At 39.4% G+C, this 57,671-nt stretch carries 54 protein-coding genes, 1 tRNA gene and 2 pseudogenes (1 of these 57 running past the window's edge); 23 read left to right on the forward strand and 34 right to left on the reverse strand.

Translation table 11 applies throughout. The annotated features are described in order from the left end of the window. Both NSMS1_RS28250 and NSMS1_RS28255 read right to left on the reverse strand, forming a co-directional pair. Window positions 1-122 carry the start of a lamin tail domain-containing protein gene (locus tag NSMS1_RS28250; protein WP_224087941.1) on the reverse strand. The gene continues 889 nt to the left of window position 1, outside the view, so 122 of the gene's 1,011 nt are visible here — the first part of the coding sequence; its start codon is at window positions 120-122; the stop codon falls past the left edge of the window. A 418-nt stretch (window positions 123-540) separates the two neighbouring features. Further along, on the reverse strand, window positions 541-1,020 hold the full coding sequence (locus NSMS1_RS28255) for a hypothetical protein (protein ID WP_224087942.1): 480 nt from the start codon (window positions 1,018-1,020) through the stop codon (window positions 541-543). Window positions 1,021-1,292: 272 nt separating this feature from the next. Between NSMS1_RS28255 and NSMS1_RS28260 the strand changes: the two genes are divergently transcribed. From NSMS1_RS28260 to NSMS1_RS28270, 3 genes are all read left to right on the forward strand, one after another. Next, window positions 1,293-1,913 (forward strand): Uma2 family endonuclease, encoded by a 621-nt coding sequence (locus tag NSMS1_RS28260; RefSeq protein WP_224087943.1) that lies wholly within the window; start codon window positions 1,293-1,295, stop codon window positions 1,911-1,913. 116 nt (window positions 1,914-2,029) lie between these two features. Further along, window positions 2,030-2,317 carry a DUF427 domain-containing protein gene (locus tag NSMS1_RS28265; protein ID WP_224087944.1) on the forward strand — a complete coding sequence of 96 codons (288 nt, stop codon included), beginning with the start codon at window positions 2,030-2,032 and terminating at the stop codon, window positions 2,315-2,317. 770 nt (window positions 2,318-3,087) lie between these two features. Continuing rightward, on the forward strand, window positions 3,088-5,265 hold the full coding sequence (locus NSMS1_RS28270; RefSeq protein ID WP_224087945.1) for a GumC family protein: 2,178 nt from the start codon (window positions 3,088-3,090) through the stop codon (window positions 5,263-5,265). Window positions 5,266-5,632: 367 nt separating this feature from the next. Here NSMS1_RS28270 and NSMS1_RS28275 read toward each other — a convergent pair whose 3' ends face one another. The 20 genes from NSMS1_RS28275 to NSMS1_RS28370 form a co-directional block, all read right to left on the reverse strand. Continuing rightward, entirely contained in the window at window positions 5,633-6,658 is a 1,026-nt protein-coding gene (locus NSMS1_RS28275) for a 2-hydroxyacid dehydrogenase (protein WP_224087946.1), read from the reverse strand. Window positions 6,659-6,849: 191 nt separating this feature from the next. Beyond that, the gene (locus NSMS1_RS28280) at window positions 6,850-7,212 is read right to left on the reverse strand and encodes a DOPA 4,5-dioxygenase family protein (RefSeq protein WP_224087947.1); all 363 of its coding nucleotides are present in this window, start codon (window positions 7,210-7,212) and stop codon (window positions 6,850-6,852) included. A 129-nt stretch (window positions 7,213-7,341) separates the two neighbouring features. Continuing rightward, a complete protein-coding gene (locus NSMS1_RS28285; RefSeq protein ID WP_224087948.1) occupies window positions 7,342-8,943 on the reverse strand; it encodes a glycosyltransferase family 39 protein in 1,602 nt (533 codons plus the stop codon). Between the two features lie 481 nt (window positions 8,944-9,424). Beyond that, the gene (locus NSMS1_RS28290; protein WP_224087949.1) at window positions 9,425-10,228 is read right to left on the reverse strand and encodes a GNAT family N-acetyltransferase; all 804 of its coding nucleotides are present in this window, start codon (window positions 10,226-10,228) and stop codon (window positions 9,425-9,427) included. Between the two features lie 336 nt (window positions 10,229-10,564). Then, window positions 10,565-11,086 (reverse strand): hypothetical protein, encoded by a 522-nt coding sequence (locus NSMS1_RS28295; protein ID WP_224087950.1) that lies wholly within the window; start codon window positions 11,084-11,086, stop codon window positions 10,565-10,567. 22 nt (window positions 11,087-11,108) lie between these two features. Further along, window positions 11,109-12,389 carry an acetyltransferase gene (locus NSMS1_RS28300; protein ID WP_224087951.1) on the reverse strand — a complete coding sequence of 427 codons (1,281 nt, stop codon included), beginning with the start codon at window positions 12,387-12,389 and terminating at the stop codon, window positions 11,109-11,111. A gap of 191 nt (window positions 12,390-12,580) precedes the next feature. After that, window positions 12,581-12,808, reverse strand: a complete 228-nt coding sequence (locus NSMS1_RS28305; RefSeq protein ID WP_224087952.1) for a hypothetical protein — start codon at window positions 12,806-12,808, stop codon at window positions 12,581-12,583. Window positions 12,809-13,447: 639 nt separating this feature from the next. Beyond that, complete coding sequence (locus NSMS1_RS28310; protein ID WP_224087953.1) at window positions 13,448-14,368, reverse strand: NAD(+) kinase; 921 nt, start codon at window positions 14,366-14,368, stop codon at window positions 13,448-13,450. A gap of 6 nt (window positions 14,369-14,374) precedes the next feature. Further along, window positions 14,375-14,680 (reverse strand): NADH-quinone oxidoreductase subunit NuoK, encoded by a 306-nt coding sequence (gene nuoK / locus NSMS1_RS28315; RefSeq protein ID WP_006199065.1) that lies wholly within the window; start codon window positions 14,678-14,680, stop codon window positions 14,375-14,377. 38 nt (window positions 14,681-14,718) lie between these two features. Further along, the gene (locus NSMS1_RS28320) at window positions 14,719-15,327 is read right to left on the reverse strand and encodes an NADH-quinone oxidoreductase subunit J (RefSeq protein ID WP_224087954.1); all 609 of its coding nucleotides are present in this window, start codon (window positions 15,325-15,327) and stop codon (window positions 14,719-14,721) included. A gap of 169 nt (window positions 15,328-15,496) precedes the next feature. Continuing rightward, window positions 15,497-16,081: an NAD(P)H-quinone oxidoreductase subunit I gene (ndhI, locus tag NSMS1_RS28325; RefSeq protein ID WP_224087955.1), complete on the reverse strand. Its 585-nt coding sequence runs from the start codon at window positions 16,079-16,081 to the stop codon at window positions 15,497-15,499. Window positions 16,082-16,168: 87 nt separating this feature from the next. Beyond that, complete coding sequence (gene nuoH, locus NSMS1_RS28330; RefSeq protein WP_224087956.1) at window positions 16,169-17,287, reverse strand: NADH-quinone oxidoreductase subunit NuoH; 1,119 nt, start codon at window positions 17,285-17,287, stop codon at window positions 16,169-16,171. Window positions 17,288-17,789: 502 nt separating this feature from the next. Beyond that, complete coding sequence (locus tag NSMS1_RS28335; RefSeq protein ID WP_224087957.1) at window positions 17,790-18,926, reverse strand: citrate synthase; 1,137 nt, start codon at window positions 18,924-18,926, stop codon at window positions 17,790-17,792. A 113-nt stretch (window positions 18,927-19,039) separates the two neighbouring features. Further along, a complete protein-coding gene (gene sixA / locus NSMS1_RS28340; protein ID WP_224087958.1) occupies window positions 19,040-19,534 on the reverse strand; it encodes a phosphohistidine phosphatase SixA in 495 nt (164 codons plus the stop codon). Window positions 19,535-19,576: 42 nt separating this feature from the next. After that, window positions 19,577-20,266, reverse strand: a complete 690-nt coding sequence (locus tag NSMS1_RS28345) for a Shedu immune nuclease family protein (protein WP_224087959.1) — start codon at window positions 20,264-20,266, stop codon at window positions 19,577-19,579. Continuing rightward, a complete protein-coding gene (locus tag NSMS1_RS28350) occupies window positions 20,263-21,300 on the reverse strand; it encodes a hypothetical protein (RefSeq protein WP_224087960.1) in 1,038 nt (345 codons plus the stop codon). Before NSMS1_RS28350 ends, NSMS1_RS28345 begins: the two co-directional genes overlap by 4 nt. Beyond that, entirely contained in the window at window positions 21,293-21,742 is a 450-nt protein-coding gene (locus tag NSMS1_RS28355) for a RusA family crossover junction endodeoxyribonuclease (RefSeq protein ID WP_224087961.1), read from the reverse strand. Before NSMS1_RS28355 ends, NSMS1_RS28350 begins: the two co-directional genes overlap by 8 nt. 169 nt (window positions 21,743-21,911) lie before the next feature. After that, window positions 21,912-23,195 (reverse strand): DHH family phosphoesterase, encoded by a 1,284-nt coding sequence (locus tag NSMS1_RS28360; RefSeq protein WP_224087962.1) that lies wholly within the window; start codon window positions 23,193-23,195, stop codon window positions 21,912-21,914. 1,030 nt (window positions 23,196-24,225) lie between these two features. Then, window positions 24,226-24,723, reverse strand: coding sequence for an HNH endonuclease (locus tag NSMS1_RS28365; protein ID WP_067770367.1), 498 nt, complete (start codon window positions 24,721-24,723; stop codon window positions 24,226-24,228). A gap of 174 nt (window positions 24,724-24,897) precedes the next feature. Then, the gene (locus NSMS1_RS28370; protein WP_224085836.1) at window positions 24,898-26,088 is read right to left on the reverse strand and encodes a transposase; all 1,191 of its coding nucleotides are present in this window, start codon (window positions 26,086-26,088) and stop codon (window positions 24,898-24,900) included. 410 nt (window positions 26,089-26,498) lie between these two features. On the opposite strand from NSMS1_RS28370, the gene alr reads away from it, so the two are divergent. Then, entirely contained in the window at window positions 26,499-27,686 is a 1,188-nt protein-coding gene (gene alr, locus NSMS1_RS28375; RefSeq protein ID WP_224087963.1) for an alanine racemase, read from the forward strand. 88 nt (window positions 27,687-27,774) lie between these two features. Further along, window positions 27,775-27,856, forward strand: a tRNA-Leu gene (locus NSMS1_RS28380). An 11-nt stretch (window positions 27,857-27,867) separates the two neighbouring features. Here NSMS1_RS28380 and NSMS1_RS28385 read toward each other — a convergent pair. From NSMS1_RS28385 to NSMS1_RS28400, 4 genes are all read right to left on the reverse strand, one after another. After that, complete coding sequence (locus NSMS1_RS28385) at window positions 27,868-30,816, reverse strand: PAS domain-containing protein (protein ID WP_224087964.1); 2,949 nt, start codon at window positions 30,814-30,816, stop codon at window positions 27,868-27,870. Window positions 30,817-30,830: 14 nt separating this feature from the next. Then, window positions 30,831-32,159, reverse strand: a complete 1,329-nt coding sequence (locus NSMS1_RS28390) for an ATP-binding protein (RefSeq protein ID WP_224087965.1) — start codon at window positions 32,157-32,159, stop codon at window positions 30,831-30,833. Window positions 32,160-32,247: 88 nt separating this feature from the next. Next, window positions 32,248-33,534 (reverse strand): tellurite resistance TerB C-terminal domain-containing protein, encoded by a 1,287-nt coding sequence (locus tag NSMS1_RS28395; RefSeq protein WP_224095377.1) that lies wholly within the window; start codon window positions 33,532-33,534, stop codon window positions 32,248-32,250. Between the two features lie 153 nt (window positions 33,535-33,687). Continuing rightward, a complete protein-coding gene (locus tag NSMS1_RS28400; RefSeq protein ID WP_224087966.1) occupies window positions 33,688-35,019 on the reverse strand; it encodes an ATP-binding protein in 1,332 nt (443 codons plus the stop codon). A gap of 90 nt (window positions 35,020-35,109) precedes the next feature. On the opposite strand from NSMS1_RS28400, the gene NSMS1_RS28405 reads away from it, so the two are divergent. The 4 genes from NSMS1_RS28405 (at window position 35,110) to NSMS1_RS28420 (ending at window position 39,334) form a co-directional block, all read left to right on the forward strand. Then, window positions 35,110-35,427, forward strand: a complete 318-nt coding sequence (locus NSMS1_RS28405) for a TMEM14 family protein (RefSeq protein WP_224087967.1) — start codon at window positions 35,110-35,112, stop codon at window positions 35,425-35,427. 883 nt (window positions 35,428-36,310) lie between these two features. Next, window positions 36,311-37,546, forward strand: coding sequence for a phosphotransferase family protein (locus NSMS1_RS28410; protein ID WP_224087968.1), 1,236 nt, complete (start codon window positions 36,311-36,313; stop codon window positions 37,544-37,546). Window positions 37,547-37,647: 101 nt separating this feature from the next. After that, window positions 37,648-38,736, forward strand: a complete 1,089-nt coding sequence (locus NSMS1_RS28415) for a T3SS effector HopA1 family protein (protein WP_224087969.1) — start codon at window positions 37,648-37,650, stop codon at window positions 38,734-38,736. A gap of 151 nt (window positions 38,737-38,887) precedes the next feature. After that, entirely contained in the window at window positions 38,888-39,334 is a 447-nt protein-coding gene (locus NSMS1_RS28420; protein ID WP_224087970.1) for an acyl-CoA thioesterase, read from the forward strand. Between the two features lie 302 nt (window positions 39,335-39,636). Here the strand turns inward: NSMS1_RS28420 and NSMS1_RS28425 are convergent, their stop codons facing one another. Continuing rightward, entirely contained in the window at window positions 39,637-40,494 is an 858-nt protein-coding gene (locus NSMS1_RS28425; RefSeq protein WP_224087971.1) for an HIT family protein, read from the reverse strand. Window positions 40,495-40,595: 101 nt separating this feature from the next. Between NSMS1_RS28425 and NSMS1_RS28430 the strand changes: the two genes are divergently transcribed. Next, a complete protein-coding gene (locus NSMS1_RS28430) occupies window positions 40,596-41,387 on the forward strand; it encodes a YdcF family protein (protein ID WP_224087972.1) in 792 nt (263 codons plus the stop codon). 110 nt (window positions 41,388-41,497) lie between these two features. Continuing rightward, the gene (locus NSMS1_RS28435; RefSeq protein WP_224095378.1) at window positions 41,498-41,728 is read left to right on the forward strand and encodes a hypothetical protein; all 231 of its coding nucleotides are present in this window, start codon (window positions 41,498-41,500) and stop codon (window positions 41,726-41,728) included. 5 nt (window positions 41,729-41,733) lie between these two features. Here NSMS1_RS28435 and NSMS1_RS28440 read toward each other — a convergent pair whose 3' ends face one another. Continuing rightward, window positions 41,734-41,997, reverse strand: coding sequence for a ferredoxin-thioredoxin reductase variable chain (locus NSMS1_RS28440; protein ID WP_224087973.1), 264 nt, complete (start codon window positions 41,995-41,997; stop codon window positions 41,734-41,736). A gap of 747 nt (window positions 41,998-42,744) precedes the next feature. Between NSMS1_RS28440 and NSMS1_RS28445 the strand changes: the two genes are divergently transcribed. Both NSMS1_RS28445 and NSMS1_RS28450 read left to right on the forward strand, forming a co-directional pair. Continuing rightward, window positions 42,745-43,419, forward strand: coding sequence for a response regulator transcription factor (locus NSMS1_RS28445; RefSeq protein WP_224087974.1), 675 nt, complete (start codon window positions 42,745-42,747; stop codon window positions 43,417-43,419). Window positions 43,420-43,514: 95 nt separating this feature from the next. Continuing rightward, entirely contained in the window at window positions 43,515-44,753 is a 1,239-nt protein-coding gene (locus NSMS1_RS28450; protein ID WP_224087975.1) for an ATP-binding protein, read from the forward strand. Between the two features lie 88 nt (window positions 44,754-44,841). Here NSMS1_RS28450 and NSMS1_RS28455 read toward each other — a convergent pair whose 3' ends face one another. Then, a complete protein-coding gene (locus NSMS1_RS28455; protein ID WP_224087976.1) occupies window positions 44,842-45,333 on the reverse strand; it encodes a PepSY domain-containing protein in 492 nt (163 codons plus the stop codon). Between the two features lie 310 nt (window positions 45,334-45,643). Between NSMS1_RS28455 and NSMS1_RS28460 the strand changes: the two genes are divergently transcribed. From NSMS1_RS28460 to NSMS1_RS28475, 4 genes and pseudogenes are all read left to right on the forward strand, one after another. Beyond that, a complete protein-coding gene (locus tag NSMS1_RS28460) occupies window positions 45,644-46,219 on the forward strand; it encodes a hypothetical protein (protein ID WP_224087977.1) in 576 nt (191 codons plus the stop codon). 9 nt (window positions 46,220-46,228) lie between these two features. Beyond that, on the forward strand, window positions 46,229-46,411 hold the full coding sequence (locus NSMS1_RS28465; RefSeq protein ID WP_224087978.1) for a hypothetical protein: 183 nt from the start codon (window positions 46,229-46,231) through the stop codon (window positions 46,409-46,411). 206 nt (window positions 46,412-46,617) lie between these two features. Then, window positions 46,618-47,361: a hypothetical protein gene (locus tag NSMS1_RS28470; RefSeq protein ID WP_224087979.1), complete on the forward strand. Its 744-nt coding sequence runs from the start codon at window positions 46,618-46,620 to the stop codon at window positions 47,359-47,361. A 109-nt stretch (window positions 47,362-47,470) separates the two neighbouring features. Continuing rightward, window positions 47,471-48,150, forward strand: a pseudogene (locus NSMS1_RS28475) (phosphatase PAP2 family protein). Window positions 48,151-48,312: 162 nt separating this feature from the next. On the opposite strand, the gene NSMS1_RS28480 reads toward NSMS1_RS28475, so the two are convergent. After that, window positions 48,313-50,262, reverse strand: a complete 1,950-nt coding sequence (locus NSMS1_RS28480; RefSeq protein WP_224087980.1) for a PP2C family protein-serine/threonine phosphatase — start codon at window positions 50,260-50,262, stop codon at window positions 48,313-48,315. Between the two features lie 242 nt (window positions 50,263-50,504). Between NSMS1_RS28480 and NSMS1_RS28485 the strand changes: the two genes are divergently transcribed. Together NSMS1_RS28485 and NSMS1_RS28490 are read left to right on the forward strand one after the other, a co-directional pair. Then, on the forward strand, window positions 50,505-50,942 hold the full coding sequence (locus tag NSMS1_RS28485) for an NfeD family protein (protein WP_224087981.1): 438 nt from the start codon (window positions 50,505-50,507) through the stop codon (window positions 50,940-50,942). A gap of 74 nt (window positions 50,943-51,016) precedes the next feature. Beyond that, on the forward strand, window positions 51,017-52,018 hold the full coding sequence (locus tag NSMS1_RS28490; protein ID WP_224087982.1) for an SPFH domain-containing protein: 1,002 nt from the start codon (window positions 51,017-51,019) through the stop codon (window positions 52,016-52,018). Here NSMS1_RS28490 and NSMS1_RS28495 read toward each other — a convergent pair whose 3' ends face one another. Further along, on the reverse strand, window positions 52,019-52,423 hold the full coding sequence (locus NSMS1_RS28495; protein WP_224087990.1) for a Fur family transcriptional regulator: 405 nt from the start codon (window positions 52,421-52,423) through the stop codon (window positions 52,019-52,021). A 144-nt stretch (window positions 52,424-52,567) separates the two neighbouring features. On the opposite strand from NSMS1_RS28495, the gene purS reads away from it, so the two are divergent. The 4 genes from purS to NSMS1_RS28515 all read left to right on the forward strand — a co-directional run bounded on the left by purS (window position 52,568) and on the right by NSMS1_RS28515 (window position 56,361). Then, window positions 52,568-52,846, forward strand: coding sequence for a phosphoribosylformylglycinamidine synthase subunit PurS (gene purS / locus NSMS1_RS28500; RefSeq protein ID WP_224088009.1), 279 nt, complete (start codon window positions 52,568-52,570; stop codon window positions 52,844-52,846). Window positions 52,847-52,957: 111 nt separating this feature from the next. Continuing rightward, entirely contained in the window at window positions 52,958-53,632 is a 675-nt protein-coding gene (gene purQ, locus NSMS1_RS28505; protein ID WP_224088011.1) for a phosphoribosylformylglycinamidine synthase subunit PurQ, read from the forward strand. 152 nt (window positions 53,633-53,784) lie between these two features. Continuing rightward, complete coding sequence (locus NSMS1_RS28510) at window positions 53,785-55,674, forward strand: hypothetical protein (protein ID WP_224088013.1); 1,890 nt, start codon at window positions 53,785-53,787, stop codon at window positions 55,672-55,674. Window positions 55,675-55,788: 114 nt separating this feature from the next. Continuing rightward, window positions 55,789-56,361 carry a Uma2 family endonuclease gene (locus NSMS1_RS28515; protein WP_224088015.1) on the forward strand — a complete coding sequence of 191 codons (573 nt, stop codon included), beginning with the start codon at window positions 55,789-55,791 and terminating at the stop codon, window positions 56,359-56,361. Between the two features lie 84 nt (window positions 56,362-56,445). Here NSMS1_RS28515 and NSMS1_RS28520 read toward each other — a convergent pair whose 3' ends face one another. The 3 genes and pseudogenes from NSMS1_RS28520 to NSMS1_RS35505 form a co-directional block, all read right to left on the reverse strand. Further along, the gene (locus NSMS1_RS28520) at window positions 56,446-57,084 is read right to left on the reverse strand and encodes a histidine phosphatase family protein (RefSeq protein WP_224088017.1); all 639 of its coding nucleotides are present in this window, start codon (window positions 57,082-57,084) and stop codon (window positions 56,446-56,448) included. Between the two features lie 177 nt (window positions 57,085-57,261). Next, a pseudogene (locus NSMS1_RS28525) lies at window positions 57,262-57,414 on the reverse strand (chorismate-binding protein); the annotation flags it as partial. Further along, window positions 57,386-57,571, reverse strand: coding sequence for a DUF3368 domain-containing protein (locus NSMS1_RS35505; protein ID WP_411908698.1), 186 nt, complete (start codon window positions 57,569-57,571; stop codon window positions 57,386-57,388). The pseudogene NSMS1_RS28525 and the gene NSMS1_RS35505, both read right to left, overlap by 29 nt. Window positions 57,572-57,671 lie beyond the last annotated feature (100 nt).

Genomic DNA, 57,671 nt, shown 5'->3' on the forward strand with positions numbered 1-57,671 from the left:
ATATCGACTGGTGTCTTCTCGTGATTGGTAATCTCGATGTATTCGTCAGATTGAGTTCTCTTGACCTCACCTTTGTAAACAATATTGGTAATCTCTACCTGTGGAGTTTGCTGATTTGACATAGTTTTTACTCAAAATTTATGGTAACGGTTAACTGAAAATTAATGCGCTAACTCTAGTTCCGAAAATGTCGGCTTGGAAAAAGAGTCATTGCTTGTGTTTTTCTAATTTTTACCGCTTCTAATATTTCAAAATTTTGGTGAGAAGACAAGGGAATTTAAGACATTTAAGACAGTTAAGCAAACATTTAACTAATCTTCATATAGCAATCCTGTTTAATTTGTAAAAATTAGTGGGATTCAGCTCACCGACTTCTTTAAGAAGTCGGTGAGCTTGTTGAAAGTAATGATGTTACTACCGTTGAAGATCACAAATCATGTAGATGTTATTAATTTAATTTTTTCCAAAGTGAAAGTAATAGGGGGTTATTCGCCTCTTTTTTTAGTTAACCTTATCAACAAAGCCATACCAAACTGAAAGTTATCTACGTTTTGGTAGAGGCAAAGTGCCTTTAAAGTCTCCTCCTTCCCATAAAGAATATCCAAGCCAAGCATCATTTTCAGCATCCCATAGTAAATCTCCAGCAAATAAGATAGTATTAATAAATTTTTCTGTTGAAATGTACCAGTGCTGTGCCATTAAGTCTATTGTTTCCGCTATTGTGGAGCTACAAAGTATGAATTTTTGCTCGAACTCACTGTAACTACAAGAGCAAGGATTTGTGAACTTATCAAAATAAGGCTCATACTTTTCAACTGGATGAGGCTTTTTGAAGTTTGTGAAGCGGACTTTATCAAAAAAGTCTAACTTCAATCCAGCATCATACCCATGAGAATCAACACTATTTATGTAGTAATATAATGAAGTACCTTTTCCGTTAAAACTGCAACTAGAATAAAAAGCTCTAGGTAGTATGATATCTAAATCTTCATACTCTGCAAATACATCTGCTATTGTCATACACATCTCAACTAGTTGTATAACTACTGTAACCTTAACCAAGTTTCATACAGCTTAATAATCCACTTAAACGCCAGTAATAAGCTTGAGCAACATCACTAGTGTCGTTTACCAGTTCGTTAAAAAAAATTGTTACAGAACGTTAGTAGTTTGGTGTAAGGCTTCCAATCGCAATCACGCACTTTGTAAAAAACCAATTATGACAAACCTCTACTTTTCATAGTTCTTAGATCAAAGATAATATTTTCAAGACAGTAATTAGTTATCATCATATGACTCAAGCCATAACCAAGCCAGTAACCTTTGCGGAATTTGTCGATTGGCTACCTGAAAATACCGGGGTACGCTACGAACTACATAATGGAAGTATTGTGGAAATGGCACAACCAGTAGGAGAACACGAAGAAGTCAAAGGTTTTATAGCAAGAAAAGTAACGGTTGAATTTGACAGATTAAATCTTCCTTACGTTATTCCGACTCAGGCTATAGTTAGAGCTTTGGAAAAAGATTCTGGTTATTTACCTGATGTGTTGGTGCTAAATCGGGCAAATTTAGTAAATGAACCACTATGGAAAAAACAATCTGTCGTCAGTTTAGCTGCATCAATACCCTTGGTGATTGAGGTTGTCTCGACTAACTGGCGGGATGATTACTATTTAAAATATGCAGACTATGAGGAGATGGGTATACCAGAATATTGGATTGTAGACTATGCGGCTCTGGGTGGACGCAATTTTATCGGTAATCCCAAACAACCGACGATATCTGTCTGTAACTTAGTCGATGGCGAATATCAGGTGAGTAGGTTTCGAGAAGGCGATCGCATTATCTCCCAAACTTTCCCTGAACTCAACCTCACTCCAGCCCAAATTTTTCAGGCTGGTCTAGTATAGTAGCGATCGCAGTCAATATATATAAATTACTGGAATTTTTAAATATACCCTTTCTCCATACTCGAAGGTATAAAGTGTCAAAATGTTAAATGTAAACATTCATCACAAACGCACTTATGCCTAAAGCCATTTGGAATGGAGCCGTATTAGCCGAAAGCGATAACACCGTAGTTGTAGAAGGCAACCATTATTTTCCATCTGATGCCATTAACAAGGAATACTTTCAGCCTAGTGAAACTCACACCATTTGTCCTTGGAAGGGGGTTGCTAGTTACTACAGTATCGAAGTTGATGGACAACTTAACAAGGATGCTGCTTGGTATTATCCTAGTGCAAAAGAGAAAGCTAAAAACATCGAAGGTTATATTGCTTTTTGGAAAGGCGTAAAAGTTGAAACAAACTAAATTTAACTAGCCTAACAATTAAGTATTTTAGAGACGCGCTCAACCGCGTCTTTTTATATATGGGGGTAAATCCTTCCACTTACTATATTTTTTTACTATCGTCAGGAAATAATAAAATAATTTCAACTAAGCTTTAATTTGATTACTTAAAATCAATTAGGAATTATTCTATATTTGTTATTTTAATGCAGGAAATTACTTGTGACACTGCAAAAACCTATACCTGCATAATATTTTAATTATTTATTGATGTATATTCCGTTTCTATAAGCTTGAATTTAGTATTATGTTTATTTGGACAAACAGTTAAATAAGCAGTTGTGATTATTTTAGCGATCGCCAACCCTGCAAAATATCTAAAAGTCTAGTTTTGTGGCAGATTTAGCTTTATATACTAATATCTTTTTGTGATTCAAATAACTTATTTTTCTAATTTGTCGAATAAAGTTTGTTAAATCAATAACTTGCTACTGAGCTACGGTTAATAAAACACGTAATTATTTTTTACATCAGAATAAAAATAAATAATAAACCATCTTATATCAATAAGGATATGGTAAAAAGCTCTTGCAATAGTTGACAATAATAATCTTCGCCTCTTAAGCTCTATATGCTTATTATCAATTACAATCACAGGCAATAGCTAATCTTTTATAAAAGTTACTTTTCGCATAATAAATATAGATTTATAGGAGGATTTTTTCTATAAACAGTCAAATCACAATATTTATCTTTCTTAAAATTAACATCGACATCAGAGGAATTGTATAGTGGCTAACATTAGTTTACAACAAGGACAATTTGTTACCAATTCTTTACCAAATACAGTTAAATTTAGAAATATTTCTAAGATTTTGCTGCGGCGACGTTTTATAGTTTTGGGTGTTTCTTGTGTAGTAATGTCAGCTACTAGCTTTGTAGCGATGACTCATAAACCTACTTACAAGAGCCATATGCAGATATTGATTACACCTAATATATCTGAAGGAGTAGGTGTAACAAATGGTGTCAATTCCCAATTAGCTATTGAGCAATATTCTGTACAGAAGAACTTAATGGAGAGTTCTAAACTAATAGATAAAGCAGTAAAATTATTACAGTTTGATTATCCTAATATTACTACAGAAGATATTAAAGGTAAAACAGAAGATAGTAAATACCCTTTACAAATAAAACCACTAGAAATTAAACAAGGCGCTAATTCAGTTTCTAGCCCAGTATGGGAAATTTCTTTTGAGGCTAATGACCCAATTAAAACCCGAAAGGTACTTTTAGCGTTACAGAAAGTTTATCAAGATTACAATGTAGAGCGAAGACAAGAACAGTTAAATCAAGGGTTGGCATTTATTAATACACGATTGCCAGTTATAAAACAACAGGTAAGGCAAGCAGAAAAAAAATTAGAACAATTTCGCAAGAAACACAATGTACTAGATCCAGAATTACAAAGTCAACTCTTGATAAAATCCCTAGCTGAAACTCAAAAGCAGCTACAAACCACTCGTGAACAATTGCAAGATATCCGCACTCGCTATCAAAATCTAGGGGAAAAGATAGCGGTTGCTAGTGAGGAAGCAATGACTTCGATGCGTATAGCTCAATCAAGTCGCTATAAAACGCTGACGAGTGAGTTACAAAAGACTGAGCAGGCTTTAGCCAAAGAGCAACTACGCTACACAAATGATTCTCCTGTAATTCAAAATCTTCAGCAGCAACGCCAGAGTCAATTAAAGTTAGTACAGCAAGAGTTAAAGCGGTTAACGGCAGAAATTAAAGCCGAAAGTATCCAAATCCAAAGCCATTTAGTTGGCGTTGAGCCAAGTTTAGTAGAAGAATTTATCCAGGTACAGACAATTGGTTCTGAGTTAACTGCTAATGAAAAAAGGTTAGTAGAATCGGAACAACAAATTCGCTCTCAATTGAGCAGATATCCGAGTTTGATTGCAGAATATCAGCGTTTATTACCAGAGGTGGAAACGCAGCGAAAAACACTTGAGCAAATGCTGCAAGCACAACAGTCTATGGGGATGAAAATTGCTCATGGAGGTTTTGATTGGCATTTCTTAGAGGAACCTACTCTTGGCATTTCTGTTAGTAATGATAGGTTCTGGCTGATAGTTGTAGGTATGATTTCTGGGCCGATTTTAGGTGTTATTTTGGCGCTAATGTGGGGAATGCGTCATCGAATTATCCATTCTGCACAAGATTTGCAGAGAGTAAGTAACTTAAGGCTATTAGGTGCAGTACCGAAATTAGCACCCCGGATAATGGAAAAACGCCTTCCCAGTTTATCTTGGCTTGGGGGACGTAGCCTAACTCCGGCTGTAGAAGAGGATAACATTTGGTTACCTTGCCATGAAACTCTGGATATTGTTTACCAAAACACACAAATATTGAAATCTCCTTTTCCTTTTAAGTCAGTGATGATGACTTCAGCCATCCCAGGAGAAGGACGGACAACTTTAGCGCTGGGGTTAGCGGCTAGTGCGGCGCACATGCACAAACGGGTACTACTTATTGATGCTAACTTGCGATCGCCTAAACTCCACAAAGTTCTACAATTATCTAATGACTGGGGATTATCTCTACTCCTCCTTGATGAAACCAACACCGAAGTTCACGAGTATATCCAGCCAATTCACCCTTCTATAGACATCTTAACTGCGGGGCCGACACCAGAAGACGCAGTAGAATTGCTCAGTTCTCAACGGTTGAAAGACTTAATTGAGTTATTTGAGGACAGCTACGACTTAGTATTAATAGATGCTCCTCCCATTTTAGGTACAGTTGATAGTAGAATTATTGCCTCCTACTGCAATGGCATTATTATGGTAGGACGTATTGGTTGGGTGACACAAACGGAAATAACTCAAGCTGTAGAGATTTTAAAAAGCTTAAATTTAGTTGGCATTATTGCAAATGAAGTAGGGAGTTATCACAAAGTATAAAATGTGTTGTGTTTAGATGAGAATGTTTAAGTTCAAAATGAGAACGTTCGGGTTTTGAACGAGAACTTTCAAGCTTGGAACGAGAACATTCAGGTTTTAAACGAGAACGTTCAAGCTTGAAACGAAAACGTTCAGATTTTAAACGAGAACGTTCAGGTTTTAAACGAGAACGTTCAAGCTTGAAACGAGAACATTCAGGTTTGGAACGAGAACGTTCAAGCTTGGAACGAAAACTTTCAAGCTTAAAACTAAAAATTTTTAGTTTTAAGGCTCACATTTGAGCCTTGGAAGCTGAAATATCCGCCTCTGTAGTAGAATTTCGAATCTCAAAACTCAAAAAACTACATCTTTTTCTATTCCTTATATCTCAACTCACTAGCACTTTACTTTCCACTTCCGGTTGATGACGAATTTCGTTAGGACAATAACGACCTTGTTCAAAGTCGCTAATATTATTTAGGGTTGTCTGTGCAATGTTATGTAAAGCATCCTCTGTAAAAAATGCTTGGTGTCCGGTGATGAGTACATTAGGAAATGTTGTCAGTCTTTGGAAGATATCATCCTGAATAATTTCCCCTGATAAATCTTCAAAAAACAGTTCAGATTCTTGCTCGTAAACATCCACGCCTAAAGAGCCGATTTTACCAGTCTTGAGTCCTTCAATCACAGCTTGAGTATTAATTAACGCTCCTCGGCTGGTATTGATTAACATCACCCCTGGCTTTACCTGTTCTATTGCTTCCGCGTTAATTAAATGATGGGTCTCTGGTGTGAGAGGGCAATGGAGAGAGATAATATCAGAATTGGCAAATAATTCCCGTAAATCTACATACTTACCACCTAATGCTGCCATTTCCGGGTTGTGATACACATCATAGGCGAGGAGGCGACAGCCAAAGCCTTTCATAATTTGTCCCAAAATTAGGCCGATTTTGCCAGTCCCAATAATTCCGACTGCGCGTCCATTCAGGTTAAAACCCAACAGTCCATCTAAGGAGAAATTCCCCTCACGGACGCGGTTATAAGCACGGTGAATTTTTCTATTAAGGCTTAAAATCAAACCTACTGCGTGTTCGGCCACCCCATAAGGTGAATAAGCGGGAACACGGACTACAGTAATTCCCAAATTATGAGCTACTTTTAAGTCTACATTATTGAACCCTGCACAACGTAGGACAATCAAGCGAGTTCCCCGTGAGGCGAGAATTTCCAGGGTATTTGCATCGACTTGATCATGTACAAATACACAAACCGCCGGATATCCGGCGGCTAAAATAGCGGTATCTTGATTGAGACGGGGTTCAAAAAACACTAACTCATGTTGCTTGGGAAAACTTGCAGCTTCTAAAAACTGTTGGTCGTAGGCTTTTGTACTGAAGACTGCTACTTTCATGCCAAACCCCAGGCTGTATGCCAGATATTTTCACATATATATTAGCTTGGTGTTCCGATGAACAAGGTTAATAATCGGTTAGCTTAAAGTGTCTGTTATGCTTGCCAGTTATAGTTTTTGAGGCTTTGATAGCTGATATCACCACTAAAGCAAAAATTAAGGCTTTTGAGTATTAGTCAACAGTCAACAACTTAATTATTAGCTGATGTGGCTTTCCGCAGCACATCAATATTGAGTTCTAACTTTTCTCCTAACCATAAGGCAAAACGTGTATGATCACTGACATCATCACCTGTCAAGGGATGGACGAGAATATCTAACCCTTCACGGTTCAGCATCAACCAAGGAACAACTTGAGCAAATTCAGTTGATGAAAATGCAACTTGGTACATTGATTTGGGATGGGGGCCGATGGGTTTTTCATGCACTCGCCCAAGCTGTACATTAAACTTATCACCTAATTGTTCACGGATACCCATAGCTGTTGCCAAGCTGTCACTATCAAAGTAAATGTGAGCATGAAACCCGGTAATATTGAGAGATTCTTCTGCCATAACTGCAAACTCCCACTGTTGTAGAAGCAAACGACAAAGCTAATAAACCCAGTATTATTTACCTAACTGGGTGTAGTTGCTGTAATCCAGCTTATACCAATTTTGCATTTCGGATTAAAAACCTTGCCTTCACTTTTCCAAACGAGGTTTTACTAATTTCCAAACTAAATAATAGTCATCCCCATATACAAGATTTGGTTTTAACTTGTACTTTGTCGCTATTTGTAGTCGCCAAGCGTTTGTGGGATTGAGGAGGAAAATATCTGTAAAATCATTAGGGATTGTAGGTACAGTTTGATCTGGTAATAGCTGAAACCTTACTTTTGCTTCTGTAAGATAACTTAAAGAAAATACATTACCATAATTCATTTCCGAGAAATTAGTAATTAATAATGGGCGAGACTTTTGATTAATAAATCTAGCAATCTCAGGATTACCATAACTGACACCTTTATTCCACCAAGTGTCTGCTTGATAGTACACTCTAGAAGAAATTAAACTACAAACAATTAATAACCCAATTATTATCTGCCAAATTCTGCGCTGGGATACATTACCGTTATACATTTGTGTAGCGAGTAAATAAACGACAATGATTTGCATCCCTAAATACGAGGGTAATAAATAAGGTTCAGAACCAGGACGAATACCACCGGAATCTACACCTTGCACGATTAAGGGTAAAGCTGGTAATACAGTTAAAATGAGCAGAAATAACCAAATTTGATATTTGGTTGTACGGCATAAAAAATAAATTGCACATACAATTAAAATTATAAATATAGGTGATATCCAATAATTAATTTGATCATCCAAAGGTAAATCTAAATCAAAGAAGCTTTTGCTAAACTGTATTAAAAAGAAAGGAATTAAAGGTATTATATTTAAGTCTTGATTGTTGATGCCATCTGATGAGAGTAAAAACTGAAAGAACCTAGCAAAAACAATCAAAAACCAAGGCAGAAATGCGATAAAAGCGAAAATTGTGGCTATTAAATAAGACCTAACAGTTTCCGTTAATCTTAATTTTGCTATCAATATTACATAAATACCATGAGCGATCGCTACAAAAATACTCCATAGACAAGTGTATAAACTCAACGCCAAAGTAACTCCGTAAATACCCCAGCTTGTAAAGTTGTCTGATTTTTGTGTTGATTGCAACCTTATCGCTCTGAGTAATGCTGTATTGGCTAATATAATTGTGACTAACCAGAGGATATATTCTCTCGCCTCTTGAGCGTATACTAAGTGTATCGGTGAGTTTGCCATGAGTGCGATCGCTAAAATAGGTAGCGATAAAGTTACATTAAATAACTCTTGACAAAACCAATAAAGGCAAGGAAAAACTAACAAACTAATCAGCGCCGATAAATATCTAATTGCTACTACAGAATTACCAAATATTTCTACCCAAAACCTAGCTAGTATAAAATACAATGGTGACTTTTCTGGACTTTCCAGCGCTAAAGACATTACAGCATCACTAAAGCTCTTATCTGTATTAGTACCCTGGAATTGTAAAAAGTTTTCCCTAGAAATTATTCTTCCGTTAAATATTTCCTGCTTGACTTCAGCTACCGTATAGCCAGAAATTCTTAATGAAGTATAAGTTTCATCCGCAGAGTAAACTTTTCTATCAATATAAACGAATCGAAAAAGTATACACATTACTAAAAGCAGAATTGTTAAAAACCGTAACCAACTCGGCACAAGGGAGAAATGCCGCATAACTATTTTTCTCGAAGCAGAATTATTTGAATATTTAAATTTGGTAGATACTAAGTATATTAAGAGGGAATATCTCTACTTTGAGATTGTCAATACTATACTTTTGATAATAATGGTTTCATCATTATTAAAAATAATAACAACTAATACAGTTTAATTAGATACTATAATTGAGTCATAAAAGTAAATTTTTATAAGTAAAATCTGAAAATGTATCTATAATTAGCTTTTTTAGTCAATTTTTAGCGATAACTCAATACGGTTCAGATAAGAATGGTTTACCCCCGATAAATGGGATGTAGAGATAAATTAAATTTTTCATCATTTTGCTATGCAATTTAGTCTGAAATGAACTGTATTGGACGATAATCTACTAGTCACAACAATGTATAAGTTGAATCCTTATTCTAGCAATGTTAGTTAAAATTGAGGTTGATACTATTGTTGCTTAGGTGTAGTTAGCAACCTAAACATTAATTAACTACTTAGTAAAACAATGAGGATAATGCCATCTAGTAAATTCTTTCACATTAGCTATAGTCAGAAAATCAATCGTTTTAAATTGTCTATCAATAGCAGGTAAACTACATATCTTAGCACCAATGCTTAAGTATGCTTGTAAAATATTCGGAATATCTACATGGCATAAATCAGGGCTTTTTTGGGGTATATCTAAATAATAACTAGATTGTGGACATACCAATATTCTTTTATGAGTTAAATTATTTTTTTTAAAATAGTGATAAGCACAAGCAGCTTCCCAAGGCGATTGAGTTAATAGTGAAGCGCAACCAAAGAAGTATTTACTACAATTTAAAATTAAATAGTTAGTTAATCCTTCCCATAACATTAAAAGTGCTTGCAGACTGCGATATTCTTTCGCTATACAAGCACGCCCAATTTCTACCGATTTTTGTAATATATAAGTAGGAATAGCTTGGAGGTCAAATATATCAGCCGAATCAAAACCTAAGCCTTGAGAAGCCATTTGATAAGTTTGCATTCTATAAGTACCTACAGTTTTACCTGTAAGTTTAGAAATTAGCATCAAATGATGGCAAACTGTATCAAATTCATCTTGATCCATTTGCGTTAAGTTAGAAGTAGGAAGTCCTAAATTGAGTTCTACATTGAAAACCTCAAATCTGAGGTGAAAAATAGAGGCTAATTCTTCTTCCGTCTCAGCAAGCTTGAGAATATATTTATCAGTTTCTAGAATGGGAAAATCTTTGACGGTAGTAGGAGGACGAAGTGGGTAATTAATGTGGCGATATGAAAATTCCATCTGTCTTCCAACTTAAAATTATAAAGATATCCTAACTTTGAAGATTTACTGGCTATACAAATAGACAATCTTGTGTATTGACGTATCAAAGCGAAATTTATGCAAATTTCGACAACAAATTACTCCAGCAGAGATTCAAAGGATAATTAGCTTTTATTATGCGCTTAACTCACAATTAAAATCTGGCACTACGATACAGAATTTCTGGAATATCAAGTTTATATAACTCGTCTTGCTGGTCACGCTTATTTTCTCATGATGAAAACTGCCCTAGAGGATGCCTAGAGCAGTATGAGAAAAAGAAGGATAGATTTTATTGATGAGACTTTGAAGATTTTAGCTCTGGCTTGATTCAGCCACAGTAGTTGCACCGACTGCCATTACTGGAGACCATTCACTGACGCGGTTGTCATCTAAAACGGCTCGCACTCGATAACCAAGCTGAATCTTGTGCATCAATAAGATTAATTCACGGTTGAGTAATCCTTGTGATTTTTGGTTTTCATTAGATGCAGCTTGGATACGAAAACAGCGATCGCTTTGACGTTTCAACTTGGGAGATTTCCCTTCCACAAGCACTGTTTGTAGCTCGTATTCTTTAGCTTCGGGATATGGTTCCCAGCACATTTGCCAGTAGGTTGACCAGCGAATTAACTCTGATGGTAATTCCTCGACCTCATCCGACAATGTAGAGACAAGTCCGGTGATTGGAGGTTGTACAACTTGAGGCTGATTTGAGGTGATTTCAGCAGCTAAAGTTGAACCGCCATCAACACCTAATATCAGTCCAAATATCAAAGTGAACAACACAATCAATCGTAGGCATTGTAATTGCACCGACAAGATTTTCCGATTCATAAATTATGCAAAAGTCAGTTGCTTACCACTCCACAGGTGCAATCAGGCTGCCGTTGTCGGCATAAATTACCCTAGAACGGACATGAGTTCTAGGAGGTAATGTAGAATTAAAGACTGCGCTTCTTTGCCCAAGTGCTGATCTTTCGCCAATCCTGGCACGGAATATAACAGAGTTCGGCCCTAAACCTACGGCATCACCTACGCTGGTTTCAGGGCCATTAGCAACACCATTGACAACCTGCCTACCGCCATGAACTAGAGAGCGAGGCCCATAACCAATTCCATTACCAAGAGTCAAACTAGTGGTTTCTAAAGCGTGAAATACAACATCGTTTGCCATCCCAGCAATTGACCCAACATTAAAAGGTTGACCCTCATCAGCACGCAGCGAAATTCTATTACCTAGTTTGTGTTGGAGGTTTGCTAAAGTATCTTGAAAAGTGAGATTGCCGATGATGCGGTTACGATAGTTTGGATCACGAGTTGCACTTCCACCTATCTGCGGCAGACCGCCAGGGTTAAAAGAGGTAACTGGGGCGTAATTTATCCCTGTTACGTTTGTCAAATCTGCCCTAGCTAATTCTGTATAACCTTTGGCAAATGCTTCATTAACTTCGATAATACCTTCCATCAATGCAACGTCTGCTTGTGTTAGGTTGGCGACTTTCCCTAAGAGGCCGCTATTAGCTTCTAGGTTAGTTGTGACGTTTTTACCAGGTAGAACAACTTTACCGGCGGGTAAAGTAACACCAGGGCCAACTCGTGCGAGAAAGTTAACTACTGTGTTTCTTTCTACAGTTGCACCATCTATTTCACAGTTGAAGGCGAGAAATGTCTCTGGAGTAGTGTTGCTGAACTGAGTATTGGTAACTGGGTCAGTGAAAGGACCAGTTGAACCCTGAGTTCCGACTTTAGCTGCGCCTTTAATAACGGCCATGTGTGCCATAATCACACGTTCGCCAATCTGCACTCCCGCTCCCGAAGCGATGATTTTCACCTGGTCTTGAGCATTAGAATCTGCTGCGATGCTAATAGACCCATTAGTAGCGTTTAACTCAGCAAATGGGGCAACATAGACTTTTTCGCCCAAGGTTATATTTGTAGGATTGGTAATTGTTGCCGTTGGGTCAACGAAACTAGCTGACTCGGAAGGCGCTGTACTTGGGCATACAGGTAGGTTTCCGAAAGTAGGATTACACGTTCCTCCTGTGGCTAGTGCGGGTTGTATATCTATCTGTATGCTAATCGCAAACGCAAGGATAATCGCAGTTAAGGCACTAAAAACTGTGCGAGGTTTGAACATAGAAAAAATGCTCCTCACGGGTTCTGGAATATTTGGTTACAGTAAAATCTGCGTTGATGAATGCGAGATGTGTTAAGGCGATGTCTGGCGACAAGACGCAGAACATCTATACAGGCTGATAAATTACCAAAAACTATACTGCAACAGCCTATATTTAGACTCTTTTTCTGTTGAGATATTGAGACAAAGAATTAACCGGCCCAAAAACCTGCTAAGTTATAGACTATTTGCAGAATAGTTGATAACAACACGCCTAAAAGTGGAACTGAAATTGTCGTTGTCGCCCCAGCAACAGCATCATTGTAGACAGTTTCCCAAGCATCAGGCCCGGTAGTAGATTGTCCATAAACTTTTGTAGTTACGGCCAGTGTGAAGCCTAGCACAGTTAAACCAGCTAGTATTGTGCGACGTTTCAACATTATTCTTTGATACCTAAATAGTTTGCCAAGTTTATTTGGTAGGATAAATCGAAAAGCTAAAACAAAAGTTTTAACTTTTCGCTTTACCTAACCTAATAACTCTCAAATTCTAGTTTATGAAGACTTAATTGCTATCAGCAGCAATTAACTGTTTATTGTACGATAATTTGCTTCATGAAACTAGATAATTATAAATTAGTAAAAATTATACTTTTGATATAAAAATTAGTTAATCTATTATTTATAACTTTATTTCTACCCCATAAAAAAGGAATATAAAATCATCTCTCTTTTGATAGATATTTAATTTATCCCTTAAGGTATAGCATTTATGTACTTTTTTATGTTGTCTTGTGTCTATTATATATTTTCTATATTTATAGCTCTTTTTTTATTTTGCTCTGGTCTAATAAATAATTCTTTGGGTTATAGTATACGTGGTAGTTTATTCTTTGATTAGGCATTAGCATCTGCTTTTCTACTAGCAATTTAAAATCTTTTTTTAATAGCTGTTTCAAACATTTTTGAAACAGATGGATTGGGTGTAGAGCCGTAACATATCAACTAAAAGGGAAGTAAATAAAATTCGTAACCCGCGAGTGAAAGTTTAATCACAAATTACGAATTACGAATTACTAATTAATTTTGTTGAGTATTATTGTAGCGAACCCTAGTACCAGCCCAAAGCAACTTTTCGCGCAGGGTTTGATAGTAGGAGTTGTTTTCCCGTAGCACAATAAACTTAGCTCGACAATCAGCCATGCGGATATCAACACGATGTGCAGGCCAAATCGAAGTAGCTAATACTCCATCCATCCACAATTTAGTACTTAAATCATAGTCTCCCAAAGGCCAAATACTTACAACCGAACCTGCGGGGAGAACAATAGGACGACTAGAAAGACTCATGGGACAGATGGGGGTGATGGTAAGGGCTTCCATACCATCGTGCATGATGGGGCCGCTAGCGGAAACGGTGTAACCAGTGGAACCTGTGGGTGTGGAAACAATCAAACCATCGCCTACGTATTGATCTACTACCTCACCATCAATTTCCATTTCTAGGATAGAAGTAATCATGCGATCGGCTGAAGCAGGTTTGACGCAAAATTCATTCAACCCCAAATATATATCTGTGACTGGTTCCAAGTTCGTCCGGTGTCCCTCATACACTGCCGCTTGCAACATCATCCGCCGTTGAATAGCGTAGCGGTCTTCAAATAATCTGTCCCAAACTTTTTCTGTATCTTGAAATTCCTCAACTGATTCAGTCAAAAAGCCCAGATGACCCCCTACATTCACTCCGAGAATGGGGATACCGGCTGGGGCTAAATGTCGGGCGCTGGTTAAGACTGTACCATCGCCACCTAAGACAATTGCCAGGTCGATTGGTTGGCTAGCTGAAGCCAAAAACACCGGATACGGGTTATCTTTTGGCCCGCTAGGCCCCATCAAAACCTGACAATTGCGATTTTCGAGTTGCTTGGCGCAGAGTTCTGCCCATCGTTTGCTTTGAGAGTCTCGCGCCTTATAAGCAATGATTACCTGCTTGAGTTGCACACGCAATTACCACTTCAGGAGATTAAACTGCTCCATATCGACGGTATCACGGTTGCGATAAATGGCAAGCACGATCGCCAACCCAACCGCCGCTTCAGCAGCCGCCACAGTGATCACAAATACTGTGAAAACCTGACCTTTAATTAATGTTGAGTCAAGGAAGTTGGAAAATGCCATTAAATTCAGATTAACAGCGTTCAACAGCAATTCAATTGACATCAACACACGCACAGCGTTCCGGCTGGTAATTAAACCATAAATGCCTATGCAAAATAAAGCTGCTGCAAGTAATAAAAAGTACTGGAGTTGCATGAATCCTCGCGTTTCTTCTGAAAAATCTAGCTTTTTAATTATTCTTTAGTGTCGCTACCAGTGCCTACCAATTCTCTAGGACGTTCTGGCAATGTCAACACAGTTTGGGTTAAGTCTCCTGGTGTAACTTCTGGCAAATACTCACGACGTGCCAAAATAATTGCTCCCACCATAGCCATTAACAACAACACGGAAGCTAGTTCAAAAGGTAATAAGAAATCGCTAAAGAAATGCTCACCAATCAAAATGATGGAATCTTCTCCAGATTTAGGAGTAGTTGAGTAAGACCAAGGCGTAGCCAATATCATCGTACTCAACAGCGCGAACAATCCCACGCTAACGATCGCTGTCAAGATTTTCCGTACACCCGTACTAGTATTGGGTATAAAATCTTGGCGCTTGTTCACCAACATGATGGCAAACAGAATGAGTACGTTTACCGCACCTACATAAATCAATATTTGGGCGGCTGCAACAAAATCACCATTTAGCAACAGGTATAATCCGGCAATGCTGATAAATACACCACCCAGCAAAAAGGCAGAATAGACGATGCTGGTTGCTAACACCACACCAAGGGCAGCCCCAATCAACATCGTAGCTAGTATGCCAAAGGAAACAACCTGTACTCCTTCCGCTAGATTCACTGTTTTTTTCCTCTGTTAATAGTCAATGGTCATTAGTCATTAGTCATTAGTCCATAGTCCATAGTCCAAGGCAATAAATCATAACTGAGTTTGTCAGTTGCACTAATCCTATAGTTGATAACTATGGACTGTTGACTATGGACTGTTGACTTTTGACTTTGGACTAAATTCATTTTTCAGTTTGTTCTACCAAGTCTTCTGGACGTGCGCCAGGGCGGGGGGCATTGGCGGGTAGATCGTGGGGGTCAAGCACACCTTTGGGTAGGTAAACTAGTTCCCGTAGTGGTTTCACCATTGGGTCATCGGTTACTTTGTAGGGCAGACGACCTAAAGCCACACTATCATAGTTGAGTTCATGGCGATCGTATGTTGACAGTTCATATTCTTCTGTCATGGATAAACAGTTAGTCGGGCAGTACTCGACACAGTTACCACAGAAGATACAAACACCGAAATCGATGCTGTAGTGGTTGAGTTTTTTCTTTTTGGTGGCTTTGTCAAATTCCCAGTCCACTACAGGTAAGTTGATGGGGCAAACCCGTACACAAACTTCACAAGCAATACACTTGTCAAATTCGTAGTGGATGCGACCACGGAACCGTTCCCCAGGAATTAATTTTTCGTAAGGGTACTGTACAGTGACAGGACGACGGCGCATATGGTCAAAAGTTACAGCTAGCCCCTGACCAATATAACGACCAGCTTGTACTGCTTCTTTGGCGTAATCGCCAACTTGCTTCAGGAACTTTAGCATTGTGTGTCTCTCTCTTCTCAATTTTGGATTTTGGATTTTAGATTTTAAACTCAATCCAAAATTTAAAATCTAAAATCTAAAATTGGCTTAACCGCCAAAGGCGACGGGAAAGGCAAGTTTCAGGGCTGCGGTTAACAGTAGGTTGACTAAACCAACTGGTAGCAAAAACTTCCATCCTAAATCTAGCAATTGGTCAATCCGTACCCGTGGTACTGTCCAACGTAAGAGGATGGCAGTAAATATTAAAAAGTAAGCTTTGAGTAAGGTCATGGTGATACCCAAAGCAGCGTCGATTACCTGTAATGCCGGATTTGCTTCGCTGACACCTACCCAACCCGCTAATAAATTGAGGGGAATGGGGAAATCCCAACCGCCCAGGTATAAGACTGCTACCAACAGAGCCGAAAGCACGAGGTTCACGTAGGAACTGAGGTAGAATAGGGCGAATTTCATCCCAGAGTATTCGGTTTGATAGCCTGCTACTAGTTCTTCTTCCGCTTCGGGTAAGTCGAAGGGCAAACGTTCGCACTCTGCTAGGGCGGCTATCCAAAAGATGAGAAAACCCAGAGGTTGTCGCCAAATGTTCCAGCCCAGAATACCGTAGCCTGATTGTTGGTTAACGATATCCACGGTATTGAGGCTATTCGACATCATAGCGATCGCCAATACACTCAACGCCAAAGGAATTTCGTAACTAATTGACTGCGCTGCTGCCCGTAAACCACCTAACAAAGAATACTTATTATTAGATGAGTAGCCAGCCATCAACAAGCCAATAGGTTGGATGCTAGATAAAGCAATCCACAAAAATATTCCTGTACTAACATTAGTGATGACAATATTCTGTCCAAAGGGAACAATTAGATAGGACAGAAATACTGGCAGGACAACAATAATAGGGCCGAGTGTAAATAGCCAACGGTCAGCCTGCGCCGGGATGATATCTTCTTTAAATACCAGCTTCAGACCATCCGCTACTGGAGCCAACAAGCCCAAAGGCCCAATGTATTCAGGGCCTATCCGTTGTTGTGCGGCTGCTGAAATCTTCCGTTCTAGCCAAACACAAACCAGTACGCCTACAGTTGCCCCAATGAGCATAAGGATCATCGGCAGAGGCATCCAAATCGCTTTAGCCGTTCCTGGCGGGATTCCTAAATCCGTTAGAGATTTAATAAACGTTCCTTGAAGGTCTATTCCTGAGTTCATGTTTTCGCTCTTTAAGTCATCAAGTTATGGTGGAGCTACAATCATTAGTTAAACTAATACCTGCAACTTCACCCATTAATATCTCTGCTGAGATGACACCTGATTGAAGATTTGTTGCCATATCCCATGCCTAGTATATCCTTGGATGGTTTGAGGCTTTTGCATCTCTATGAGAACTTCTACTTATGGGTAGGATTGAGATGAACTATGGGGATTGGGAATTGGGAATTGGGAGTTGGGAGTTGGGAGTTGGGAGTTGGGAAAGTAAGATGAACCTTCTTCTTGTATCTCTGTATTACCAATTACCAATTACCCATTACCCTAACCAAAGCATCACAAAAACGCCGCTTCCATTTTGGCGACGGTTATTTGCTTGCTATTGATTTACTGATTCCCTATTGTGGGTGGAAGTTAATTGTGATGAGTGTCAGCAAGTTAAGAACAATTTATAGTTCTCTCCCTACTCCCTACTCCCTACTCCCTACTCCCCACTCCCTAAGCCTTAACGCTGCTCAATGGGGGTGTAATCGACGCTGTGTTTACCGTTATAAACCTGGGTAGGACGGAAGATACGGTTTTCTTCGAGTTGTTCTTTCCAGTGGGCTAACCAACCAGCAACACGAGCGATCGCAAATATTGGTGTAAATAAGTCGGTAGGTATTCCCATCTTCCTGTACACCAAACCAGAGTAAAAGTCAACGTTAGGATAAATCCCTTTATGGCCTAACTTCTCTTCCACCACCCGTTCCATTTCTTGGGCGATGTCGTAGTACTTGTCCGCGCCAAACTTAGCAAATAACTGCTCTGCCAGTTCTTGCAGAATTGTTGCCCGTGGGTCTTTGACTTTGTAGACGCGATGTCCAAAGCCCATGAGCTTTTCTTTGCGTAGCAACCTTTCCTCTACATAAGGGCGGACATTTTCCACAGAGCCAATTTCTTCCAACATCTGAATTACTTCTTCATTGGCTCCACCATGTAATGGCCCTCCCAAAGTTCCCACAGCACTGGCAACCACTGCGTAGGGGTCGGTCAAGGTGGAAGCTGTTACCCTCGCGCTGAAGGTAGAAGCATTCATTGTATGCTCAACGTGGAGAATCAAGCAGACATCGAAGATTTTTGCCGCCAACGCATCCGGTTCTTTCTCGTTGAGCATGTAGAGAAAATTGGCGGAATAATCTAAGTCATCGCGGGGCTTTACGGGGTCATTACCTTTCCGCATTAACTGAAATGCTGCTACCATCGTCGGAATAGTGGCTATAAGGCGCACTACAGCATCCCGAATGTAGGCAGGGTTATGTAAGTCCCGGAGCGAATAAAACAAGCCTAAAGCCGCAGCAGAGGCTTGGAGAGCGTCCATTGGATGACCGCTTTCGGGGAAGCATTTCATCATATCCCGAATCCGGTATTTAATCCGCCGATGCAGGCGGACTTCTTGCTCAAACGCTTGCAATTCTTCTTTTGTTGGCAATTCGCCCCAGATTAAGAGATAAGCAGTCTCCAGAAATGTACTTTTCTGAGCTAATTCCTCAATCCGAATGCCACGATACTCTAGTATTCCCTTTTGCCCATCTACATAACTGATACTCGATTGGGCTGCGGGAATGCCTTCTAAACCAGGCTTGTATTCGCACACCGTCATGGCAACACCATTTGCTTAGTGAAATATCTGATCAAGCTAACTTACCAGAAATAGTTACCGCCATAACAGTAGACTAACTCACAACAATTCTTGAAAAAAAAGTTGCAAAACTGTCATAGCAAGTACCTGGGCGGTGTCAACCAGAACAACTGACTACGACCTACAGGTGAGCCTATTTCTGGCAGTTTTACTCCGATCATACCTGCTTTTTTCAAGACTATGCTGTCTTTGGCTTCCCCCCAGAGGAGAATTTCTGCCCAGTTGCTTAAACAAGGCTCATGTCCCACTAGGGCAATTTGGGCATTTTGGGAGAAATTTTTCGGTTTTAACCAATAATCTAGCCAATTATAAAGATGGCCATTTGGTGCAAGATGATTAGATTCTTCTAGATGAGAACTAAGTCCAGTCGCTAACAGGATTTCTGCTGTTTGCCGAGCGCGAATTAAGGGACTGGTAACTATTAAATCAAATTCAAACTCCAGTTTCACCAGACGATGAGCGACTTTCTCAGTCTTTTGCCTTCCTTCCTTGGTGAGCGATCGCTCTTCATCTTTTATACCAGCTTGCTGTTCTTCAGCGATGCCGTGACGAATGAGATATAGTTCCATAGTTTGCAGTGTAAGCGATCGCCATACCTATCTTGCCATAAGTTATGAAGGTGAGCGATCGCTTTCATCTGTGGAAATATCTTGTTTACCTTGTGACTGTGTTGGCTTAATTGATTGATACAGCGAAAATCTATCCCTAGTATCTCTTGCCAATTGATCAAAGGTAATACAGATGACTTTGTGGGAGTCTACCAACACTTTATTTAAACGCCACTCTAATCTAGCTTTATCAATATCGGAAATAAAAGCATCCCTACCTATTACGAGAATGCCGTAAATTTCTATATTTTCACTGCCGAAAACAGAACGAGATAAGGAAGAAGTTTTATTATCGTCAAACTTCCAAAACCAATCAATTATTTGGCTAAATCCATGCTCAAACCTGGGCGACCATTCGGATGTACTTCTTCTTAATTGATTTTTTATAAAAATACTATCTTCTGTTGCATCCTCAAACTCAACAAAACAGTAAGCGTTATTAATATCATCTCCGACTACTAAATCAGCCCGAAAATCACCGAAAAAAGTAAACTCATGTTTAATTTTGTTAAATCTTACAATCTGAGGAACATAGAAACCAATAAATGCCGACAAATGAAGTCTCTGTTTAAAGAAAGGAAGGATATCTTGATTTTCTTTTAGTTCTCTCTTACTTTTCAGTAAATTTTCAAATTCTTCAAGCTCATATTGACACTGCTTAATGTCTATAGTAAAAGTATCTAAACCTTTCATGCTTTAACTTCTTTCACTGAACCAAATAAATTTTCAATTCGTTCATAATTCACTATGTCAATAACAGTTATTTTTCCTGGTTCAAAAGTAAAGATAATTTTATATTTACCTGTAGATGCGAGCAAATAAGGGGTGGATTCCAACTTATGGGTCTGAATTAGTGAACAATCAGGAAATTCCTCTAAGCAATGGATAGCATCTATAATATTTTCTTTCTCTTGATGTTCTAAAGCATCAATTGCTATTTGTGCCTTCTTTTGAATAACTATTTCATTTCTTTCTATTTGTAATTTATCTTGCTGACTATCATAATTTTCAATCAATAGTGAAAGCTTATAATCATGATTATCGAATCTTTCTTTTTGCAGATTCTCACTTTTCCATTCTTCTAATAAATCACGTAATAAATTATCAAACTCCTGCACAACTTGCAAATCTAATCTTTCTTTGTATCCATGTTCAAGGCGGTTACGGATTACAAAACAAGTCTCTATAATCTCAAATTGAGAAAATGATAACTCTCCTAAAGAGTACATATATTTCAGCAATACTATGGTTGGAAAACTTTCAACAGGAATAGACGCATCAATTGCTCGCTTTCTTAAAGCACCCTCAACAATAATCCACAAAAAGAGAAATGCTGGCTCAATTTCCTGATTTTCGACAAGCCTATGAGCTTGGTCAAAGCGATTAATTATCTCTTCCCAAGAAGGAAATTGTTCGGATGTTCCTGGCAATGATTGAGCTTCTATATCTTCAAGCGTTACTAATAAAAAACGCCACCCTGGATGCTTACTAACTTCCTGTGATACAGACCTTAAACGCTCCACAGAAATTCGATTTATACTGTTTTTTACTTCAATTACTAAACCTGAGTTATCTTTAATAGCAATAATACTGGGTTGGTAATTACCCCAATCAAAGGGCAGTCGCTCAGTATTAGGTTTAATCAAAACACGATAACCTTCTTTTGTATACCTTTGTGCTAGAGATTGTAATTTTTCTTCCTGTAAAGTTTTAGTAGTGCTATTCATAGGTATTTTCCTCATGTTGAGACTCACTAACTTTTACATAAACACTCTCTTGCTTTGTTAATAAACTCGATAGCATTGCATGTATTAGCATCATAGATGACAACCCAAATACATCCATCGAACCAGAAATAAACCGACGATGACTATCTACATCTGATATTAAACTATCATTTTCAAACACTAGACCTACGAGTGCATCCTGAATAGGTTTAATAATATTATCGGTATCAAGTGGGTTTTCATCACAAAAGTACACTATCGTTAACTGTAAGTTAGTGTCTTGAATTGGACTGTAAGCTTCCCAAAACTTTTTAACTTCAGAACGCACAAAATTTTTCCATTCCTTAAGACCTTTTGACTTTGCTTGGCACGAAACAGGTCTTCTAAAAATGACAAACTCAAAAGGCAAGGGTATTACTGACATTCTAAATCCATCTTTCAATTATCACTGATAAAATTACAATCTTTATTACATCTTAAGCTTTAAATCTTCAGTATGCTTACGTTATATAAAATGTATGTATGCTTGTGTTGAATCACATCATAATTATAGATGGCCAAGAAATTTCTTTCTTGGCTTTAATTTCAACTGCTTAAAAGTAAAGAAATGCTTACTCCGATTGAATTGGGTTATCTTTGGGATTAACTAATCTCAACAATTTCTGCTTGATTTGAGCATCAAATACTTCCCATTTCATCCTGGCATAAGCAGAGTTTTCGTTACTACCAGATAAGAAACCCATCGGAATTTCAAAGCCGCCAGCGCCTGTTCTTCCACCACCAAAGAATCTACCTGTACTATCTTGACCAAAGGCTTCTTTGATAAATTCATCGGGGTCTAAGGTTAGTTTAGTCGTCCTCAAGGAACCGATGACTACTTCTAATTCGTCGTCTTCGTCGTGGACAATGCCGTAAACTACAGCAGTGTGGACGTTTTCTTCAGTCACGAGGAAATCTGCGGCTTGGGGGATAGCGTCGCGGTCGTCGTAGCGCAAGTAACCAACGCCTGCAATAGAGAAGTTGTTTTGGACGATGCGATTTTTGAGCGATCGCTCGATCACATCCATCACCCGTTTAGAACGGTTTGCCTGTAAAATGGCGTTTAGCAGTTGGGCATCATAAAAGCGGCTGAGATAGGCAGCTGCCATAAAATCTTCTTCTTGCGCCTGCATCAGTCGATTTGTATCTGAACGCAAGCCGTGCATCAAAGCTGTCGCACATTTGACGTGCTGGCCGATGCTGCTATCTAAGCCCAATAAACCAGTTTGGAGATATTGAGTAAAAATTGTTGCTGTCGCGCGTACATAAGGACGGACATCAACAAAATCGGCTTTTAAATCGCTCTGCAAGCTGTGGTGGTCAATCACAGCTACTAGAGGAATACCCGCCTGCTGTAATGCTGACAATAGCTGACTTGTTGTGCCTTGGTTATCAATTAGCACCATACCTTGATAACAGGATAAGTCTTTACTTTTGAGGGTTTGCGGTGTCCAACGCTGGGCGGGTAAACCAGTAAGTTTAACTAGGGCGATATTTTCTTGGTGACTTAAAGTCCCAGCATAAATAATCTCACACTTGATATCGTATTGCTGGGCAATTAATTGGTAAGTCCACGCACAAGAAAGGGCATCTGGGTCGGGGAAGTCTTGCAATATAATCAACTGACGCTCATGGCGATGTAACAGTAGCGTCTTTTGCAATTCTTCTGATTTTTGAAAGGCAAGGGAATTATTACGTTGCCCTATATAAATACCTACTCCTTCACCTGTGGATGCTGGCAAGGATGGTTTAGTAATGGTCACTTCTGCTTCTTTGTCTACTTCAGGTTCTTCAGGATTTGGCTCTTTAGTCAATGAAAAACTCTCAGACTGCTTCAATGAATGATTCAATTGCATATGCAAAGTTTTTGTAAATGTGAGGTTCCATTGATTTGTTCAGAGATATTGCCATCAGCAATTGACTGATTTAACCCCACATTCTGATCTTCGCAAAAATCAAGCGATATGGGGATACATATCTCGGTATATTTTTTGTCAAGAACATAAGTCAGCAATTTGATAGATTTCACCATAATGCTGGTAAAGACGCTATAGTCTTGAGGTGGCATTTTAAAGGCTGATCAATCTTTGTTATATTTAGGTTGCAAAATAAAGCTATTTGCTATCACAGCTTTTGCTAGTTCCGTTGCAACGGATGGTTTGATATTGCAAGATTTATATCTTTACTTATCACTCCCACTAGGCATATTTTTTACATTCCCCTAGTTTACCTTCATGGGGGTGTCGTTGAGGCTTCATATTTGAGTCTATCCTTTGCTCGACATGAATTTATGCTCAAGGTTATATTGACTAATATTCAATTTTACAGTTAGTTATATTCTTTAGGCAAAAAGGTAGTTTGTATAAATTTACTACCAATGGTCTTAGACGGCAGGAAGCAGAAGACGCAAGGGAGCAGAGAGTATGGAAGAGGAAAAATACCCCTGAACCCTGCACTTCATCTCCCTGCTTCTCTCACTAATCACTCAGCACTGTTAAGTTAGAAGCTAAAAGTGAATTATTCTTCTCCAGCTTTTTATCTTTCAACCTGTGGGTACTTTAGGAGAAAGGCTTTGGCGAAAGTTTTGTTGTATCTATCCAGCACTATGACAAAAATTTAAAAAAATTAGCGCTTTAAAGTTGTTGATTATTAATTTATATGTTAATATAAGAGGCTGTTGGCTATTTAAAGGGTTAATCGCGTACTCACCTACAACACATGTAGGCACAATATCCTTTAAAGGATAGAGGCACAATCGAAATTGATACCCAGCTTAGTACTTGGGCTTAATCTTAAGCTGATAAAGTACTACCAACTAGACAAGCAACTATAACACCTATTTTTAGGTGACAAATCAACTGGGTACTTAAGGTTATTGTGTTAGTGTCAAAGTCCTATAACATATTTTTGCCACTCTTGATGCAAGCCACTCTTCAAATGTTTGCTGACCTCGAAATAGAGGCTGCTGTATGGTTGACGAGGCTGATGGCGCAGAGGCATTCGTGCCTCTTGGGGTGTGCGACTGCCTTTTTTGACATTGCAACGGACACAAGCCGTCACAATATTCTCCCAGCTATCACCACCACCGCGCGATCGCGGAATCACATGATCCAATGTCAGCTCGTCCCCGGTATATCCACAGTATTGACAAGTATGTCCATCACGATGCAGGATATTGCGGCGAGTTAGTGGAATTTCCTTGTAAGGAACGCGGACATAATGACGCAACCTTATTACAGTTGGTAACGGAAAGTCAGAGTAAAGAAACCTGCCGTTGTGTTCCACACGTTCTGCTTTGCCCTTGATTAACAGAACCGCAGCACGCCGCCAGCTCGTTATATTGAGCGGTTCGTAAGAGGCATTTAATACTAAAACCTTCCCCATTGATCAAGCTCAAGGTATTAGTTTTACATATATTAACACGATTTTCCTCTCCTTGGGGAGGGGAGGATAAATTATACTTTCGAGATAATTTTGGAGAAGTGGCGAGTGGGAGGATGAGGGAGATGAGGGAGATGAGGGAGAGGGGGGAGCCTGACAGGTGTAGGTTTTTTACAATTAGGAGGAATTGAAGCAAAAGAAATCGTCAACAGGAGTATGAGGAAAAGCACTCCAACTGGGAAGATGAATAGGAAGATGGTTGAGTAAATCAGCAATCAGGGTCAACAGGCCTAACAAAAAACAAGAAATCTGACGCTGAGGATGAAGGTGGAAAGGCTGAGAAAAGACAACATGTCGAGGTGGAAGTTGTTCGAGAGTTGGGGGAGAAGATTGATTTTCCGCTTCGCCCCCCAGCATCACCATCCAAAGAGTGGCAACAGCGATGGCTAACCACAAACGTTCAGCACGTTGTGGTGAGAGCAAACGAGTATGATGCCAATCCCAACCATCTCCTTTGACATCCCGATAAACACATTCTGTAGAAGGACGTAAACCGTACCAGAGTGCAGAGGCGCTCGTGGGTTCAAGGTCAGTCAAAATCAACCAAGGGTCTTTGTAACCAAAATCCCAACGGGCAAGCAATGTACATTCAACGGGATTGGTGACAAAGCAAATAATTCGACCTGACCAAGATGTTCCAGGGGTACAAACCACATCTTTTAGTGGATGCCATGTATTCCCAGATGGCAGGCGATAAGTTCCTTGATGGTTAATACGTAAAAACGGATGCCAGCCAGCAGCCACAATCAATTCATACAACCAACAAGCATACAGTCCTCTGTCAGCAGTGACTATGACATCAAACTCAGTTGGGATGGCATCTTTGATTGCTGTGAGCAGATTGTGCCAATGCCCTTTCCAACTTCCTGGCTCATGTGCTTTGACCACACACCATGCTATCGGGATTCCACAACCCGCCAAGAGTATGTTTACTGATAAGACTACAAACTTATTGCCGATACTGGTTGCGTCTAGTGCTAGCGCAATACGCTTGATATTGGTAGGTAGCAAACTGATCACCCATAACAGCAATGGCGCAAAACAACTACTTACATCTAGAGTCCGACGATGAAGCCCTTTTTTGGCAGAGGCTTCCTCATACCATTCTTTTAATCTTTGACGTACTGTATTTGCCTTTTCTGAGTTGACTTGAGCTATGAATTTTGACACTTTGCTCAAGCTACTTGATCTTGTCATCACTATGCCAAAACTCCATGTTGCCAGCCCTACCACTTGTGGTAACGTCAGATGTGGCATTTTCTGTGACACTATATTTGTCCATTGTTTGAGGTACTCATTTTTCAGCATTTGAGCCTCTGTTTCACTTTGTCAGTCTGCTTTTATTTTCTGTCAAGCGTGAATGAATGCTCACACTCTTGTAAAAAACCTACACCTGTCAGGAGGGGGGAGCAGGGGAGAATAATTAAATGACTATGGACTATGGACTAATGACTAATGACCAACGACCAATGACTAATGACTAAAAAATTTCCCAAGTATGTTGTATCTGTTGCGAAATGCGGGTTAAACTTCCTGATTAATTCTGATGTGATTATCAGAGTTTTAAATACAACTGAAGCTATTGGCTTTTAATTACAGGGTGATTTATGAATCTTGTTGACGGTTAACGGTTAACAGTCAACTGTCAACAACCTAAAAGCACGATGGCTGAGGACGTTAAAAAGCTAAACAGTGGTGTTATAAGAGGAAGTTAAAAAATGTTAAGCCGCGAACAAGCCTCTGGTATGGCTGCTCATCAACAGTGTGATACCTATGCTTGGTTTTCTCAACGTGCTTGGGTGGAAATTGATTTAGAAGCTTTGTCTTACAATGTGCAGCAACTCAGGCAGTTTTTATCACCGCATACTCAGTTAATGGCTGTAGTGAAAGCAGATGCTTATGGTCATGGTGCGGTGACGGTGGCACAGACAGCACTACAAGGGGGTGCTAGTTGGTTGGGTGTGGCGACTGTTCCAGAGGGTATCCAATTGCGGGAGGCGGGGATTAAAGCGCCTATTTTGATTTTAGGGGCTACTTACACACCAGAACAAATTCAGGCGATCGCGCAATGGGAGCTTCAACCAACTATCGGTAGTCCTAAACAAGCTTTGATATTTTCCAATACATTGGAAACGATACAACACGATTTACCCATACCTGTACATATCAAATTAGATACAGGGATGTCTCGATTGGGTACTAATTGGCAACAAGCTGGGGAGTTTGTGCAGTTAGTAGACCGTTTACCCCATTTGGATATTGCTAGTGTTTACTCGCACTTAGCAACGGCAGATAGTCCAGATACGAAGATTATGGAAGAACAGCATAGACGATTTGAGGAGGCGATCGCGCAAATTAAAGCTTTGGGTGTGAAAATTCCTAGTCTGCATTTAGCCAACTCCGCCGCCACCCTTACAGACAAGCGCCTACATTACAATATGGTACGTGTGGGTTTATCTGTATACGGACTCTACCCAGCGCCTCATTTACAGAAAACAATCAGCCTGAAACCAGTTATCCAAGTTCAAGCGCGAGTTACCCACGTTAAAACCATTGTTGAAGGAACTGGTGTAAGTTACGGACACCAATTTATCGCCCCTTGTGAAATGCGCCTGGCGGTTGTGGGTATTGGTTACGCTGATGGTGTACCACGTAATCTTTCCAATAAAATGCAGGTATTAATTCGCGGTCAGCGAGTACCGCAAATCGGCGCGATTACTATGGATCAGTTAATGATAGATGTGAGTGCTGTGCCAGATGTGCAAGAAGGGGAAATAGTTACTTTACTAGGGGAACAGGGTAAAGAAAGAATTACGGCTGATGATTGGGCAGAGAAGTTAAATACTATCTCCTGGGAAATTCTGTGTGGGTTTAAACATCGTCTACCCCGTGTGGGGGTGATGTAATTTAGGTTTGGGGAATTTGTTATGGATTTTTAACTATTCCCTATACCCTATTCCCTGATAAATGTGTTATGCTAGGATAGTTGCATAAGCGGATGTGGCGGAATTGGCAGACGCGCTAGATTTAGGTTCTAGTTCCGAGAGGAGTGAAGGTTCAAGTCCTTTCATCCGCATAAATTACAGATTATAGATGTAAGAGATAAGTGATCGCTTTGATTAACATTTCTTGGTCAACGGGTTTGGTGAGATGTTGTTGAAAGCCGGCGGCTATTGCCTGCTGAGAATCAATCTCCCCAGCATAGGCGGTGAGCGCGATCGCCGGAATTTGCCCGCCTTTTGTCGTAGGTAAAGTACGGATTTGCCGAATTAGGGAGTAACCGTCTATATCGGGCATACCAATATCGCTGACTAATATATTGGGTTGAAAGGATTCTAGGGTTGACAGCACTTCCTTGGCAGAGGTGACGGTCATGGTTTGCGCCCCGTACTGAGTAAGCATAACTGCTATTAGCTCACGGGCATCGGGTTCATCATCTACAATTAGGACGCGAATCCCGGTGAGGTCGGCTTCTTGAGCGAATACTGCTGCTGAACGTGGGACTTCTGGCTCAACATTCGCCAAGGGCAAGTGTAGTGTAAAGGTCGCCCCTAATCCTTCGCCTGGGCTGTCTGCTGTGATTGTGCCGCCATGCGCTTCAACCAACTGACGCACAATCGCTAAACCCAATCCCAATCCGCCGAACTGGCGAGTTGTAGAAGCGTCTTCTTGGCGGAAGGACTCGAAAATATGAGGTAAAAAGTCGGATTTGATACCTTTACCTGTGTCTGTGACAGTGAGTTGTGCTTGATCACCGACTCGCTCTAATCGAATATCCACCCGGCCATTATGGGGAGTGAACTTAATGGCATTAGATAGGAGATTCCATACTACTTGTTGGAGTCGCACTGCGTCGCCGGCTACCTGACCAATTTGTGGCAGTACTTGATGAAGGATGATGTTTTTGGCTAGGGCAGATGTCCTCACAGTATCAATCGCTGCTTCAATGACAAAGACTAAATCAACGAAGGCTATTTCTAAGGTGAGTTTGCCCCGGAGAATCTTGGCAATATCTAGTAAGTCGTCAATGAGTTGGGTCTGGAGTTTGGCGTTACGTTCAATTGTGGCTAGGGCTTCAATCGTTTTTGCCGGAGTCAGCTTTTGCTTTTGCAAAAGTCTTGTCCAACCCAAAATGGGGTTGAGGGGGGAGCGTAATTCGTGGGAGAGAACCGCCAGAAATTCATCTTTGATCCGATTTACCCGTGTGAGTTTTTCTGTTTGTTGTTGTAGTGAGGTGAGTAGCTGGGAACGCTCTAGGGCGATCGCAATTTGATCACAAATAGCTTGAAATAGGGATTGTTCGGCTGGGGTAAATTGGGTACGGCTGAGGCTACCAAAACTCAACGTGCCAAAAAGCTTGCCTTGGGCAATTAAGGGTTGGCTGGCACAAGCAGTTAGCCCTAGCGATCGCGCTAGTGCCAATTTAGGATCATCTGATTGCTGGATATCTCCTTGGACAATTTGGCAACGCTGTTGAGCGGCTGTACCACAAATCGCTTTCCCTATTTCTAACGATTCTATTTGTTGAGCTACTTCCTGGGAAATACCGCCATAAAATGTTAAATATAATTTCTGTTGCTGTTCATCCAGCAGGTAGCTGAGGTAAACATCGACCCCCATGAGATCCTGGAGTTTTTTAAATATACTGTCCACCAGGGCTAGGGGTTGGAAAGAAGAGAGTAAATCGCGGCTGGTTTCGTACAACAGTTGGATATGTTGATTACGCTCTTGCAAGGCTAATTCGGCTTGTTTGCGATCGCGTAGCGCGGCTTGCCGTTCGCTGATATCCACTGTTGAGCCGATAACACGAATCACCTGCTCCTGCTCGTCTCGAACTAAACAACCCCGCTCCCAAACATCTACCCAATGCCCATCTTCATGGCGAACCCGGTATTCTGCTTCATAAAGGTAATTTGGGCTGGCTAATAATTCGGGTAACTTTCCTTGCAAGCGAGCCATATCATCGGGATGAATCCGTTCACGCCACCAGGTGGCACTGAGTGGAGCATCTTGAGGGTGAACGCCGATGAGGTCAAATAATTTCTCGGAACGATACACCTCGTTTGTCAACAGGTCAAAGTCAAAAATCAGCCCATCGACTGCTTGTAAGACTAGGCGGAGTTGTTCTTCTAACCGCTTTTGGTGGTCAATATCAGTAATTGTCCCAATCCAACCTGTAATTTTTCCTTGGTGGTCTTTTGTGGGTATTCCTCGTGAGATGAACCAGTGATAAGCACCATCCCATCGGCGAATCCGGTACTCCATCTCGAAGGCTTCTTCACGACTAACAGACTGACCCCACTTTTCTAAGGTGCGATCGCGATAGTCCGGGTGAATTGTGCTGACTCCTGCCAAACCCATTGATTCAGCTTCACCCAAACCGCTATATTCATACCAGCGTTGATTCCAGTAATTCACCGCTCCTGTAGCATCGGCAGTCCAAACCATCTGCGGCATTGCTTCTGCCAGATTTTGATAACGTTGTTGACTAGCTTGGAGGGCGGCTGTAAATTGGTTACGCTCGGTGATATCTAAAAAAGCGCCTACCGACCCCCGCAGTTCATCGTTGTCGCCCCGCAAGGGAGCGGCGTAGGCTAATAACTGGCGTGCTGTGCCATCAGGTAGCAAAATATCAAATTCGATATCTCGCATATCTACACCCTGCCTGGCGGCAACCTGCATAGGCAAATCGTCGGCGGGAATTTCCTGTTCGTTGCGGAAAACGCGGTAAGCAGGCTGTTCGTGAGGTGGCGCACTCTTGGAAATATTCGCACCAGGACTCACATCGAGTAATTGCCGGAGGTAGGCATTACATTGAACTGTGGCACAGTTTGGGTCAGAGGCGATCGCAATGCCCACAGGAATAGTGTCTAGTAGGGTTTGTAGTTCCGCCACTCGATTGAGCAAATCCCGATTGAGTTGTCCAATGGCTGCCTCAGCCTGCTTTTGCTGCATGACAGTTGCGGTAATCTCGCGCCAAGATGCGACAAAGCCATCGTTCAGCTTACTGGCACGGATATCAAATGCCCCCCGCATTTACTGCATGAAAATCACAAACTAAATTCAGCTGCATTACCCTCATCTACGTTCATATCTTTACCCGCAGCCGTGGGTTTAAAATTAGAGCCATGAATTAGCTCACTAAATTTAATCGTTGGATTGTGATGTAAGATATTCAACACACTAACAAAATCTCGGACAATTTCCCCTGGTGTTAATAGGGCTTCTGCACCTAATCGGCTGACAATTTCTTTGACAAATTCTTGTAATTCTTTATTAGTTAGAGTCTTGTCATAACCAAAATGGGCGGCATGAATTTCGCTTAATCTTTGCAACAGTGAAAGAATTTCTGCTTCAGTTAAAGGGTTGAGGCGGATAACTGGGCTGTTAACTTCTTGCATATCAGACTGGGTGACAAAACGGCTTTCTTTGGTGCGCCTACGCCAAGCTTGGTCTGCGAAAAGTCCGCGATTTGGGTCTTCTAAAAACTTAGTAGTTCCACCAATCACAATGCCTAAATGTTCTGCTTTGCACTGCATGGTATCATTGAACATTGCTAGCAGTCGGTTATAGTTTTTTTCCCTAGTAACTGTAGTAGATATCTGGTAAAGATTAACTGCTTCATCCATTAAAATCAGCAGTCCTTTATAACCAATCTCAGCTACAAATTTAGCTAAGAGTTTAATATAGTCATACCAACTATCATCATCAATAATTACCCTAACTCCCAAGGCTGTTCTCGCTTCGGTTTTAGTGTTAAATTCTCCCCGTAACCAACGCAGTGCTGAGTTTTTTAAATCATCATCATCTAAGCGGTAGCCACGCCAATAGGCAATAATAATGCTACCAAAATCAAACCCATGTACTAAGTCTTCTATATACTGCACAACTTCTCTAATTTTGGCTTCTACTTGGTCGTCAAAACCATCATCATTAGGACGGAGGTTACTTTCTTTAGCCACTTCCTGCTGGATTTTATTAATCCATCCTTCTAAAATTGAGACTAATGCACCACCATCAGGACGAGTTTTTGTGGAAAGGTGACTCATCAATTCTCGATAGGTGGCTAAACCTTCGTTATTACTTCCAGCTAGGCGACGTTCCGAGGATAAATCAGCATCAGCAACTACAAAACCTTGTTCCATTGCTTGGTTACGTAGCATCTGAAGCATAAAGCTTTTTCCTGAACCATAGTTGCCAATAATAAAGCGAAATGCTGCTACACCTTCGCTAATATCATCAAGGTTTTGTGATAGGCTTTGAAGTTCTTTTTCTCGACCAACTGCTATATGTTCTAATCCTAATCTGGGAACTACTCCCGCGCCTAAAGAGTTGATTAAAGCAGTTGAAGTTTTTTTCGAGATTTTGAGCTTTGCCATGTATTTTACTTTAGTTGATATCAATCTAGAATGAGATGTATCGATGAAGAGTTAACCGCCAGTAAAAGAGGATGCACGTAGATAAGAGTTAGTTGGAGGAAGCTTGTTTAGTCATTAAATTTTCATATAAAGCAATTACTTTACGGACATTTAATATATGTTCTGGATAAATTCTTGGCACTTCTAATTCTGTTTCAATAATTAGCTCACCAATAGTATCATTAGCCCGCTCATTGATAGAATCAATCAATAAATTTGGCATGGTAATGTTGGCTTCAGCTATTTTTTTAATAGATGGTTTGGGATTATCTTGCTCTACTATACTTTTTAGGACTTGAATTTCATATGTGGGTAACTGTCTAAAGAATGTATGCCATTCTTCAGATAAAGATTTAATATTATCATTTTCAGAATTTAATGTATCTAAATTTTCTATAATATCTGTAAATGGGAAAAATTCGCCTGCTTGTTCTTCTATATTTACAGGTAGGGATTCTTGGTTAACGGTTTCTACTTGTTGTAAGAGTTCCCATACTTGGTTTTGTAAAATATCTCTTTCTTGCTGTAGAAGTAAAATCTCGTTTTGTATTTGTTCTAGTTCGGTGTGGCGTTCAGTTTTTTGACTTTGTAAATAACTAATATGAGCGGCTAAACTTTCTTTTTCATTACTGGTATCTGTCAAGATTTGATTTTGCTTTTCTTTCTCAGCTTCTAAATCTTGAATCGTAATTCTTAATTCATAAAGCCTTTCTTCTAGTTGCGGCTTGATTCTACCTAATAGGGTAATGTTACTCTCAATTTCTTGCTTTTCTTGTTGCAGTCCATCAATTTGAGTTTGTAACTGGGCAATTTCGGCGCGTTGACTATGAAAACTAGCTTCTATACGGCGTTTTTCTGTTCCTAATGTAGATAAGGCGTTATTTAGTTCTGCTTGATTTTGTTCTAAAATATATATGGTATTTTTTAAATTGTTAACCTCAGATTCTATCTGTTTTCTTTGACTAGCAAAAACTCCTAAATCTCGATGCAAGCTATCTCTTTGATTACGACAGTCTAAAATTTGATTTTGTAGTTGCTTTGTCTCGTTATAAAGTAAGTTACGGTGGGTTTCTAGTTGGTCTATTTCCCTCGCTAAACGAGATTTTAGTCCTTCCGTTTCTTTAATTCGTTTACGGAATGAATTTAAAAGTAATAATTCATAATTTCTCCGTCGCTTATCTACAAATAAGGCTGCTGCGTAAGTAGCGATAACTGTAATTACACCTGTCAAGAAAGCTTGACCAAAATTCCATCTGGGAACTAGACTCAAGCCAAAACTCACACTAAAGGCAATTATGCCTAAAATAAATCTATTACTTACTATTACTGGTTGCATATTGCTCATTTTTAGCGTAGTTAATTTGTTTGAGTGAGCAGCCTTGCCAATGATTACTCCTCATATTTTGATGTTAGTGATTCTAGTTGTAAGTTGTTGTACATAAGATTTTGATAAAAGTAACGAAATATTAAAATCAAGTAATAATTATTTTCATGATTGGGTATCGGAAATCTTGTTATTTGTACCAAATAATGTTGTGTCTGCTTTGAGGAAATCGATAAATTGCCTTGCTGTACGTCCAGAACGTCCATTATGGCGTGTTGCCCATTGTAGGGCTTGATATTCTAAATCTGCTTGATTGATATCAATTTCGGCTTGGGCTGCTAGATGGCGTACAATTTGTAGGTATGTATTTTGATCGGCAGCGTCAAAGGTGAGGGTTAAACCGAAGCGATCGCTAAACGATAATTTTTCCTGCATTGTGTCCCAAGCATGGACTTCTTCGTTATTTTTCAGGCTTGGTCTATCGGCAAAAAACTCACGGATTAAATGACGGCGATTTGAGGTAGCATAAACAACTACGTTCTGTGGACGGGCAGTCAAGTTACCTTCTAAGACAACCTTCAGTGCTTTGAAGGCATCATCATCTTCTTCAAAGGACAAATCATCCACAAAGATAATAAATTTTTGCGGCACTGGGCGTAACTGTTCCACAATCTTAGGTAAATCCTTTAGGTCTGATTTTGTTACTTCTAATAAACGTAGTTGTCTATGACTATATTCATTTAATAAGGCTTTGACTAGAGAAGATTTTCCCGCCCCACGACTACCGTAAAGTAATACATGGAGTGCTGTTTGTCCTGCTAAGAGGAATTGGGTATTTTTTAACAATGCCTCTTGTTGTGAGTCGTAACCAACAAGTGAACTTAGTTTAACTGGGTCAGGGTAAGGAATGCCAATAAATTCTCCTTCTTGCCACCTCAAGGCGTGGTATTGGGCAAATAAACCTGTACCGAAATTTTGATAATAGGTGGCTAATTCTTCTACTGCATCGGCCCAATTGTCTAGGTGATGAAAAAATGATCCTCCTTCCAAACCCAAATCATCCTGTTCTGTGTACCAAACGACAGGAGAAATGGGTAAATGGGCTACTGCTTGCACCCACTCACACAAAACAGCACAGTTACATTCATGTAGACTTTGCAGAACATGTAAATCATGTCTAGCGGCTGCAATTAAAGCTGGGGGTATGGCTTCCAAGTCTTGCTGTTGGGTAAGTTTGCTGAAGGGGTTTTCCGCAATCAAAATTTGCGAAATTAAATAGTCTTCCCAATTTTGTTTTCTGGTAGCTAAAGCGTGAAAGTAATTGCCATAAGCTTGAAGAGTGCTGCGTGCATCAGCTTCAGCATAGCGTATGGCTTGTAACAGTTCGAGGAAAGCAATACCGACATCGGTTTGCAAGACTGATTGGTAGAGTAAGAGTGAGGCTGCTTGGCGTTGCAGAAATTGTATTTGGGGATAGGGGGAACTGTTGGCTGACATTGGTGGGTTATTTGTATTTAGTCATTAGTCATTAGTCCATAGTTTGTTGACTGTTGACTGTTGACTGTTTTATTTACTTGAGGTTTAACAATGAATTTAAGTATAATTGCTGCGATCGCCTATGGTGTGTTAACTGTTGTTGGTGGCATTATTGGCTACAAACAGGCTAATAGTCAAGTTTCCCTCTTTAGTGGTATTATTAGCGGTTTACTACTGTTTGCTGCTGCTTACTTACAACTCCAAGGCAATAGTTGGGGTCTAATTTTAGCAACTGCTGTCACTGGCGTTTTGGTCATAGTTTTTGCAATTAGATTAGCTAAAACACGTAAGTTTATGCCTGCTGGTTTAATGACTATTTTAGGTATGTTGGCACTTGCTGTTTTGGTCAATCAACTTGTATCTCGATAACTTTGTTTTTGTCAGTTATGGTAATTTGCCCACTTGGTAGGTATTAAACCTTGGGTAACAACTGACATTAACTTTAGTTAGTGTTTAATATAGTACATTTATATTACTAAAATGTGAATTATGTAATGTGACACGCTTGTATATTAAGTGTGTCGTAAGTTACTAAAATTATGTAGTGAAATACAAGCGTAGTATACGTCTATAAGTTAGATATTTAGCAAAAAAATTTTATCTAGCTAAAGTGTCCGGTTGGCTGTGCATGGTGATGATAAATAAAAATAATATCCTATGCCAAATTCATCAAGTTACAAACTTTAGAGTTTAAATGTAACAATTATTACATTTTTTATTGTATTACTCTGCTTGAAACTTACTTTTGAGAAGTAGGTAAAGTTAGCTTTCTCATGTGAAAAATTTCAACAGCGTAATATAAATTTTGGTATGCGTTGTTTTTAGCGATTGTTTAAAAAGTAGTTGCCGATGATTTTAAAACATCCTCTTACAGATACACCGAAGTAAATAAGTACTGATTTATATGTCCTCAAGTAGTTACTTAGAGTATTAGAGTAACATGAGTAAAAATATTAAATTTATTAGTAAAAAAGCATCATAAATCACAAAATAATTATATATGCTGAAATAAATCTTTCTGGTAGGTGACAATTTGATTTTAAAGTTTAGTTATTTAAAACATCAATAATTAAAGCAAAAATAAAGTTGTTTTTGCCATTTTGGCAGGTATTGATCAGAGAGATAGGATATTTATAGATGAGAGCAATTATTATTGATAATTACAACCTTGTTGTTATCTACCTAGACGATTAAAACTAAACCAATCTTGAGATTAGGTCAGTATCTCAGCTATTTTATAAGGGTATAATCCATGTTATTACCACTGTCTTCTCAAAATGTTATTCGGTATCTGCAAGCAGTAGGTATGTGTAGCTTGGAAGATGACAAATTAGATGTATTGAATTTGTCAGTTAATCAGAAGAATTATAATTTAGTGGTTGATGTAGCAGATAATCACAAGCTACTAGTTAAACAAGAACATGGTACAGAAAATGAGGGAATTATCCATGAATTGTTTAATGAGTGGCTATTTCACCAATTACTACAAAAGTTTCCAGTTTTAGGTAATATTTCGGCGATCGCGCCATTAGTGGTACATTTTGATGAGGAAAATTCCATCCTCGTCCGCAGTTATTTAAGCGAATACCTAGATTTAAGTCAGTATTATCAAAACAGCAATATTTTTCCTATAGATATCGCGGCTGCTATTGGGACGACGTTAGCAGCTTTACACCGGACTACCTTTCATGGTAAAGAATACCGCGATTTTATGGCAACTGCACCGCAAGGTCAGTTCCGCTATCATTTTTATAATCCAGCACAAGGAATAGGTTCCCTTGATCCAGCGATTTTTGGTAATATTCCTACTGAAGCCTTAAAATTTCATGTTCTCTATCAGCGTTACGAGAGTTTAGAAGCTGCGATCGCTGATTTGGCTTATGAGTGGAACGCTTGCTGTTTAACTCATAACGACCTCAAGCTCAACAATATATTAATTCATTCCCGATGGAACCAATTAGATAATTGTCTTGTGCGATTAATTGATTGGGAGGCTTGCACATGGGGAGATCCCGCTTTTGATGTAGGAACTATTTTGGCTAGTTATTTGGAAATTTGGCTGGAAAGTTTAATTTTAGATCCTACTCTAGAATTGACAGAATCGTTACAACTAGCAATGACACCAATAGAGGAAATTCAACCATCATTAGTGGCTTTGTTACAAGGTTATTTACAAGCCTTTCCGATGATTTTGACATATCATCCTGATTTCTTGGTGCGAGTGATTAAGTTTACAGGTTTGGCTTTAATCCACCAAATTCAGGACAAAATTAATAAATATAAATTATTTAATGATTCTCATCTTTATATGTTGGAAGTAGCCAAAGATTTCCTAACTATGCCTGAACAATCTGTGCTGAGTATTTTCGGTATTTCGGAGGAAGAAATCCTTTCTCCCATAGCCAAAATTCAACAGATACCACAACCTGAAAAAGAAAAACAGCTAGTGCGTCTTTATTACGAAAAGACTCGGTTACGTGGTTGTTAAAGCAAGTATTTTGAACAATTCAAATAGCCATTAATTTTTAATTACGAATTGTTCTGTGTAGGGTTTTTCTAAACTATCAATTTTGACCTTGGAATTGAGCGATGCTAGATTCTTCTGCTAACCCACTACTTAATTCTCTAATGGATATTGCCACCAATATCCAAATCAAGCCTAACTTTTGTATTGATCATCCCAGTTATCAACCTTTTGCTCTACCAACTAAAGTAGCAGATAGATTTCAGCATAACTCGGTTGCCCTACAAAATAAATATCTTGCCTTACTGTTGCGTAATTTCTTATATGGAATTTATTACAACGGTGTCTTACAAAATAATTTGACACTTGATAATGATGCTAACTACTCAGTACCACAGAATTTAGCAACAAATTCAACTGTTGGTATTGATTGGGAATTTTACGAACAACTGCAAGCTAACAATCATGGTAGAGGTTATTTTGACCCTAGTTGGCAGGTATTACGTAAAGAGCCTGATGGTAGTATGGCAGTTACTAAAGGTGGTTTAACCTTATATATTGAACCAGATTGCCATTTAAAACCAGGTAAAAAATCTGCGGCTGTTGGCGAGTCAGTAGCAATTTGGATGCCTAATAATCGCTTACAGAATGGTTATTATTTAGCTGTGAGTGATGTAGGACAAGAACAGATAAGTCATCCAGAGGCTAATTTAGGTACGGGGAGAATCTATTTTAATTTTAGTGCGGCTGGTGCGATCGCTCTCATGGATAGTTTAACCCAGCAGTTAAACGCCACCACCATTCCTTTTACCTTTCAAGTCCTTTACAACCCTTGTGCCTACGGACGCTACGACTCAGGCGTACTTTACTTTGAACATCACGACTATCCAGCAATTCACAAAGTTCTCCAAGTTGTGTATAAAGAATATCAAGGTTATTTTCGTCCAGAAATACCCTTATTTACTAAGTTTTTAGCACCTGGGTTGAGTTTAGCAGAGGAACCATCTCAAAAATTTGCCGCACAAGAAAGTTTTGGGATGAACCGTTGTCAAATTGTCGCTAATGCTTTGTTAGAAGCTTGGCAAAAAGGTAAGAATGCAGTGGAAGAACGTATGAAGACTATTAATCAACACTTTCAACACCATTCTATAGATTTACAACGTCCTTATCTCAACCCTACCTCTAAGGATATATATTCACCTTTAAAGCTATAAAGTTTACTTGCACAGTAATATTATTTTATAGAGCAGGCTTACAGTCTGCTTTTTTTTAGTTTAAATTCAATAACTTAACTAATCTATTTCTACACCTGACTGAACTAGTATTTAATTTTGAATTTTAAATTTTGAATTTTGAATTGTAACTATGCCTTTTACTTATAACCGAACAATTCGCTTTTCAGATACAGATGCGGCGGGAGTGGTTTATTTCGCTAATACACTCAGCATTTGTCATGAAGCTTACGAAGAATCTCTAAAAATATCAGGAATTAATCTCAAGGATTATTTTACTAATCCTGTAGTGGGTTTTCCTATTGTTCACGCTAATGTTGATTTTTTCCGTCCGTTATATTGTGGGGATCAAGTCATAGTTAGCTTAACGCCACAAAAAATAGGTACGGAAAGGTTTGAGATTAATTATGAAATTTTCTTAGTAGATGTATTAGTTGCTAAGGCAGTCACTCGTCACGTTTGTATTGATGTTGGTAGTAGGAATAAGCAAGAATTACCTGCGGAGATTAGTCAGTGGTTGGAAAGTTTTCGGAAGGAGACGGAGGGGATGGAAAGGAGGAAGGCTAGAGAGGTGATTTAGGAGGTTTTAAACGCGGAGGTACGCGGTGAACCAGCGCTGTAGGATGGTTTCCCTCTCTGACGTTCGCGTAGCGTGTCGGAGACAGACGCTTACGCGAACCGCAGGCGACTGGTGAACCCGGAGGGAGGTTGATGCAGAGGAACGCAGAGAGTAGTTTTAGTAAACCTCTTGCATAAATACTTTGGTGTTGCTAACAAGATTATTTTAAGGCTCACGCAAAGGCGCTAAGACGCAAAGAAGAACGCGAAATAATAACTCTTAAGGTTATATATTTTGAGTATTTAATTATTTGTGTAAGAGGTCTAGTGTTTGGTTTTGGGGATGACGTTTCTCATGCCGCTTTTAGTGCCTATGGCATCTCCTTTGTAGCGGGGAATGATATGAATAGTGGCGTGCATAATGTTTTGTCCGGCGGCTTTATTGATGTTCATGCCTATATTAAAGCCATCTGGTGCAAATTCTGCTTGGATAAATTGTTGAACTTTATTCACCATTAGCCAGCAAGCAGATTGTTCTTTTAATGGTAAGTCGAAATAATTACTAACGTGGCGTTTAGGAATAACTAATATATGTCCTTTACTAACGGGATAGCCATCAAACATGGCGTAAGTTGTTGCTGACTCAGTTAGTAAGTTTAAGTTCTTGCGGGGATTGCAAAATATACAGTAATTAGATGAATTACGTTGATTATTGTAATGGGAGTATTGGTATATTTCTCTGCTTTCGTCTACATAGATTGAGTGGAAGGGAAGTTTAACAATACATTGATATGTAGGCTTTTTATGCACATAATGTTCCCGAAAGCCTTCTTTCTTTATATCCCTTCTGACAACATAATAAGCTTTACCTCCTGGTTTTAATAAGTAAGAAACTTCCATGAGAACATTAGCTTGTTCTTCAGGGAATAAAACATTTAAAACATAAGAGCAAATTATAGTGTCAAATTTATTTTGAGGATGTTGAGAGAAATAATAAGGGTCATAACCTGTAATATCTAAGCCTTTTTGAGCCAAAATTTTAACGTCATTACCAAAGCCACAACCAAAATCTAAGATTTTACCTTGTAATAAATTCTGATTGAGTAGAAACTGTGCAGGAAATGATAAATAAGTTCTGTCGATCGCAGTGAGATGGCTAAATTGATTTTTTTGCTGTTTCATGGAAATCTGAGATTCATCTGTATTGTCTTAACACAGCAAAAACTCACACCGCGATGGTCTACGACCGACCGGAGGTCATCGCCAATTCTACGGTAATAAATATGTTTTTATATCTATCTAAATTACTGCCACTGTTTTTCTATCCTTTGGGGTTAGCCAGTGTCGGTTTAGTTGTAGCACTGGTAACTTTACACAAACGTCCACGGATAGCGACTACAGCTATAGCTTTGTCTTTAACTTTATTATTATTGTGTAGTAACGCCTGGGTGTCTAAATACTTAGTGCGATCGCTAGAATGGCAAAATCTCCCCCCCGCACAATTACCCAATGCGGAAGCTATCGTAGTATTAGGTGGTGGAACTAAGTCACCCTCTCCACCAAGGATGATGCCTGACTTAAGCGAACAAGGCGATCGCGTCATCTACGCTGCTCAATTATACCGCCAAAACAAAGCCCCGTTCATTGTTCTCAGTGGCGGCCGCATTGATTGGCGCGGAAGCGGTTCACCAGAATCAGCAGATATGGCTAATATCCTTACTTCCCTTGGTATCCCGACTGAAGCATTGATTCAAGAACCAGACTCACTTAACACACATCAAAATGCCGTAAATGTCAAGAAAATTCTCGAAACTCGTCGTATTCGCAAAGTATTACTGGTAACATCAGCATTACACATGCCGCGATCGCTCAAAATTTTCCAGCGTCAGGGTATAGATGTTATTCCCGCACCTACGGACTTTTTGGTAAGTGAAGGCGACCTACAAGAACTGGGTAACACCCCCAAAGCCGCTATATTGAATTTATTACCCGATACTTACAACTTACACTTATTCACCTACGCCTTAAAAGAATACGTTGGTAGCTTTATTTATTGGTTACGTGGCTGGGTGTAATTTTTCAGTTGACAGTTGTCAGTTGTCAGTGGTTAAAGGCTTCTTCCTTTCCCCCTCATCTTCCTCATCTCCCCCTACTCCCCACTCCCCACTCCCTACTCCCCAAAACTATGCGAGAAAACTTACCCTATATCCTACCTGCTCCCCAGCCGCAAGCTGAAGAAACTTTTGCGGTTTATCAGACGACTCATCAGTTTTATTATGAAGTGCAAAAACGTTCTGAGTTTGAGCAGTATTGTCAATGGTATTACGAAACTGCCGAGCAGAACCGTCGGGAGCTTGAAAGAATGCGCGGCGAAGTGAATATTTTCTCGTGGTTCCGCCGCTCCTCAAAAATGTAGATACTTTAGATAACTTCTAACTCATTTTCCCGTAGGTGAGCTTTAAACTTCTTACTAAACTGGACAAGAAAAGGCAGGTTAGCACTAACAGGTCTACCTTGCCATTGGGTGACAATCTCCACAATTTCGCCTTCTGAGGCTTTGAGGTCAAAAGCCTGACCCCGATGTTCAGGATGATGGTAAACTACTACCGATTCTTTGACACGAACGCGATCGCCTGCTTTCATAACAACATTCACACCTTTTTCGACAAGTATTTCCACAGCCATCCCTCACTGAACTTTTTGACAAAAAGTATTGTTGACAACAACTCCCATAGCACTTAATACTTACAGACGCTCCCTTAAAACTTCTGTAACCTCTATACAAACAAAGCCTGCCTATGCAGGCTCTTAGCGCAATTAGTCAGCAAAATCAGAATTTCTGAGTAGACTATATATTGACAAGTAGTTAGGAAAACTAAGTTGTTCCTAATCCCGGCAACTAAGCAAAAACATCAAGCAATAATTTTTGCCAAATAGTAAACTTATTGGCTGGAAAATTTGCTGCTTGTGTTTCTTGAACACACTTGTCCACGCTCACAGGTATCTCAAAAGAACATTTGCGAGTCAGGATATACTCACAAGTAAGTCGAAACCCGCTTTGCTTTTGCTGTACGCTTGAACAACAGAATTAATTCTACAATAAATAGTCATTAGTCATTAGTCATCAAGTCAGTTGACTGTGTGGATAGAAACTCTCCCCCTACTCCCTCATCTTCCCTACCGCGTACACACAAGTATAGGCAGCAAAGGTTTCAACTCTTTTAGCCCCCATAAATGCCCAAATTTTGGGCAACTGGAAACTTCAATTATCCCTCTAATTTTAGGAATAGGGCGATGAAACCAAGTTTTAGGTAGGATTTCAAGACTTGTGTGTACACTGTAGCTCATCTCCCCCATCTCCCACCCTACGGATATTGTTGGCGAATGTAACTCAATGTTACCAAGCCCTAATAAGTTTAGAGATTGAGCATTATGAGGATTTTGATAGTCGAAGATGACGATCGCATTGCTAAACCGTTAGCCGAATATTTAAGGCGACAACACCATATTGTAGATATCACACCCGATGGGCTTGAGGGGTGGGAATGGTCGCAATCAGGATTATATGAGTTAATCTTATTAGATTTAATGCTTCCTAAATTAGATGGCATCACTCTGTGTGAGCGTTTACGTGCTGCTTCATCCAATGTTCTGATTTTAATGCTGACAGCACGAGATACAACAAGCGATAAAATTATTGGACTTGATGCTGGTGCTGATGATTACTTGGTTAAACCATTTGACTTAAAAGAGTTAGCAGCACGCATCAGGGCTTTAGCTCGAAGAACTCCAGAGATTCGCCCATCAATTTTGATCCACGGTGATTTGCAAATAGATCCGGGCAGCCAACAGGTTACTTATGCAGGGAATATTCTGTCATTAACACCTAAAGAATACATGATATTAGAATATTTTTTGAGACACCCAAATCAAGTTGTGACTCGTTCAGCAATCTTTGACAAACTGTGGGAACTTGATAAATATTCGGGGGAAGGAAGTATCAAAACTCATATTACAAATTTGCGGAATAAACTCAAAGCTGCTGGAATTTCAGAAGACTTGATTGAAAATGTTTATGGCATTGGTTATCGTTTACGACATCAGTAAAATAGCTTAATTAAAAATATTGGTATCAATCATTACTTATATGTGTATCACCAGGAATTTTAGTTAATAACCAATTATTTACTAGCCATAAGAATGTGTTTCAAAAAATTCGATATCGTTTATTGTTGTCTTACTTGGTAGTTTTTGCATCACTGCTAGGAATATTTGCGCTCGCAGTCCGAATTGTTTTCGCTCATAGTCTGACTCAACAAATTAAAGATAAACTCACAGCTATAGGACAAGGTGCAGCTGCAAATGTAGAATTTGATGCAGGTCGCCTTAAAGTTGAGAGTGACTTTCGTCCACAAGACCTAATTGCTCGTCATCAAGCATTACAGTGGTTTGATACTCAAGGCCATTTAGTTACTCAACAAGGAAAAACTGTCTTAAACTCACCATTATTACCAAGCAAAATAGTACAAGTTCAGAGCGGCAAAGTTCGTATCCAAGCTGCAACTATACCAATTATGGATAGTGACAATAATCAGTTGGTTGGGTATGTGAGGGTGAGTCAATCTTTAGAAGAATTTGATGAAACTCTCAAAAAATTAGACTGGGGATTAGGCGGTGGAATTCTTATAACTTTGGTTCTTAGTGGGATTGGTGGCATTTTCCTAACTCGTCAAGCGATACAACCTATTGAGGAGAGTTTTCAAAGGCTCAAACAGTTTACTGCTGATGCTTCCCATGAACTACGTAGTCCTTTAATGGCAATCAAAATTAATGCTGAGTTACCGTTAGAATATCCTATGGAAATCGGGCCAAAAGATGCAGAAAAGTTTCAGGCGATCGCTAGTGCTACTAACCAGATGACTCGTCTCACAGAAGACTTACTATTCTTGGCGCGTAACGAGAAAGTGCCAAATGGGAATTGGGATAGTCTCAATTTAACGTCTATCTTGGAAAACTTAGTGCTACTTTATAAACCCCAAGCCCAAGCCAAGCATATTAATTTGATCTGTGAGTTAACAGATAATCTTCACATGCTGGGTGATGCAGTCCAACTGACACGGCTATTTTCTAATTTAATTGAAAACGCAATCCATTACACACCATTAGGAGGCGTAGTTGAAATTAAAACCACTCGTGTTAGTTCTCAGGTTTATGTCAAAGTGCAAGATACGGGCGTGGGAATTGCACCAGAGCATATCGACAAGGTTTTTGAGCGTTTTTGGCGAGCAGATAAATCACGTTCTTATAATTCTGGTGGTTCTGGTTTGGGATTGGCGATCACTCAAGCGATCGCGCAAAATCACGGTGGATTAATTACTGTTACAAGTCAATTAGGAGTTGGTAGTTGTTTCAACGTCCGTTTACCAGCTTCTATAAATTAAGGATTGATCAAGTTTAACTTGATCAATCACCATATTAGATGTTTAGCTAGTATGTGCTACAACAGTTTTATTTAATTAAACTGCTGATTTACTTATCATCATTAGTTTCGCGATCGCCATCAGCAGTATATGGAACTTGAATACTACTCTTGGGACGAGTCGCTTCATTTTTTTCATCTTCTTGATTGTCATTTTCGGTATATAAAACCTTGCCATTACCAGCATCAACTTTCACATCTTGCTGACCAATTTTTACAGAGTAAACTAAACTGCCATTTTCATTTTCGAGTTTGACACTTTTCGCCTTACCTCCTACAGATGCTTCAGCTAGTTGCTGTGCTTGTTTTGCTGTAATTTTAGCTAGTGGTTGCAGTTTTGCTGCTTCTTGCTGTTCTTGTGTATCGTCGTTTGTTTCACCATCTCCATCACTGGCTTCGGCAACTTGGGTAGCAATATGATGCTGACGTACAATTGCTACTGAAGATTGGGGTTGTTTAGCTCCTACAACTCTCGACAATCCAGCAAAGCTCAACGTACCAACAAAAGCTGCTGACAAAATGATTTTCGTGGAAGTTTTCATACTTGTAGAATCTCTTTAATTCAGGGTTTGTATCTTCACAGTAGGTAATAAAAGTCCAGAAATAGTCAAGATTCAATTGAGTTGTACAAATTAAATATTAGATATCATGATTCACTTTTAATTAGGGATTTTAGCAATTGTAAGTCTATTTATCAGGAATCAACCTCGCTTAAAACCAAATCTTGACTTTTTCTTGACTTTTGCTGTGTAAACTATAATCAGTCAATATTTTAGTAAGCAATCCAGGCTATAAAAATAGCTGGCATATTCTCTAATTTCATTTCCACAAAAAATCAAAAATATAAATATCATGGATAAGATTTTAAACAGAGTTCCAGTGGTGACAATTTACTTCTGGATTATTAAAATTCTGGCAACTACGGTAGGAGAAACTGCGGCTGATTTTTTATCAATAACGCTTAAACCAAGGTTAAGCGTTACATCATATATTATGACAGGCTTATTGCTGATTGCGCTTTTAAATCAGTTTAGACTGAAGCGATATGTTCCATTTAGTTACTGGTTGGTGGTTGTTTTGATAAGTATTGTCGGTACATTAATTACTGATAAATTGGTAGATGATTTTGGAGTGAGTTTGGTGACAACTACCATAGTTTTTAGTTGTGTCTTGTTGGCAGTTTTTGCATTTTGGTATTTCAGCGAAAAGACATTAGCCATGCACTCGATCAACACAGCTAAAAGAGAAATTTTGTACTGGATAGCTATTTTACTGACATTTGCCTTGGGTACTTCAACGGGAGACCTTTTAGCCGAGACTTCGGGATTAGGTTATGCACAATCAGCATTAGTATTTGGGGCGGCAATTGCAATCATAACTAGCGGTTATTATTACTTGAGAATAAATGCAGTTTTGGCATTCTGGTGAGCTTACATCTTGACTCGTCCACTTGGAGCCTCGATAGGTGATTTACTATCCCAACCTACTAAAAATAGAGGTTTTGGCTATGGTACTGTTGGAACGAGTGTGCTTTTTCTGTCTATAATCATCAGCCTAGTGATTTACTTAAGCCTTAAGCGAAAGAAACCAGGCTTACTGCCGATTGACCGAGAAAATTGATTATTGATCGCTTTCGAGAACTTGGACATATTTATGTTTGTGAAGCGGCGATTTGATTAGCAATTTGCGATCGCCTGACTCATCCTTTCACTTTAGTGCTTATTCCACATAGCTTAGAGCTTTTTTGATTGCCATTCAGTTGTTTCGAGCAAACTCAGCGAATCTGAATGGATTCATGATGACTTAGTATTTTTTGGAAAAAACAAATGAATAAAGTTGCAAAAGTCACAATTTTCTTCTGGATTATGAAGATTATCGCCACTACACTCGGTGAAACAGCAGGTGACTTTATCTCAATGACTCTTGGGCTAGGCTATTACATAGCTTTTGCCGTAACGTTCGCCATCCTAGCTATTCTCTTATTTTTTCAAATTCAATCTGACAAATATATTCCAGCTCTTTACTGGATGGCTATCATCGCCACAACCACAGCCGGAACTGAAGTTTCTGACTTGATGGATCGATCTTTCGGGCTGGGCTACGCAGTGGGATCGCTGATTCTGGTAGCCAGTCTCTTAAGCGTTCTTGCTATCTGGTACTACCGCGATCGCGATCTGAGCGTTTATCCCATCATCAGGAAAGACGCAGAAACCACCTATTGGCTGGCTGTGGTATTCTCCAACAGTTTGGGAACGGCTTTTGGTGACTTTCTGACCAGCAACTTAGGACTAAGCTATATTCAGGGCGCATTGGTGACAGCCAGCGTCATTGGTGTTGTTATAGCCCTTCACTACATGACAAAGCTAAACGATATTCTCTTATTTTGGCTCGCTTTCATCTTCACACGCCCCTTTGGAGCCACCTTCGGAGATTTTTTGACTAAGCCAGTCAAAGATGGTGGTCTCTCATTACCAAGGGAATATGCGTCAGCAATCGCCTTTATCTTGCTAGCACTTGTCCTATTCTTTTCTGTGCGAAAGGAGAAAAAAGTACGTCATCCAGTTAAGTAGAAAACAAATGCTTATTTTGAAAATTTTTCCTAATTTTAGCTAATAACGGTATTTCCGCCGACCTAAGCTAGCAGTAGCTAGGTCTTTTGACTATAAATAACATTTAAATATGCTACGACAACTTTCTCATTTCTGGTTGCGTTATATACATCCTCATTTAGTTACATTAATTGCCGCTATTGGTATTGTTGGACTTGTTAGTTGTCTGCTCATTCTTTTTGTTTTAGCAAAACTAGCCGAAGAGTCTTAGAGCAAGAGGCTTTTGCATTTGATACTAGTTTTTTGTTATGGCTACATCAGTTTGCTAATCCCAAATTAGATAATTTCATGTTGTTTATTACAAATCTTGGTAATCCTCAAACTGTAGTTATAGTAGCAGGAGTTACTTTGTTATTGCTTTGGTGGCGACGTTATCGAGAAGACGCAAAAATTTTTGTACTTGTTTGCTGGGGAGCGTTAATTTTAAATACAGGGCTAAAGTTGTTTTTTTCTAAACCTCGTCCTGAACTGTGGCATCAATTGATTTCTGAAAAGTCTTTTAGTTTTCCTAGTGGTCACGCACTTGGTTCTATGGTGCTTTATGGTTTTATTGCTTATGAGTTAGCTACTGCCTATTCTCATGTTGCCAAAGTTATTTACAGTTTCACAGTTATTTTAATTGCTGCTATTGGTTTGAGCCGCTTATATTTAGGAGTCCATTGGCCCACAGACATAATTGCAGGTTATGGAGTCGGTTTTTTGTGGTTGATGATATGTATGACAATGCTTAAATTACAGAAATTAAGGTAAAACAATTAAGAGAATATGTATGTAGAAAATTTTTTGATTCGTCCCTCCTAACTGTTGTATCTCGATAATAATAATTATACTCTCAATTTTTAATACAGTATAATTTTGCTGGTATAAAATTATACTGTATTAATTTGACTGATGCCCAATATATTCCTACTCCTAACGCGGTGGACAATATTGCTGCACTCCTGGAGGTAACTTCTGACACATCTGCTGGAATGTTTGGGGACTAAGTTGTGACCAAGCTAATAATCCTAAGCCTGTACCGCCTACTAGCAAGGCGAATAATCCACCAACTAGCACTAACGGTTTGCGGCGACTGCGGCGGCTGGTTTTTTTGACTCTGACTGGAACCGGATCGGGTTCATCTGGGAGCGATAAATCTAGCAATGCTTGAGAGCTTTCTGCTAAGACTGATTCTTCCTCCTCTTGATATATTTCAATTTCGGCTGGTTCTGGTTCTGGAATCTCTACTAATGGTGGCGGTGGTGCAACTGGGACTAAGTATTCTTTAGAAACGCGATAATGAGTTAGCACAACGGAAGTATTATCATGGCCGTTTCTCTCATTGGCAAGATTAATCCATTCCTCGGCAGCTTCTTCGACTGTCATTTCACCTGTTAGCACTGGTACAGCGAAACCTCGCCAACAATTTTCTACCCAGTTATTATCGCTTAACCCATCCGAACACAGTAATAAAATGCCCTCCTCATCGAGGATAAAGCGCTTAATTACCAGCCTTAAAGATTCGGCATCTTTTGTACCTAAAGCTTGAGTGAGGGCATTGGCATCATATCTTTGGAGTGCGTGCCTATACAAACTCCTAGCAGAACGCACTTCTCTAGTGACGACATCATCATCTACTGTGAGTTGTTGGCAGTAGTCACGGGTTATCCAGTAAGCACGGCTATCACCTACATTCACTATATAAAGCTCGTGGGCGTTATCTGCTTGCCATCCAGAGGTGGTTAATATTCGTTGGGGTACTTGTACAGCCATGACTAGTGTTGTCGCCATGCGTTCTCTACCTTGGCGCTTTTGTTCATCGTTACGCGCACTGATGAGGTTGTTAGCTACCCGCAAGCTGGCTTCTAGTTGTTCCTGCAATAAGTCGGGCGGTACAATTTCTGGCTGTGCGGCTACTTCGGCAAGTAAAGCACGCATCTGCAATTTTAAAGACTGCACCGCCAATTGACTCGCCACCTCACCCCCCTGGTGTCCGCCAATACCATCGCAAACGATCGCCAAATTTGATATTAATAATTCCTGGGAGTCAATAGCAGTATTGGGATAACAAGTATCTTCATTTTGGCTGAGTTCGGGGCCTGTATCCGTTGCCCCAGCTATGTTAAAAGATAATGGTAATTCGCCGGCTGCGGTGAGTAATAATTTATTGAGTTGAGTCGCAATAGTTTCTAACTCTACCTCTGAAGCCATCTGCTGGGTTATGTTTTGCAACTCTGAGGTGACTGAGGTTTTAGCTAACTCTAGTAAAGGTTGCCAGAAATCACTTAAATCTTTTAATGTCGGCTGTGCTGTGCTGGGGTTGAGTTCTAATAATCGCACACACCAACCTTGAACTCGTACATTATCTGACTTCAACAAGTTATGAGCCAGCTTTAATTCTGATAAGGGTGTCCACAGTTGGAGAATTTGCCACAGCCAGTAAACTTGCCTAACTGCTTTAGCTTGTTCCCAGGCATTGATAATAGCTGGGTAGATATTGCCTTCGTCATCTATAGGGACATTTTCTAGTAACAAAATATCCTCTGCGCCTTCTTGTCCAGAGGAAACAAAACCATAAACTTGGGGGAGATGCGATCGCTCTGGATATAAGCGAAGATAAGGCAGAATATCTGGTGGCAATTCTTCCGGTGCTTCTGCTAATATTCCAGGGCGAGTATCTAGCCAAACCTGCTGTTTAACGACCTCATATCTATCTGCTACTTTCGTACCTAGTGGAATTTCGGCTGCACCTGAGCCAGTAGCCCAGAGATAACGGTGAACTAAAGGAGTTTGACAACTAGCACAAACACGCTCTCCTACAGGATTAATCGGCTGCTCACAGTTTTGATTTATGCAATAAACTATTCGTTCGGTAGAAAGCATACAGGTATAAATTTTAAAATTAAATTAACTCGTGAAGTTCGATTAACTTTAGCTGTCAAAGGCTTGAAGGCTAGAATAAACTGGTTTTGTGTACCAGTGGTTACACATTGTTACTGATTTTAATCAATATTTTTGGGAACAAAAGACTAAATTCCCCTTTCTGGAAGCCGTTAGTGAGTGTGTGTATTTAATCTTGAGATATTGAAAAATTCTTGTTTGAATGTAGTGTCTAGGATGGCGCTATGCCAACTTTTACCTTAATCTGGCTCATCGGCGGAGCAGTTCTTTGTTTAACAGAACTGTTTTTACCATCGGCTTTTGTCGCCTTCATGCTGGGAATTAGCGCTTTAATTGTGGCGTTAATATCTCAACTTGGCTTGCCTTTATGGTTGCAAGTTGTGGCTTGGTTGTCTCTTTCCACCGCTTTGATTTCGCTTTCTCGGCGATTTTTACAACCACAACGGCGTAAGTCAAAAATTCGGGATGCAGTTGTTGCAGAAACCTTAACAGAAATTCCGCCTGGGCAAGCAGGACGAGTTCTATACGAAGGCAATTCTTGGCGAGCAAAATGTGACGACGAGAAAATCGCAGTTCCTCCTCATCAAAGAGTTTATGTAGTGCGGAGAGAAGGGACGACTTTAATTGTGATGCCAGAGAATTTGTTGGGTTTTAGTCATTAGTCATTGGTTATTGGTCATTAGTCTACAGTTACTTCTTTTGTTATAACTACTACTTAAATATCAGGAGATTTACAATGGAACAGTTATTTTTACTCATCGTTTTGGCGCTTGGTGGTTCTGCTGTGGCGGGGTCTGTGAGAGTTGTGAGTCAAGGTAATGAAGCTTTAGTAGAAAGATTGGGTAGCTATAACAAAAAGCTAGAACCAGGACTAAATTTTGTCATTCCTTTTATCGATAAAACCGTTTACCAAGAAACTATCCGGGAAAAGGTTTTAGATATTCCACCCCAAAAATGTATTACCCGTGACAACGTAGGTATTGAAGTAGACGCGGTGGTTTACTGGCGAATTGTCGATATGGAAAAAGCTTGGTACAAAGTGGAAAATCTCCAGTCGGCAATGGTGAACTTAGTACTTACGCAAATTCGCTCGGAAATGGGACAGTTGGAGTTAGACCAAACCTTTACTGCTCGTTCTCAAATTAATGAACTTTTGTTACGGGATCTAGACATTGCCACCGACCCTTGGGGTGTGAAGGTGACAAGGGTAGAACTGCGAGACATCATCCCCTCCCAAGCAGTGCGGGAATCGATGGAATTACAAATGTCCGCAGAAAGACGCAGAAGGGCAGCAATTTTAAATTCTGAAGGTGAACGGGAAGCCGCAGTTAATTCTGCCAAAGGTAAAGCTGAAGCGCAAATCTTAGATGCAGAAGCCCGGCAAAAGTCGGTAATCTTACAAGCAGAAGCAGAACAAAAAGCTATAGTCCTCAAAGCCCAAGCAGAACGTCAACAACAAGTCCTCAAAGCTCAGGCGATCGCAGAATCCGCAGAAATTATAGCCCAAAAAATCAACTCAAATTCCACCGCCAGCGCCGCATTAGAAGTGCTGTTGGCTTTAGGCTATCTAGATATGGGTTCCACCATCGGTAAGAGCGATAGCAGCAAAGTCATGTTCATCGATCCCCGGACTATACCCGCAACTCTAGAAGGTATCCGCTCTATTGTTTCTGATAGTTCACAGTCAATAGTCAATAGTCAACAGTCCACAGTCAATGGTCAAAGTACAGGATTCTAACTAATGACTAATCTCACTCGTTTGCTCCACTTGGCATGTACCACACAACCCAAAAAACTCTAGAGTGTGGTAAAAAATCTTAAACTTATGGGCAGTTTGTAACTGATCTTCCAAATCGTGAACAGGGCATTGATGGATGGGAATTGATGCACCACATTGTAAACAAGTGAGATGGTGTTTATCTTGCTGCGCTAGGCTGTAGAGGGCTTCTCCATTAGCTAAAGTCCGCACCTGCACTAATCCCTCTAGTTTTAACGCCTCTAAAGAGCGATAAACTGTTGCTAACCCCATACTTTGATTGCGGTTACGGAGTTCAACATAAATATCTTGGGCAGAAATGCCTTGTTTAATGGTTTGCAACAAGTTTAAAATGCGCTCTTGGCTGCGGGTGCGTATGGCTCTCATAGACTGTTGTATAAATATGCCACTGGATTAGAAGCTTTGATGCTGCCTAATTAATAAATTAACTTTAACGTCTTGATTAACTTATTTTTACTCAGTTGGAACAGAAAGTTATAGTATAGCGATCGCAGCTTTCAGCAAAATCCCGTGCAAACCAAATATCTAGCCAAAATTTTCGTGACGCTACGTCCTTCAGTTTTAGATCCAGCCGGCGTGGCTGTACAATCCGGCCTGCAACAAATGGGATACGATAACGTAGAAAATGTACGCATCGGTAAGTATATAGAACTCACCATTACCACCAATGAGAAAGCCAAAGCTCATGAAGATTTAGACCGCATCTGTGACCAAATGTTATCCAATCCTGTAATCGAAAATTACCGTTATGATTTGATTGAAGTCGAAACCCAGACGGGAGTATTTTAGGGAGTGGGGAGTGGGAAGTAAGGGGAGATGAGGGAGTAGGGGGAGATGAGGGAGAAATTTTTGCCCTTTTCCCTTTCTAATGACCAATGACTAATGACTAATGACTAATTTATGAAATTTGGTGTTGTTGTATTTCCTGGTTCTAATTGCGATCGCGATGTTGCCTATGTCACTAGAGATTTGCTCGGACAACCAACTCGCATGGTTTGGCATCAAGAGACTGATATTGCCGATTTGGATGTGGTGATTATCCCTGGTGGTTTTAGCTACGGCGACTATTTGCGCTGTGGTGCGATCGCTCGGTTCTCGCCTGTGATGCAGCAGGTAGTGGAACATGCACAAAAGGGTAAGTTAGTGCTAGGTATTTGTAATGGGTTTCAGGTATTAACTGAAGCCGGATTGTTACCTGGGGCATTAACGAGGAATCGAGATTTGCATTTTATTTGCGATCGCGTCCCTCTCAAGGTTGAGAGTACAAGTAACCCTTGGACTCAAGGTTACAACCCTGGTGAAGTCATCACCCTACCAATTGCCCACGGCGAAGGCAGATTTTATGCGGATGAGGCCACTTTATCCCAGATTGAAGATAATGGGCAGGTGGTGTTCCGTTATGCGGATGAAAACCCCAACGGTTCCCTAAATAACATAGCCGGGATTTGCGATCGCAAAGGCAATGTTTTAGGGATGATGCCACACCCAGAAAGGGCCTCTGACCCTGTGCTTGGCGGTAACGATGGATTAAAGTTATTCCAAGGGTTACTGGAAAAGGTGGTGGCGTTGGCGTAATGTTAACCTACGCATCCATCATAGTTAAACAAGATAGAGGCACAGTCAGGCTGTGCCTTTCTCAATTTTATTAACGTACTTATTTGAATTATTTATGAGGAATAAGTTAAACACTACAACAAGACTGTATTTATTAATTACAAATTACCCGAATGTCAATTTCTAATGAAACTAGAAAATTTATTAAATGGATACAATCTTTTGACTATCGTCTTTTAAAAAATAAGGATGATGTAGAGATAAATTTTATCGTACCCATGTTTCATTATCTCTCTTATCCTGAGAGTTATTGTACTAACACTAAAAATATTGAAAGTATTCGTATTTATTATTCTACTGATGAGGTATTAAAACAAAATTCTGAAACATCTTTAATCATCGCCCTATATATAGAACCTAATTCTTATAATTTTTCAGAAGCTATAGAACGAGCAAGATTTTACAGTACATATTTAAAACCTTCACTTTTTCTATTAACTAATGGCTATCATGTAAAAATTTTTAAATATTTTATTTATCATCAAGAAGAATTAATTCTTGATAAAAGTGTTGATTCTTTAAAAAATACAGGTATAGCTACTGATTTCTATAATAATTATAATTTCAATACAGTCAAAAACATCGATAAGAATACAGCTAATATTTTAAAATATACACAATATAGTTTAATTGAGAAATCATTAAGACGGTATAATTTACAAGAGATTGTAGCGAATACAGACTTTAGACCTGCTATTTTTCGAGAAGGCGATCGCCTAACTGTTGTTAAGCCTAAAGTAGTCATAGAATGTAACTTACCCAAAGCTTTCAAAGAAGGCAGTTGTCAAGTTCAATTTAGTAGCATCATTTTAAGAGGACTGAGAATTAGTCTCAATCATCAGTATATTTTAGGAAAACTAATGACAGGACTAAACACCCGTCCAGAATGGGGTTGTCGGAGTTTTCTTAAGCAATTAGATGATAATGCTTTTGAAGTAAATTTAGGTCAAACAACAATCATTTTATCTGACTTAGAAACGGCAGACTTATGTTTATGTATTGATATCGTTGGTCAAGAATATAAAAAAGCAATTATTGCCTCAGAAGATGCCTTAGAAACTTGGAATTTTGAATTTACACAATTCTTAGGTGTACGAGGAGTAAATTTATTTTCAGTTGATGCCAAACTATGGCGCTTAATGCACAGCTTCGCCAACGAGTTCAATTATGTGCAAGGAAAATCCGAATGGCATTTATTCCAACAAGAAGATATATCGATTCGTGTCAGTCGGGGAATACGGGATCATGCTTTCATCTTACCCAAACCCGTCAATTACTTATCCATATTACCCAACGGCACAATTAATATAGTCTATGAAATCAATGACGTTCACCTACAATCTTTAGAAAAAGGTGAAATGAATACATGGCAACAAGATATAGGGCCACGCGGCACTTGGACAGCGAAATATACTCAACAATGGTTATTACATCAATTTATTCCTAAAGTTATTGATTACTATTCCGAAAAATATCCTTTATCCGAGGAAGATTTATTAAATAATATTGTAACTAATAGTAATGAACGTTTTGTAATTACACAAATTTATGATATCAAAGAATTAATTGTTTATCTTCAGGATATACAATCGTGGCTGCATAGTTATCAAGAAAATATTATATCTACATTACTAGCAGTATATTACAGAGCATTTACTAATTTAATACGCCATACTGATTCATCAATATCAGGCATGGATTATATTATCCGTAACTTATCTTTAATTGAATCTAATAATACAAGAGATAGCATCAACAGCAACTTTCAAAAATGGAATTTTAAAGATGTAATTTCTTATTTAGAGGCTCAAGTAGGTAGGATAAATAATTATCAATATGAAAATAGTTTTAACGCAGTTTTAATTACTCGCATATTTATCTGGGTTATAGAAAATGGCAAAATAAGTTTTTCCCAATCCCAGTTAAATGCAGCTAAGGAAGCCTTACAACCTCTGTGGGAGCAAAGTCGTTTTGAAATGCGCCATGTTTACCCAAATCGTTAAGGGAAAGTGATCGCTTACTAAACATAAACTATCTATGTTGGCTATAAAAATTATTGCTAAAATAAAAAATTAAAGAATGCTAAAATTTCAAATACATATGATATTTGCACAGCTATGACAACGACGCTGCACAAATCTATTACCTTAGCAGAGTTTCTCAAACTACCAGAAACCAAGCCTGCTAGTGAATTTATTGATGGTTATATCTACCAGAAACCAATGCCACAAGGCAAACACTCCCGCATACAATTAAAGCTTTGTAACTCAGTTAATCAAGTAGCTGAAGAACAGGAAATTGCTTTAGCTTTACCAGAATTACGTTGTACATTTGGTGGACGTTCAATTGTTCCTGATGTTAGTGTTTTTACTTGGGAACGGATTCCTTTTGATATTAATGGGGAAATTGAAAATAGTTTTGCAATTCACCCTGATTGGACGATTAAAATCCTTTCCCCAGACCAGAGTACAATCAAGGTAATTAGAAATATTATCCATTGTCTAAAATATGGTACTAGACTAGGATGGTTAATCGATCCAGATGAGCGCATAGTGTTGGTATTTTTGCCAGGACAAGCACCTTTAGAGATGAGTGGAAATGAACTATTACCTGTACCGGAATTTTTAAAGCTAAATTTAACAGTTACACAAGTATTTGCTTGGCTAAAACCAACCAGAACTAGCCAATAAAATTATTAGGTTTACTTTAATTAGCATTATTCAAATGGCGATCGCCGACGGCGGGGCGTAGCCCATCGCACCCTCAAAACTATATTATGTTCCCGCACGAGAGCGAAGATGATCGGGTATATGATGGCGATCGCCTAGTATCTCTAATAAAGGGCCATGAACGTCAAATTTAACCATACTTACCGACGCGACTAAAATATTCACCCGATAGCGATAGCGCCCTAAATCAATTCCCAGTAAACTGCAAAGCATAATCCGAATCGTGGCTTTATGAGAAACTACGAGTACATTACCTTGGGGATATTTTTCTTGAATTTCCGCAATTACAGGCATAGAACGGTTAGCAATATCTACCGCCGTTTCCCCACCTTTAGGTGCATTCCAAGCTGGTTCTGTTAACCATTTCACATAGTTTTCTGAGTAATTATCTTGAGCAAAGGATTTACTCTTCGCTTCCCATTCGCCGTAACTACCTTCTCTGAGTCCGTCACGCAACTGCATATCTATACCGATAGCATCACAAAATGGCTTGGCAGTTGCAATTGTGCGCTTCATTGGGCTAACATAAGCAGCTTCCCACTTTAATTTTTTATAAACATCGGCAAAACTCTCTGCCATCTGTATCCCTTCAGAAGTCAAATCCGCATCAGTTTCACCACAGAAATTACCACTTTGACTAAAAGTAGTTTCTCCATGTCGCAGGAAATATAAATTAAGTGTCATAGCTTTTATTCCGATTAGATCAAGGAGTTGGCGCAACAATAAAATACCATCAATCTCATAATCGGGTATGTTACACCAGGACAATTTTTGTCTATCTGCTGGTGAGATTTTGCTCGTAGTCTTAGGTGATACTAATTCGTTACTGCAAAGACACAGAGAGAAGTTTATGGCGATTTTTTACTGCAAACAACGAATTGCTACGAGTAAACCTCTGGCTTTATTTAAGGTTTCTTCATATTCCTTTTCTGGTTCAGAGTCAGCCACTAAACCTGCACCAGCTTGTACAGTTACGGTCTGGTCTTTAACTACCATTGTGCGAATAGCGATCGCTATTCTCCAGCCAACAATAACATTTCAGCACATAACTGTTCACGAATCCAAAAACCATTATCAATTCAATTAAATCATCTAATATCGGTTTTACCAGTGGTACAAAACCTTGTTTTTTAGCTGCTAGTAAAATCCCTAATACTCCAGTAACGCGCATACCAGCTTGAATCGCTTCATTTCTACCCTTTCTCTCATCTATCAGCAGTCTATCAGCTTTTAACTCAACGGCAAGGGTTATAGCCTCTGCTTCACCTGGG

Origin of the sequence: Nostoc sp. MS1 (assembly GCF_019976755.1) — a bacterium.
GTDB lineage: Bacteria > Cyanobacteriota > Cyanobacteriia > Cyanobacteriales > Nostocaceae > Trichormus.

Excerpts from the sequence above, each read along its gene's own strand:
- NSMS1_RS28445 (WP_224087974.1), top strand. The coding sequence starts at position 42,745 with ATGAGGATTTTGATAGTCGAAGATGACGATCGCATTGCTAAACCGTTA.
- NSMS1_RS28515 (WP_224088015.1), top strand. The coding sequence starts at position 55,789 with ATGACAACGACGCTGCACAAATCTATTACCTTAGCAGAGTTTCTCAAA.
- NSMS1_RS28455 (WP_224087976.1), bottom strand. The coding sequence starts at position 45,333 with ATGAAAACTTCCACGAAAATCATTTTGTCAGCAGCTTTTGTTGGTACG.
- NSMS1_RS28480 (WP_224087980.1), bottom strand. The coding sequence starts at position 50,262 with ATGCTTTCTACCGAACGAATAGTTTATTGCATAAATCAAAACTGTGAG.
- NSMS1_RS28460 (WP_224087977.1), top strand. The coding sequence starts at position 45,644 with ATGGATAAGATTTTAAACAGAGTTCCAGTGGTGACAATTTACTTCTGG.
- NSMS1_RS28485 (WP_224087981.1), top strand. The coding sequence starts at position 50,505 with ATGCCAACTTTTACCTTAATCTGGCTCATCGGCGGAGCAGTTCTTTGT.
- sixA (WP_224087958.1), bottom strand. The coding sequence starts at position 19,534 with ATGGAACTATATCTCATTCGTCACGGCATCGCTGAAGAACAGCAAGCT.
- NSMS1_RS28350 (WP_224087960.1), bottom strand. The coding sequence starts at position 21,300 with ATGAATAGCACTACTAAAACTTTACAGGAAGAAAAATTACAATCTCTA.
- NSMS1_RS28290 (WP_224087949.1), bottom strand. The coding sequence starts at position 10,228 with ATGGAATTTTCATATCGCCACATTAATTACCCACTTCGTCCTCCTACT.
- NSMS1_RS28265 (WP_224087944.1), top strand. The coding sequence starts at position 2,030 with ATGCCTAAAGCCATTTGGAATGGAGCCGTATTAGCCGAAAGCGATAAC.
- alr (WP_224087963.1), top strand. The coding sequence starts at position 26,499 with ATGTTAAGCCGCGAACAAGCCTCTGGTATGGCTGCTCATCAACAGTGT.
- NSMS1_RS28470 (WP_224087979.1), top strand. The coding sequence starts at position 46,618 with ATGAATAAAGTTGCAAAAGTCACAATTTTCTTCTGGATTATGAAGATT.
- NSMS1_RS28385 (WP_224087964.1), bottom strand. The coding sequence starts at position 30,816 with ATGCGGGGGGCATTTGATATCCGTGCCAGTAAGCTGAACGATGGCTTT.
- NSMS1_RS28370 (WP_224085836.1), bottom strand. The coding sequence starts at position 26,088 with ATGCTGAAAAATGAGTACCTCAAACAATGGACAAATATAGTGTCACAG.
- NSMS1_RS28395 (WP_224095377.1), bottom strand. The coding sequence starts at position 33,534 with ATGCAACCAGTAATAGTAAGTAATAGATTTATTTTAGGCATAATTGCC.
- NSMS1_RS28495 (WP_224087990.1), bottom strand. The coding sequence starts at position 52,423 with ATGAGAGCCATACGCACCCGCAGCCAAGAGCGCATTTTAAACTTGTTG.
- NSMS1_RS28440 (WP_224087973.1), bottom strand. The coding sequence starts at position 41,997 with ATGGCTGTGGAAATACTTGTCGAAAAAGGTGTGAATGTTGTTATGAAA.
- NSMS1_RS35505 (WP_411908698.1), bottom strand. The coding sequence starts at position 57,571 with ATGCGCGTTACTGGAGTATTAGGGATTTTACTAGCAGCTAAAAAACAA.
- NSMS1_RS28300 (WP_224087951.1), bottom strand. The coding sequence starts at position 12,389 with ATGTTCAAACCTCGCACAGTTTTTAGTGCCTTAACTGCGATTATCCTT.
- ndhI (WP_224087955.1), bottom strand. The coding sequence starts at position 16,081 with ATGCTAAAGTTCCTGAAGCAAGTTGGCGATTACGCCAAAGAAGCAGTA.
- NSMS1_RS28405 (WP_224087967.1), top strand. The coding sequence starts at position 35,110 with ATGAATTTAAGTATAATTGCTGCGATCGCCTATGGTGTGTTAACTGTT.
- NSMS1_RS28260 (WP_224087943.1), top strand. The coding sequence starts at position 1,293 with ATGACTCAAGCCATAACCAAGCCAGTAACCTTTGCGGAATTTGTCGAT.
- NSMS1_RS28275 (WP_224087946.1), bottom strand. The coding sequence starts at position 6,658 with ATGAAAGTAGCAGTCTTCAGTACAAAAGCCTACGACCAACAGTTTTTA.
- NSMS1_RS28305 (WP_224087952.1), bottom strand. The coding sequence starts at position 12,808 with ATGTTGAAACGTCGCACAATACTAGCTGGTTTAACTGTGCTAGGCTTC.
- NSMS1_RS28490 (WP_224087982.1), top strand. The coding sequence starts at position 51,017 with ATGGAACAGTTATTTTTACTCATCGTTTTGGCGCTTGGTGGTTCTGCT.
- NSMS1_RS28410 (WP_224087968.1), top strand. The coding sequence starts at position 36,311 with ATGTTATTACCACTGTCTTCTCAAAATGTTATTCGGTATCTGCAAGCA.
- NSMS1_RS28435 (WP_224095378.1), top strand. The coding sequence starts at position 41,498 with ATGCGAGAAAACTTACCCTATATCCTACCTGCTCCCCAGCCGCAAGCT.
- NSMS1_RS28520 (WP_224088017.1), bottom strand. The coding sequence starts at position 57,084 with ATGACACTTAATTTATATTTCCTGCGACATGGAGAAACTACTTTTAGT.
- NSMS1_RS28430 (WP_224087972.1), top strand. The coding sequence starts at position 40,596 with ATGTTTTTATATCTATCTAAATTACTGCCACTGTTTTTCTATCCTTTG.
- NSMS1_RS28415 (WP_224087969.1), top strand. The coding sequence starts at position 37,648 with ATGCTAGATTCTTCTGCTAACCCACTACTTAATTCTCTAATGGATATT.
- NSMS1_RS28425 (WP_224087971.1), bottom strand. The coding sequence starts at position 40,494 with ATGAAACAGCAAAAAAATCAATTTAGCCATCTCACTGCGATCGACAGA.
- NSMS1_RS28345 (WP_224087959.1), bottom strand. The coding sequence starts at position 20,266 with ATGAAAGGTTTAGATACTTTTACTATAGACATTAAGCAGTGTCAATAT.
- NSMS1_RS28360 (WP_224087962.1), bottom strand. The coding sequence starts at position 23,195 with ATGCAATTGAATCATTCATTGAAGCAGTCTGAGAGTTTTTCATTGACT.
- nuoH (WP_224087956.1), bottom strand. The coding sequence starts at position 17,287 with ATGAACTCAGGAATAGACCTTCAAGGAACGTTTATTAAATCTCTAACG.
- NSMS1_RS28285 (WP_224087948.1), bottom strand. The coding sequence starts at position 8,943 with ATGCGGCATTTCTCCCTTGTGCCGAGTTGGTTACGGTTTTTAACAATT.
- NSMS1_RS28335 (WP_224087957.1), bottom strand. The coding sequence starts at position 18,926 with ATGACGGTGTGCGAATACAAGCCTGGTTTAGAAGGCATTCCCGCAGCC.
- purQ (WP_224088011.1), top strand. The coding sequence starts at position 52,958 with ATGAAATTTGGTGTTGTTGTATTTCCTGGTTCTAATTGCGATCGCGAT.
- NSMS1_RS28510 (WP_224088013.1), top strand. The coding sequence starts at position 53,785 with ATGTCAATTTCTAATGAAACTAGAAAATTTATTAAATGGATACAATCT.
- NSMS1_RS28295 (WP_224087950.1), bottom strand. The coding sequence starts at position 11,086 with ATGAATCGGAAAATCTTGTCGGTGCAATTACAATGCCTACGATTGATT.
- NSMS1_RS28390 (WP_224087965.1), bottom strand. The coding sequence starts at position 32,159 with ATGGCAAAGCTCAAAATCTCGAAAAAAACTTCAACTGCTTTAATCAAC.
- nuoK (WP_006199065.1), bottom strand. The coding sequence starts at position 14,680 with ATGCAACTCCAGTACTTTTTATTACTTGCAGCAGCTTTATTTTGCATA.
- NSMS1_RS28280 (WP_224087947.1), bottom strand. The coding sequence starts at position 7,212 with ATGGCAGAAGAATCTCTCAATATTACCGGGTTTCATGCTCACATTTAC.
- NSMS1_RS28255 (WP_224087942.1), bottom strand. The coding sequence starts at position 1,020 with ATGACAATAGCAGATGTATTTGCAGAGTATGAAGATTTAGATATCATA.
- NSMS1_RS28400 (WP_224087966.1), bottom strand. The coding sequence starts at position 35,019 with ATGTCAGCCAACAGTTCCCCCTATCCCCAAATACAATTTCTGCAACGC.
- NSMS1_RS28420 (WP_224087970.1), top strand. The coding sequence starts at position 38,888 with ATGCCTTTTACTTATAACCGAACAATTCGCTTTTCAGATACAGATGCG.
- NSMS1_RS28365 (WP_067770367.1), bottom strand. The coding sequence starts at position 24,723 with ATGGGGAAGGTTTTAGTATTAAATGCCTCTTACGAACCGCTCAATATA.